The 44,894-nt window shown below is 44.4% G+C and carries 32 protein-coding genes, 1 tRNA gene and 1 riboswitch; of the genes, 16 read left to right on the top strand and 17 right to left on the bottom strand.

Annotated elements, in window-relative coordinates; translation table 11 throughout:
* Positions 1-229 precede the first annotated feature (229 nt).
* From ACTIE0_RS07015 to ACTIE0_RS25020, 8 genes are all read right to left on the bottom strand, one after another.
* Positions 230-583, bottom strand: a complete 354-nt coding sequence (locus ACTIE0_RS07015) for a phenylpyruvate tautomerase MIF-related protein (RefSeq protein WP_006620442.1) — start codon at positions 581-583, stop codon at positions 230-232.
* Positions 584-593: 10 nt separating this feature from the next.
* Complete coding sequence (locus ACTIE0_RS07010) at positions 594-1,073, bottom strand: flavin reductase family protein (RefSeq protein WP_006620443.1); 480 nt, start codon at positions 1,071-1,073, stop codon at positions 594-596.
* 160 nt (positions 1,074-1,233) lie between these two features.
* Positions 1,234-7,515 (bottom strand): glycosyltransferase, encoded by a 6,282-nt coding sequence (locus ACTIE0_RS07005; RefSeq protein ID WP_006669647.1) that lies wholly within the window; start codon positions 7,513-7,515, stop codon positions 1,234-1,236.
* Between the two features lie 51 nt (positions 7,516-7,566).
* A complete protein-coding gene (locus ACTIE0_RS07000) occupies positions 7,567-9,009 on the bottom strand; it encodes a class I SAM-dependent methyltransferase (protein ID WP_006669646.1) in 1,443 nt (480 codons plus the stop codon).
* A 12-nt stretch (positions 9,010-9,021) separates the two neighbouring features.
* A complete protein-coding gene (locus ACTIE0_RS06995; RefSeq protein WP_006669645.1) occupies positions 9,022-10,440 on the bottom strand; it encodes an ABC transporter ATP-binding protein in 1,419 nt (472 codons plus the stop codon).
* 77 nt (positions 10,441-10,517) lie between these two features.
* Entirely contained in the window at positions 10,518-11,363 is an 846-nt protein-coding gene (locus tag ACTIE0_RS06990) for an ABC transporter permease (RefSeq protein ID WP_006620447.1), read from the bottom strand.
* 202 nt (positions 11,364-11,565) lie between these two features.
* Positions 11,566-11,922: a DUF4278 domain-containing protein gene (locus ACTIE0_RS06985; protein WP_006669644.1), complete on the bottom strand. Its 357-nt coding sequence runs from the start codon at positions 11,920-11,922 to the stop codon at positions 11,566-11,568.
* Between the two features lie 40 nt (positions 11,923-11,962).
* Positions 11,963-12,054: riboswitch (Glutamine riboswitch) on the bottom strand.
* A 157-nt stretch (positions 12,055-12,211) separates the two neighbouring features.
* The gene (locus tag ACTIE0_RS25020) at positions 12,212-12,334 is read right to left on the bottom strand and encodes a hypothetical protein (RefSeq protein ID WP_035759729.1); all 123 of its coding nucleotides are present in this window, start codon (positions 12,332-12,334) and stop codon (positions 12,212-12,214) included.
* Positions 12,335-12,420: 86 nt separating this feature from the next.
* On the opposite strand from ACTIE0_RS25020, the gene ACTIE0_RS06980 reads away from it, so the two are divergent.
* The 10 genes from ACTIE0_RS06980 (at position 12,421) to cheB (ending at position 29,272) form a co-directional block, all read left to right on the top strand.
* A complete protein-coding gene (locus tag ACTIE0_RS06980; protein WP_006620450.1) occupies positions 12,421-15,549 on the top strand; it encodes a UPF0182 family protein in 3,129 nt (1,042 codons plus the stop codon).
* A 414-nt stretch (positions 15,550-15,963) separates the two neighbouring features.
* Positions 15,964-16,440 (top strand): NAD(P)H-quinone oxidoreductase subunit N, encoded by a 477-nt coding sequence (gene ndhN, locus ACTIE0_RS06975; RefSeq protein WP_006669642.1) that lies wholly within the window; start codon positions 15,964-15,966, stop codon positions 16,438-16,440.
* Between the two features lie 39 nt (positions 16,441-16,479).
* On the top strand, positions 16,480-17,589 hold the full coding sequence (ldpA, locus tag ACTIE0_RS06970; protein WP_006620452.1) for a circadian clock protein LdpA: 1,110 nt from the start codon (positions 16,480-16,482) through the stop codon (positions 17,587-17,589).
* 67 nt (positions 17,590-17,656) lie between these two features.
* Positions 17,657-19,435 (top strand): R3H domain-containing nucleic acid-binding protein, encoded by a 1,779-nt coding sequence (locus ACTIE0_RS06965; RefSeq protein WP_006620453.1) that lies wholly within the window; start codon positions 17,657-17,659, stop codon positions 19,433-19,435.
* Positions 19,436-19,615: 180 nt separating this feature from the next.
* Positions 19,616-21,172: a CheR family methyltransferase gene (locus ACTIE0_RS06960; RefSeq protein ID WP_006620454.1), complete on the top strand. Its 1,557-nt coding sequence runs from the start codon at positions 19,616-19,618 to the stop codon at positions 21,170-21,172.
* Between the two features lie 20 nt (positions 21,173-21,192).
* A complete protein-coding gene (locus ACTIE0_RS06955) occupies positions 21,193-22,332 on the top strand; it encodes a chemotaxis protein CheW (protein WP_006669641.1) in 1,140 nt (379 codons plus the stop codon).
* Between the two features lie 167 nt (positions 22,333-22,499).
* On the top strand, positions 22,500-23,954 hold the full coding sequence (locus ACTIE0_RS06950) for a HAMP domain-containing methyl-accepting chemotaxis protein (protein ID WP_006669640.1): 1,455 nt from the start codon (positions 22,500-22,502) through the stop codon (positions 23,952-23,954).
* 89 nt (positions 23,955-24,043) lie between these two features.
* Entirely contained in the window at positions 24,044-25,450 is a 1,407-nt protein-coding gene (locus ACTIE0_RS06945) for a methyl-accepting chemotaxis protein (protein WP_006669639.1), read from the top strand.
* A gap of 28 nt (positions 25,451-25,478) precedes the next feature.
* The gene (locus ACTIE0_RS06940) at positions 25,479-28,040 is read left to right on the top strand and encodes a hybrid sensor histidine kinase/response regulator (protein WP_006669638.1); all 2,562 of its coding nucleotides are present in this window, start codon (positions 25,479-25,481) and stop codon (positions 28,038-28,040) included.
* 95 nt (positions 28,041-28,135) lie between these two features.
* Positions 28,136-29,272, top strand: coding sequence for a chemotaxis-specific protein-glutamate methyltransferase CheB (gene cheB, locus ACTIE0_RS06935; protein WP_006620459.1), 1,137 nt, complete (start codon positions 28,136-28,138; stop codon positions 29,270-29,272).
* On the opposite strand, the gene ACTIE0_RS06930 is transcribed toward cheB, so the two are convergent.
* The 5 genes from ACTIE0_RS06930 to ACTIE0_RS06910 form a co-directional block, all read right to left on the bottom strand.
* Positions 29,262-29,654 carry a response regulator gene (locus ACTIE0_RS06930; protein WP_006620460.1) on the bottom strand — a complete coding sequence of 131 codons (393 nt, stop codon included), beginning with the start codon at positions 29,652-29,654 and terminating at the stop codon, positions 29,262-29,264. The genes cheB and ACTIE0_RS06930 overlap by 11 nt on opposite strands.
* 316 nt (positions 29,655-29,970) lie before the next feature.
* A complete protein-coding gene (locus ACTIE0_RS06925) occupies positions 29,971-30,624 on the bottom strand; it encodes an HAD family hydrolase (protein ID WP_006669637.1) in 654 nt (217 codons plus the stop codon).
* A 24-nt stretch (positions 30,625-30,648) separates the two neighbouring features.
* The gene (locus tag ACTIE0_RS06920) at positions 30,649-32,103 is read right to left on the bottom strand and encodes a dihydrolipoyl dehydrogenase family protein (protein WP_062945786.1); all 1,455 of its coding nucleotides are present in this window, start codon (positions 32,101-32,103) and stop codon (positions 30,649-30,651) included.
* A gap of 66 nt (positions 32,104-32,169) precedes the next feature.
* Positions 32,170-32,835, bottom strand: a complete 666-nt coding sequence (locus tag ACTIE0_RS06915) for a Uma2 family endonuclease (protein ID WP_062945785.1) — start codon at positions 32,833-32,835, stop codon at positions 32,170-32,172.
* A 122-nt stretch (positions 32,836-32,957) separates the two neighbouring features.
* Positions 32,958-34,514, bottom strand: coding sequence for a ferredoxin--nitrite reductase (locus tag ACTIE0_RS06910; protein WP_035758555.1), 1,557 nt, complete (start codon positions 34,512-34,514; stop codon positions 32,958-32,960).
* Between the two features lie 268 nt (positions 34,515-34,782).
* Between ACTIE0_RS06910 and cobA the strand changes: the two genes are divergently transcribed.
* A complete protein-coding gene (cobA, locus tag ACTIE0_RS06905) occupies positions 34,783-35,568 on the top strand; it encodes a uroporphyrinogen-III C-methyltransferase (protein WP_006620466.1) in 786 nt (261 codons plus the stop codon).
* Entirely contained in the window at positions 35,568-36,812 is a 1,245-nt protein-coding gene (locus ACTIE0_RS06900; protein ID WP_006620467.1) for a HEAT repeat domain-containing protein, read from the top strand. The genes cobA and ACTIE0_RS06900 overlap by 1 nt, the downstream gene beginning before the upstream one ends.
* Here the strand turns inward: ACTIE0_RS06900 and ACTIE0_RS06895 are convergent.
* The 4 genes from ACTIE0_RS06895 to ACTIE0_RS06880 all read right to left on the bottom strand — a co-directional run bounded on the left by ACTIE0_RS06895 (position 36,754) and on the right by ACTIE0_RS06880 (position 41,477).
* Positions 36,754-37,506 (bottom strand): DUF4079 domain-containing protein, encoded by a 753-nt coding sequence (locus tag ACTIE0_RS06895; protein ID WP_006669903.1) that lies wholly within the window; start codon positions 37,504-37,506, stop codon positions 36,754-36,756. The two genes, ACTIE0_RS06900 and ACTIE0_RS06895, sit on opposite strands and share 59 nt — an antisense overlap.
* 37 nt (positions 37,507-37,543) lie before the next feature.
* Complete coding sequence (locus ACTIE0_RS06890; RefSeq protein WP_006669904.1) at positions 37,544-38,347, bottom strand: TIGR03943 family putative permease subunit; 804 nt, start codon at positions 38,345-38,347, stop codon at positions 37,544-37,546.
* 11 nt (positions 38,348-38,358) lie between these two features.
* On the bottom strand, positions 38,359-39,447 hold the full coding sequence (locus ACTIE0_RS06885) for a permease (protein ID WP_006620470.1): 1,089 nt from the start codon (positions 39,445-39,447) through the stop codon (positions 38,359-38,361).
* Positions 39,448-39,653: 206 nt separating this feature from the next.
* Positions 39,654-41,477: an aspartate kinase gene (locus ACTIE0_RS06880; RefSeq protein ID WP_006620471.1), complete on the bottom strand. Its 1,824-nt coding sequence runs from the start codon at positions 41,475-41,477 to the stop codon at positions 39,654-39,656.
* 201 nt (positions 41,478-41,678) lie between these two features.
* Here ACTIE0_RS06880 and ACTIE0_RS06875 point away from each other — a divergent pair, with 201 nt between their 5' ends.
* From ACTIE0_RS06875 to ACTIE0_RS06860, 4 genes are all read left to right on the top strand, one after another.
* Positions 41,679-43,445 carry a purple acid phosphatase family protein gene (locus tag ACTIE0_RS06875; RefSeq protein WP_006620472.1) on the top strand — a complete coding sequence of 589 codons (1,767 nt, stop codon included), beginning with the start codon at positions 41,679-41,681 and terminating at the stop codon, positions 43,443-43,445.
* A gap of 104 nt (positions 43,446-43,549) precedes the next feature.
* Positions 43,550-43,622, top strand: a tRNA-Phe gene (locus ACTIE0_RS06870).
* Positions 43,593-43,775, top strand: coding sequence for a hypothetical protein (locus ACTIE0_RS06865; protein WP_008049629.1), 183 nt, complete (start codon positions 43,593-43,595; stop codon positions 43,773-43,775). The genes ACTIE0_RS06870 and ACTIE0_RS06865 overlap by 30 nt, the downstream gene beginning before the upstream one ends.
* A gap of 817 nt (positions 43,776-44,592) precedes the next feature.
* Positions 44,593-44,894, top strand: a 302-nt coding sequence (locus tag ACTIE0_RS06860) for a helix-turn-helix domain-containing protein (RefSeq protein WP_439516864.1), incomplete at its 3' end; no start/stop codon positions are given.

Genomic DNA, 44,894 nt, shown 5'->3' with positions numbered 1-44,894 from the left:
AAAGCAGTCATCACATAGGATTCGGGTTTACTTAGATGTTTAGCCAGGGATGCTGACAAATCCTTGAGTAAACTTTCAACTTGGGATTTTTCCGGTTGAGAAATCGATGTTTTGACTTTAATCAGTGGCATAATTAAAACTGATTCCCCCTCCCGGTGGGAGAGGGTTGCCAATTGCCGTTAATTTCACAGCAGGTCTGATGTCAACTGTTAAGGATCTGTTAAGTCACCTAGTCGAATGTGCCACCATTCCAGCCCCACATAGTCCGGGGTGCATCAGCAAACTCAATATATATGCGATCGCTGGGGACACCTAAAGCCTGATTAATTTTTTGGCAGAAATCCTGACTCATAGCTTTAGTAGTGGTTGGGGTGATGTTACCAATACTTTTGATTTCCATATAGCAAACCGGGTCTGTGGTACCGCCAAAGGTCATAGGAACATCAGGTTCAAAAGCAGTCATCACATAGGATTCGGGTTTACTTAGATGTTTAGCCAGGGATGCTGACAAATCCTTGAGTAAACTTTCGACTTGGGATTTTTCCGGTTGAGAAACCGATGTTTTGACTTTAATCAGTGGCATAAATCCTGTTTTAACCTCCGTAATTCCATCCTGTACTCGCTAAGGAGAGAATTTCCCCCTCTCGGTGAACTCCAGCCGCGATTACTTCCCCGACGAAAACGGAGTGGTCACCTTTTTCGACGCTACCAACTACATTACACTCGATGTAGCCTAGAGAATCTGAGAGAATGGGGCAGCCTGTTTCTCCTAGGTAAAATTCCAGGTCCTCGAATTTGCTACCGACTAAACGCTGCGGCTTAAAGAATTTTTGGGCAATGTCTTTTTGTCCCAATTCTAAAAAGGTAAGGGCGAACACACCGCTGGCTTTAATCATGGCGTGGGACCGGGAGTCATTGCGAACGCAGTTTACCACTAGGGGTGGTTTAAAGGATGACTGCATCACCCAACTGGCGGTAAAACCATTGATTTCGTCTCCTTCTTTGACTCCACAAATATATAGGGCGTGGGGCATTTTTCGGAGAATGGTTGTTTTTGCTTGTTCGTCTAGCATGGGTTTTTCAGTCTAGGTCTTGTAGTTTTTAGTTTACCGTTATTTTGGTTATGAGAAACGGAATGAGGGCGAAAAATTTAGCGGGGATGTTGAACAAGGAGCAGATATCTGGTTTTGGGGTTTCCGGGAGAGGGAAGTTCCCACACGGAGTCGGATGATTTTAGAACTGTTTGGGGCGTAAAACACATAAACAGAAATCTGACGCTAAACCTCCGGGTATTTCCATCAGGATTTCTTCAAATTCTAATAATAGCCTAACTAATGCTTCTGATTTGGGGTCGCCGGGTAACAGTTGCGTATGTTCTAACAGGGGATACAGAGGATGCAGAATAGCACCGCCAAAGGGATTGTATACCTCGATATTAAAGTAGTATTCGATGAATGGTAAAATTAGCTTAGAACGCACGGCTTCGGATGGGTCGGTGGCGAAGACTTGATGAATGGTGGGATTGATAAAGTTTTCTTGAATTCCAGAACGCAAGATTTCCCCAAAGCATTTATACAGGCGGTTAATTATTTTCACCTGATGGGGGCTATAAATGCAGTAATTATCCCCTACATATTCATTGATGATAAAGTAGCCATCGGGGTGAAGGCAGCCGTGAACTATGCCTAAAAATCTCTCGATTTCTTTGACGTGATGTAAGGATCCCGAACAGAAGGCAATATCGTATTTTTTGCCTTTATCAAGAGTAAAGGTATTGAAATCGTCCTGATAAAAGTTGATATTAACTCCCACATTAGCCGCAGTTTGGCGGGCAATATTTAGGGATGCTTCGGAGAAATCAAAGGCATCAATATGGTTGGCAAACCGTTGTTGTGCCATGACGATTTCATGGTTGCCGATACCACAACCGAGGGAGATTAATTGGTCGAAATTTCGCTGGCAAAAATAGTCTTCAATTAGCCATCGTAGCCAATATTTTTCACTCTGACCACCAGACATTCGCTTATAAATGGTATCAGCTACAATGGGGTTAGATACCCACTGACTGGCTATGGCTGCAGTGGGGTTGGTTTCCCAGTAGTTTTTATCCTGGGGTGCTTCTATGGTAAGGGTTTCTGGTAGCACTGGAGTTTCTGGGGCTGTTTCTGTTGCTACAAGTTCTAATTCTGCGGCTTCTAATTCGGGCGCTTCCTGGGATAACTGATGAGGATTCATTAAATAGGCTTCTTGGAAAATCTCACCATAGGCTGCTGTCATCTCCTCAAAGCGATTGAGGGAGTCTAGGACATATTTGGCATTTTGGGCGAATTGCTGCCTTTTAGGCTCATTTTCGAGCAGTTCGGTGAGACATTTGGCTAACTCATCGGGTTGATTGGGTGTATAAAATAGGGCATTAATTTCACGGCGCACTTGTTCAGGAATGCCAAATACAGGGGTGGTGATAATTGGTAAATCAAAACCCATGGCTTCTAAAATTACGCGGGGATAACTTTCGATGCGGGAGGTGCAAATGAAGATATCCGCCGCGCGATAATAAAGGGCTGTTTCGGGGGTTTCTGGGACTACGGAAACGCGACTGCGTAAGGACTCTGGTAGTTGATTAACTAGGTTGGCTAATTGACTACTGTAAAGGCTGGGTCGATCGCCTACAATTAAACAACGGATGCGAGAATGCCATTGGGGGGGTAGTAAGGGAAGGGCTTTCACTAAGTCCTGTTGACCTTTGCGATCGCAAACTGTTCCTAATAGTAAAATCGCGATTTCTCCGGGGTCTATATCCAGGGTTTCGCGGGCGGATTTACGATTCCATTTTTCGGCTTGGGTTAAGAGGCGATCGACATCCAAACCATTATGAATCGTGATAAAATTATGGTGGCTATTCAATGGCAAATATTGGTTACGGGTAGCATCAGCCACAAAAATCACCCGATAGGGGAAGCGGAAACATTCCAAAGCCTGGGCGGCAATTTCACCCCCAAAGCGATTAAAATAGGTCTGCCATGGTTCACTCTCATGGACATTCCACACACAGGGGACCCCCACATTTTCGGCGGCGGCTACCATAAAGAAATTCTCTAAGGTATTAGCATAAACCAGGTCATAGCTATCAAGGCTTAACTCTTCAGCTAAAGCCGAAATAGCCTGATGATAACCCTGTCTATCGTAAACACCAGTTAAGGGATGTTCTCGGACTATCACTTTAATTCCCTGCTGTTCATATACTTGTCGCAGGGGTCCATCTGTGACACTAAAGATGACAGGTTCTATATCCCCATCTCCCGCTAATTTTAGGGCGATTTCCAACTGATGTAAAGGGGCTCCTGTGTATTCCAAAGCATTACTACACATCAAAACTTTGGGCTGAATTTTTACAGTTAAGTTATGCCCAAAATAGCGTCTGGGTTGTATCTGGAACCACTCATTAGCTAGGGATAAATGGGGGCTATAAAAGGGGTCAATTTTATCAGCATAGCGACGGCGGAAGGTAGCCACTTCTTTGGGGTTATCCCCAAAACCGCGACTGGTTCCTTCTCGGTGAATTAATTCAGCATCAGGACAATAAACACAACGATATCCCGCCTCAGATAGTCGATAGCCATAGTCTGCGTCGTTATAGGCTACAGCAAAATCCGTTTGATTAAAACCCCCCATTTCTAAAAATAGTGCTTTAGGAGTTAGTAAACAAGCGGCGGTGACGGCTGAGTAATTTTTAACTACTTTAGAATAGGCTAAATAACCAAAATCATCTCGATGAGTCAGTTTAAAAGCATGACCGGCTAACCCATGATGTAACCCATGAATAATTCCGGCGTGTTGAATAGTATCATTGGGGAAAATCAACCGCGCACCCACAGCACCCACGCCCTCAAATTGACCATAACCAATCATTTGAGATAACCAGTCTGGGTTAAGTATTTCTGTGTCATTATTGAGGAATAGCAAATAATCAGCTTCTACCTGTTCGGCGGCGCGATTATTAATGTAGGCAAAACTAAACCCAGTTGCCGGATTAGGAATTTTCAGAACCCTACATTTGGTGGACTCTGACAAACTGGCTAAATATGCCAAAGTTTGGGGGTCATCACTTTGGTTGTCAATGACTACAATTTGATAGTTTTGATATGTGGTTTTTCCCAGGGAATTAATACAGGCTTGCAGTAGCTTTAATTGATTTTTGGTGGGAACTATAATAGCTACGGAAGGTCCGGTATGGGGGAAAGTATGGCTAAATATACCTAGATTTAATTTAACCGCCCATTGGGGTTGATGAACAGTAGCGGCGCTTTGACGGCGGGTGATAGCATCAGTTATGGCATTCTGACCCGCCTGGAAACTAGCAGGTTTGGCGGCACCGGAAACAGCGGTAGAACCGGGCGCAGTACGCCAATGATATAATACTAAGGGAATGTGACCAATTTGGCGAGCTTTTTCGGTGGCTCTGAGGGCAAAATCATAGTCTTGGGAACCTTCATAGCCAATGCGAAACCCTCCTAATTCTCGGAAGAGGGAATGACGCACTACTAGGGCGTGACCCATGTACATATAAGATAGTAGTAATTCGGGCGACCAGTCGGGTTTAAATTGGGGCGCAAACCGTTTACCTTGGGTATCTATTTTGTCATCATCACTATAAAGAATATCAGTTTCTGGGTGTTGGACTAGATAAAGGGCAATTTCGGCTAAAGCGTCGGGAGTGAGTTCGTCATCATTATCGAGAAATAGGATAAAGTCTCCGGTAGCGAGTGAGGCGGCGCTATTGGTGGCGGCGCTAATATTGCCATTTTCTGACCGGAAATGTAGCCTGATACGGGGTTCGGTTTCGGCTAGTTGATTGAGGGTTTTAGCAACTTCGGGGTCGCTGCTACAATCATCAGCTATACACAGTTCCCAATGGCTGTATATTTGACTACAAACACTGGCGATCGCTTGTTGTAAAAACTCTATAGGAGGGTTATAAACTGGCATCACCACCGAAATTTTGGGCAGGGCTGTCGCCGGAACCGCCGCCAAACGGTTACGCAAAATATCAGCCGCTTTTTCTGTCCAGGTGTTAGCTTTTAACCAAGCATCATAAGGGTCAATAGTCGCCGGAACTTCAAAACCTGTTGGTAACAAAACTTCCCCAGGAATTTGACTGGTTTGGTCGTACATTTCCGACATTCGCCGTATAATAGTCGGAATTTCCCAAGGCATGGGAATTAAACGACCAAGGCGCTGTTTACGTTCCGCCGCGCGTTGTCGAATAGCCGCGCTAAGTTTAATTAACTGTTTAGTCTTACCAGAAACTTTATTGATAGGGCTAATTCGCTTAACAGTGAGGGGCTGTTTTTTGTCTACGGCTACTGTTTCCCCATTTTCTAGTTGCGCCTCAAGGGAAATATTCCAAGTTCCCGGAGGTAAATTAATTAAGACTTCCCAACCACTATTGGAACTACCTACCCAGTCGGAGAAAATTTCCCCCACGTCACCCCGGGGAAGTCCATAAGCACATTCTACAGTTTCCTGTCCATAACGCAGGAATAGTTTAGTAATTTGGTATTGAGGGTGACAACACCAACCCGCAAATAGAGTTTCTCCTACGGGGACGATATTTGTATTAGGTACATCAAATGCAGCTTGTAGGGGTGAAACTCGCAGGGGATATTCTCCAAACTGATGCCATTTTCCCCTAGTGTCTTTAACTTCTAATTGCACTCTATGATTACCTGGAATTAGAGGAATTTGCACCCGAAACCCACAGTGAGAACTACCGGGGATGTAATCATATATATTCCCCACGTCCAGACGTTCTATATTATAGGTTCCCTCGAATATTTGCTCATTAATACGGGCGCGAACTTCCTCTAAATTAAGTTTCCCGGTATGTAAACACCAGCCCTGAATTTGCATATAAGTATCGAGACATCCCAGCAATTCCCAATTAGTCGGGTTATCAATAGAAGACACAAACCGAGGTTTGAGGGTGCGTCTGGCTTGCCTTTTCGCCGTAGCATATTTAGTGCGAATTTTCCACAATTTAGAGGATTTAATAGCGGCTAATTCCCCTTCCGCCAAGTTCCGCGCCATTTGGGTCTGTCCGAGTTCCTCTTCTAGTTCTCGGAGTTTAGCAAAGGCTTGTTTAAATTGGACTTGGCTAGTTTGTAGTCTAAATTGAGTCTGTCCTAATTCGGTTTCTAAACTGCTAATTTTCAAATGGGCGTTATGTAGTTTAAAGTCGGTAATTCCCAGTTCGGTTTCGGTATTAATTAATTTACTCAAGACATCTTGATATTTGATATCAAAATCCTGATATTTTTCTGGGATATTTTGCAGTTCACCCTGGGTTCTTCCGAGTTCTTTTTCTGTGGCTACCAGTTTAGTTGTGGCTTCTTGCAAACCCACTTCTAGGTTGTGCGCGTGGGCTGTCATTCCCCGCAATTCTAGGGTCGTGGCTTCCAGTTCCCCCTGGGTTTTTCCTAATTGTTCTTCGGTAGTGACTAATTTGGCGATCGCATCTTGTTGTTTAATCTCTAAACCATTCAGTTTTAGTTGAGTTCTACCTAGTTCAGTTTCCTTACTAACCAACCTATCTACAGCATCATGGAAATGGTCTTGCCACAATTTAACATCAGCTTCTAAAATACCGCATTCTTTTTCCAGTTTGCGAATAGTTGACCAATCTTTAAACGCCCAACTAGGACTAGGCTGTTGTTGCACAGCTTCTCGTTCAAAATGATTTAAACCACTGCCTAAGTTTTTCGCTGCTTCTTCTAGTTCTTGATATAGGGTCAGTGCTTCCGGAAAATAAGCTCCAATTAGTCCCGGCTTTTTACTTTTAATAATATCATTACTTAACAGCTTGTCGTCAAAATTATCTTTGCTATCATCAATTCTTAGCTCTAAATCAAACTTTTGATTAAGTGCTTTGACCACATCTTTAGAATAGTTGCCTACTTTATAAACATTTGCCAGCAAGCATCTTTGAGGATGATTTTGATAAAAATTCAGGATTTGTCGATTATAAAAAATCCACATTTTAACCGCCATTTCTGGGGAGGTAATCAAGGCTTCATCTGTAGACCTACGATAAAGAGAGTCTACCACTTCCCAGGGAGTTCTATAAACAAAAATAAACTTGGCTTCTGGTATCAGTTCCGCCCAAAAATCCAACAGCAGAGTCGTCCTAGGATCTTTCCATCCCCAGGGAGATAATGGGTCCTGATTTTGGGCGATTAGTTGTTGTGCCTGTTGTCTTTGAGTCGGTGTTACTGATATCTTATCTTCCGCGACGCAGCCCAATTCATCAATACCATGATCACGCAAAATCTCTTTATGAAATTCCACAAAATCAACATTTTCAAAATGTCCCTTGATATTTCCATAATTGGAACCCACCAAATTTTGACCAATATTGACACCATACTTCTGGAGTAAAGAAGCCGTTAAAGAAGTTCCAGAACGGTGCATTCCTGTGATAATTAAAGTTGGTGATTGACCCTCTGATGCTGTATCCATAGATTTTACTTCACTAATTCAGTATGTATAATTTTTTGACATCCATGCAGCCTATTCATTTACAGGCAAGCCGAGAACACGCTTTAGTTTAAACCATTTTGTCCGCAGTTTCCAAAACTTGCTACTCTCCATTGCCTGAATACGATTTTCCAGGGTATCAAGCTGATGACCCATTATCTGCATTTGGGATTTTAGATGTTCCCATTCGCTTTTCTGGGATTCATATTGGTCTATTTGGGATTGATATTGGGCTATTTGCTGGTTATATTGGTCTACGGTGGCTGTCAACTGTGCCTGAGTTTGGCTAAGTTGCTGGCGTGCCGCAGATAGTTTAATTTCCCAATTTCTGCGACTGGAGATGGCCACTAAGCGATCGCCTTCTATAATCGCCTGTAAGCCCTTACTAGAGACAATTTTGATGATTAATATATCCTGGGGGGAAATCTGGTCACTAGAGAGGACACAGGACCAACCTGAGAGTAAAAAATCTGGCTGTTGGTAGTGGGCAACAATATCGGGGCGTTCCTCAGAACAGGGATAGACACCAATAAGGCGAGAGTCTGACCATAATTGAACTTCTACAGTTACCCCAGGGTTCAAATCAATGGCCCATCCACTCAGGCGGACTTCTCCGTTAGGTTGAATATAGCAATAGTCAATTTTGCCTTCTGGATGATGATAGAATGTCAGGGGATGAGGGGATGCTACAGAGCGAGAGCGATCGCTTACCGCATAAAGGTCTTGATAGCGGTTTAAGCCTTTAGGAATGCGGGTAATTTCAGCATTACCATCACTAATGCTATCAAGTATTCGCCGCACATATTCTTCTGTCACCCAAGTAGTGCCATACTCTTGTTTATCGAGAGATTGACTTTCACTGTCTGGACTAAATAGTAACCCCGTTTCTGGCCTAGGAATATGGGGGGGCAATAATTCCATATCCAAGACACTAAATAATAGTAAACCCCGTTTTGATTTTAAATCATAAAGTTTTTGCATCCAGCGTTCAAAAGTAGTGGCTGGCATATGGCTAAAAAAGGAAGTCGCCATAATCAAATCAAAGTCGCGATCAACTTGGTAATCTTCAGGGACCGACGCAGACACAATTCCCTGTACTCCCAAGTATTCGCTTTGAAATTGAACCGCCTTTTTATAGATATCAGAAACCCAGATTCTTTCCGGTGGGATTTCTTCGATTAAAAAGCGAGTGAACCTACCATATCCACAGGCAAAATCTAAGAAGGACTCCACCGCATCAAAACCGCCAAAATGCCAATCTACAAACTGTTTTACAGTGTCCAAAATCGCGCGACCCATAGTATAGTAAGAGGTTAAAGCACGATGGGAGTTTTTATCATCGAGTTGATTAAATACATAGGAGTACATTTCATCGATCGCCATAATTTCCCGTCGAAAAGTTTGAGGCGATCGGGCTAAGGTCTGAATCAAAGCATCCACCAGGGGATTATCATTAACAAAAATATTAGTTTTCATAGCAGATGTTATTTATCCCACGGATACACCATCTAAATTTTCCCAATGAACCTTACCAGAGGTAATAGTTAGTTGTGGTTCAACCAACAGGTCAACAACACCCGTACCACAGGACTCTTCGCAGGGCTGAACCCTAAACATAGCCACATCAACGCACCTATCTAAATAAGTAAATTCTCCCTCGACGATACCGGATACACCAGCATTCAAGAAATACACATCAGGAGCCAGGAGGCACTTAAACTGAAATTCTAACATGATTTTAGTTCCGGCATCAACATATTTAATTAACTGAGACGTTGCCAAAAAAGAAGCCCCCGCCAATTCATAGCCACTAACAGTTTTAACCAACATCCCAAAGCGGACATGGGAGGCGGACTTCATAAACTCAACTTCGTAGTTATAAGTATAGGTTTGACGGGCGACCAAATGATTAACTCGCTTACCTTTTAAAGTTCTAATATGGGGGTCTTGGATAGTTGCACCCCGGCTAGGATAACGAATCAATTGGTCAGGGACCAAATTCGGGTCGTAATAGTCTCGATAATCAGGATTATGTTTAATCATTCCCTGACTCTGACCCTGACTATGATTACCATTTTGTTGAGAGATACTAACTACTTTATGGACTTGATGTTGAGGAGGCAATGAGGCTTTAATCTGCTTAATTTCGGCGCGCACTTGGGCGGCTGCATCAGCATCAGCATAGATCATTTTTTGATATTTAGAAACAATCATCTTCGGGGTATGTTCTAATAACATTTCCCCCTTATCCATAAGTACCGCCGAATCGCATAACTGGATAATAGAGGGGGCAGAATGGGATACAAAGAGAATAGTACCGCCCCGGTCTTGGATTTCGTGAATGCGGCTAAAACACTTACGTTGAAAAGCCTCATCTCCCACAGATAGGGCTTCATCAACAATCAAGATATCAGGGTCAACGCTAGTAGCCACAGCAAAACCTAGGCGAATATACATCCCACTAGAATAGGTTTTGACAGGCTGATCGATAAAATCCCCGATATCAGCGAATGCGGCAATATCATCAAACTTGGTCGCAATTTCTTCGGGTTTTAATCCCAACAACTGACCATTAAAGAACACATTTTGTCGTCCAGTAAATTCAGGATTAAATCCACTACCTAACTCTAGCAAAGCGGACACACGGCCATTAACTTTAACTTCGCCATGAGTAGGGGTTAAGGTTCCGGCAATAATTTGTAGGAGGGTGCTTTTACCTGATCCATTTCGTCCGACAATTCCCAGAGTTTGACCCCGAAAAACTTGTAGGTTGATATCTTGTAGCGCCCAAAAATTTTCAGCCAGACTGGTTTTTGGCCAAAATATTTCTTTGAGACGGTCTACGGGATGTTTATATCGCTTAAAACATTTGGAAACTTGATTGACGGAAATTGCAATATCAGTCATGGATTCTGATTGAGGATTAGGCTATCAATGGTAAGGTGGCGAACAGCGATAATTGTCAATTGTCTATATGTTGTGGTCTAAAGTACATCAGCAAAGGCAGGACGTAAGCGCCGATAGACTCCTAAGCCTATAGAGAAAATCACAATGGATACGGCTGTAGCCACGGCTAATTCTCCCCCATGTTGGATAGTTCCAACTAGGACTAGATCTCGATAACTTTCAGCGATCGCCGTAACCGGGTTCAGCCAAAACACCCAAACTCGCCACCCTTCAGGAATTTTGCTGGCTGGGTAGACAATTGGTGTGACATAAAACCACAAATTGAGAATTACCCCCAAAGTTTGGGGGATGTCTCGCAGAAAGACTGTCAGCGCCGCCGTCAAATATCCTAAGCCAGCAGTTAACAACAGTTGTGGAACCCAAATCATCGGTAGTAGCCAGAGGGTTTGGTGAAGACCTTGATAGGAGAAGCCCACAAAGATAATCAACACCGCTAAACCAAAGGTACTCTCAATAAAAGCCGACAAAATTGGCACCATTGGTAACAGCCCCAGGGGAAAGACTACTTTTTTGACCAGATTAGTTTGTCCAATCACAGAAGTAGCCGCCTGGGTCAAGCCATTGATAAATGCAAACCAAGGAATTAGACCAGCAAACAGCCAAAGTCCAAAAGTCAGTTTACTGTCTTCTGGCATTCCTGTAATGCTTAGTTTAACCTGCAAAACAATAGAGAAAACATAGGTATAGATCAGCAGTTGCGCCAACTGATTGAGTAAAGGCCAGAGGTTTCCCAGAATAGACCCTTTGTATCGCGCCTCTAGGTCCCGTTGTACAAGGGTAGCGAGTAAGTTGAGTTTTGTGCGCCATTGACTATAGACAACTGGAGATCTCCCCCCCCAAACTCTGTGTACAACACCTTTCATTGACCTAAGCAATTTTTTGTCCCTCGTCCACTACACACACCACAGCCAAATATCTTATTAGAGACAATGGTTTGAGGACAAGTGTGCCACATTCGGTGTCTTGATTGCTAGTCCCAGGGCGTTAATAGGGTAGTCGATCGCCAAAAAAAACACCCCAACAGGGGTGCATTAAGGTATTTATTGACAGCTAATCAGATGTTATCTACCAAGCTGGGTTATAGATTTCGGCACTGTTGGCATCTAACCCAACCTGATCAGCCAGACGATTAAACATTGATTTTTCCCGTTTCCAGGCTGACCGTTGCTGCTTGAGGATTAATTCCCGAGAGCGATCGGCCACCGACAGGGGAGTTTGAGAAGGTGTAGCCACTGCTTCGGGGTTATTGCAATATTTCACCCCACGATAAGTCAGGTTATGGCTAGGTTGCAGAACAGGTGCTTTTTTCAAGTTACGGAAGCGCCAGTCTTGACCACGATACTTGCCACCTACTTGACCAACGGTGGTTTCAACGGATTCGGTATTTTGGCTGTAGCTAACGCCGCGATATGTAAGTCCCATGATTTTCGCCTCTCTTGTTCAAATTGGTTAACTTTAGTGAGGCGCGTTCCTTCGGGATTACTCCCTACTTCCGTCTCCCCTCCTCTGAACATTAGGGCTAGAAAACCCTTAGAGCGAAAAGAGATGAACGATTTGTTTTTGTTTCTGTATCTATTGTTACCGTTTCCCAAATAAATGTCAAGGGTCTATGGGATTTCTTTAGAAAATTTTAACAATTTTGCTAAATACCCCAAAAGGGGTAGAGACAAGGCTGGCCTTGTCTCGGAGGGGTTTGAGAGGTGGTGGGTTCCTAATGAGCGGAACCGTTACCATGATAGTCGTCGCTGTCGTAGAAGCCGTTTTGTGTCCCGAAGAATATGCAGGCGATGCTAAATACCACGGTTAACCCGACTAAAATTAACTTGATATCCATATTTGGGGTATCCCTCCCGATAAATTGACTAACCATTGGGATTGTAAACGCTTCTGAGTGAGAGCGTCCATACATTAGGGCCAATTATGGCTGGGGCCGAAACTTCTACCCATGGTCAATACCATCAAAAGCGATCGCCTGACACGCGATCGACTCCAGACGCTAAAATGGTCAAAGGGCGTAAATCTAACCTACTCAATGCCATGATATCCAAAAACTGGGTCCTAAAAGCGCTTCTGTTTCTGTTCGGCGCATGGTTGATATTTGATATGATCACCTGGGTGATCGCCGAATACCTATGGTTTGATGAAGTTGGCTATTTATCCGTATTCAGGCGACGACTGCTAACCCAAGTAGGATTATGGGTCCTAGGGGTGGGTTTGAGTGCAGCCTTTCTGTTCTTCAATTTGGCTATTGCTGACAAATTTCGCTATCAATCCGCCATTAAATCTTACCACCGATTTGAGGATGCCCTATTTTCACCGCCTCCCCCTAGCCGACCCCCAGCCTTAAATTTGCCATGGCTATCTTTTCTGGTAATTGGGCCAACTATGTTCATGGTGGTGATGACACTCCACTATGGCTATGAGTTTATTACAGATTTCAACATCAGCCTAGAGCAGGATTTGGTTGTTCCCTTGCTACCCCGTCGGTTTGATTTTGCCGTCATTTGGGAAATGATGACTCAGCAACCTATCCAATGGTGGCAAATTGCCATTAGTGTGGTTATGACTATGGTAGTTATCATTAAACCACAGCTTTCTCTAAGTGCGATCGCTGTATTTTTTAGCCTCGGTTTTGGTTGGGTTCTCTCTAGTCACTGGATTAATGTACTGGGATTTTTCTACCCCACCGATTTTCAGATTACAGAAGGTCTCTTTAACAAAGATATTAGTTTTTATATTTTTATCATCTCCGCCATTGACTTGGTAGAATTTTGGCTATTCGGTTTATTTCTCTTGGCTTTAATTTCCTGCTCCCTGATTTATCTACTTTCCGGTGATAGCTTTAATCAAGGCAAATTTCCCGGATTTTCTCGTTTTCAGCAGCGCCACTTACATGGGTTGGCTGGTGTGTTCATGCTATGTATGGCTCTGCGATATTGGTTAAATCGATATGAGTTATTATATTCCGAGCGAGGGGTCGTATTTGGGGCTGGCTATACTGATGCCAATGTGGCTGAACCCGCCTATTACTTGATGTTTTTCATTAGTATATTATTCGCGCTGTTCTTGTTCTGGCAGGCTTTCTTTTCCGTAGAAGTAATTAAACCTTATGTCGAGTTTTGCTTAAAAAAAATGGGTTTGCGTCGTCCGCGATCGCAACCAAAACGCTATGCCAAATTATTCGCGGATAGCTATTCTTTGAGGGCGATTTTATCTGTATATATTTTGATGGGATTTTCGGCCAATGTGGCGTTGCCAGAAATGGTGCAAAGGGTCATAGTTCAGCCTAACGAATTAGAGCGAGAATTGCCATATATTGAACGCAATATTCAATTTACCCAACAGGGTTTTCATCTTGATAATATTGATATTCAAACCTTTGACCCAGACGCTCAACTAACCCTCGCTGACCTAGAAAGCAATTCTCTCACCATTGATAATATTCGGCTGTGGGACCAGCGACCCCTATTACAAACTAATCGTCAACTCCAGCAAATTCGACCTTATTATGAATTTCTTGATGCTGCTATTGACCGCTATACTTTGCTGAAACCAGAAGAGGAACAAACACCAGATAATCGTACTCAAAAACAACAGGTGATTATTGCAGGACGGGAATTAGACTATCAGTTAGTTCCCGAAAAAGCGCAAACTTGGATTAATGAACACCTTGTCTATACCCACGGTTATGGATTTACCCTATCTCCAGTTAACAAAGTAGCGGAAGGAGGACTACCTAAATATTTTATCAAAAATATCGGCCCTGCGCCTCGGTTTAACCCAGATACTACCCTAGAAGTCGATCCTCGCGTTGAAGATAGTATCCCTATCGGAAAGCCTCGCATTTATTACGGTCAACTCACTAATACCAATGTGATGACTGGTACTAGAGTTTTGGAATTTGACTTTCCCTCCGGTGATGAAAATGTCTATAATACCTATAGCGGTGATGGGGGTATTCCGATTAATTCCCTATGGCGGCGGTTACTTTTTGCTAAGTATTTAAAAAACTGGCAAATGATTTTTACCCGGAATTTTTTGCCGGAAACTAAAGTGCTATTTCGTCGTCAAATTCAACAGCGAGTTAAAGCGATCGCTCCCTTTTTACGGTATGATAAAAATCCCTATTTGGTAGCCGCAGATAGCAGTTTAGGGCAAGATGTGGTTCCCGAAAATGCACAGGAGGGTAAATATCTCTATTGGATTTTAGATGCTTACACCACCAGCAGTCGCTACCCCTATTCTGACCCGGAAGATGGCGAATTTAACTATATTCGCAACTCAGTTAAAGTCGTAATTGATGCCTATAATGGCTCCATTAAATTCTACTATCTCAGTGAACCCAGAGACCCGCTTTTAATCACTTTACGCAATATTTTCCCCGATTTATTTGAACCTATCGAAAATATGCCCAAATCTTTGTATGAGCATATTCGATACCCCCAAGATTTATTTACAGTCCAATCAGAACGCCTATTAACTTACCACATGCAGGATGCTAGGGTGTTCTATAACCGGGAAGATGTCTGGCGCATTCCCACCGAAATTTATGGCGGTCAAACTCAACGGGTCGCGCCTTATTATTTGATTATGAAACTACCCACCGAAGCCATGGCGGAGTTTATTCTATTGCAGCCATTTACTCCCGCCAGTCGCCTCAATTTAATTGCTTGGTTAGCGGCGCGATCGGACTCCCCCCAATATGGTAAACTATTATTATATCAGTTTCCTAAGCAGCGATTAGTATTTGGACCCGAACAGGTGGAGGCACTAATCAACCAAGAACCCCGAATATCTGAGCAAATCTCACTGTGGAATCGTCAAGGTTCACGGGTACTTCAGGGTAATTTATTAGTAATTCCCATTGAACAGTCTTTGTTGTATGTAGAACCAATTTATCTCGAGGCGACTGATAACAGTTTACCTACTCTAGTCAGGGTTATTGTGGCTTATGAAAACCGCATTGTCATGCGTCCTACTTTAGATGAATCTCTGCAAGCTGTCTTTGATGCTGACCCCATCGAACCCGCCATTATAGTTCCCAATTAACAATGAATAATTAACAATGAATAATTAACAATGAATACAGCTTCAGAAATCGTGCTATTACCCTCACCCTAAATCCCTCTCCCAGGGGGGAGAGGGACTTTGACAGCCTATGGCATGATTACTCAAAAGGCTGTAATGAATCATCAATTTCTAGGTGGGGAGGCGAGGTTGATAATTAGCAGTTATTAATTATTAATTATTAATTTCCGGGGCGAGGTTGATAATTAGCAGTTATTAATTATTAATTATTAATTATTAATTATTAATTATTAATTATTAATTATTAATTTCCGGGGCGAGGTTATAGAAGAACCCGCCCCTAGAATTATCAATTGTGTGGCCGGAAGGTTGCCCGATCGCCTAAATCTGGTAAATTTAAGGTAACAGTTGAGCAAACAGACGGTAATTGAACCTATGGCACTGATTACAACCGGTGGGAAACTAATTCGAGATTTGGAGTCGGAAGGAGCTTTAGCGCTCTATGTTCCGTTGGAGGGAGGATTTGAGGGACGTTACCGCCGCCGTCTCAGGATAGCTGGTTATACTACCTATAGCCTATCAGCCAGGGGATTGGGTGACTTGGCGGCGTACTTGTTGGGGGTTCATGGTGTCCGACCGCCTCACCTAGGTAAAAAAAGCAGTGGTAATGATGCGGCGGTGGGAGATATTTATTATCTTCCTCCGGTGGTCAACTATCAGTTAGAGAATCTGCCCCCTAACTCCAAGGGATTAGTATTATGGATCATAGAAGGGCATATTTTGTCAAGCCAAGAGGTCGATTTTCTCAGTCGCCTACCGAGTATTGAACCTCGGGTTAAAATTGCCATAGAGATGGGAGGCGATCGCCAATTTAGCTGGAAACCTTTAAAAAATGCGATCGCCGTTGCCTAAGCGCCAACCATTTCCCGCATCCATGTAAACATAGAAAATGTGATCACTACTGATTCCCCTCTAACATCACTGAAAACAGGTCGCTGGTTCAAACTCATTTGTGGAGCCAGTTACCAGCACCTGCCATCAGTGCGCCATTTGGCCCTAGCTTATACCCTAGCGGGGGCGGACTGCATTGATGTGGCGGCGGACCCAGCCGTGATCAAGGCTACCCTGGAAGCGATCGCATTATGTGCTGATTTAGGAAATCAGGCTCGCCGCCGAGGTTTTGGCTATCGAGGGAGACCGTGGTTAATGGTCAGCCTCAACGACGGAGAAGATCCCCATTTTCGGAAAGCTGAATTTGAAGCCACAGCCTGTCCCAGCCATTGTCCCCGTCCCTGTGAAAGCATTTGTCCGGCGGGGGCGATCGCTTTTAGCGACCTACAAGCTGGGGTTATAGATGAACTATGCTATGGCTGTGGTCGGTGTATTCCCGTTTGTCCATCAAATTTGATCCGCGCTCGGTCCTATGTATTTACCCCAGAAGCCGTCGCGCCGCTGATATTTCAAACCGGAGTTGATGCCATCGAAATCCACACCCAAAGCGATCGCGAAGCCGACTTCCGTCGCCTGTGGAATCATATTCAGCCTTGGATACACCAACTCAAAGCGATCGCCATTAGCTGTCCCAACAGCCCCGACCTAATCGATTATTTGTGGAGTCTGCACCAGCTAATCACTCCCCTACCGTCAACAACCGCCTTAATTTGGCAAACCGACGGTAGACCCATGAGTGGCGACATAGGTAGTGGCACCACCAGAGCCAGCATTCAACTGAGCCAAAAGGTGTTATCCGCCCAACTACCAGGATATGTGCAACTAGCAGGAGGCACAAATGATTATACTGTAGCCAAGCTGCGATCGCTAAAACTTCTCCCCGATGAGGGAACCGAGAAAAACTCCACTTCCCCAAAAGTCGCCGGAGTCGCCTATGGTAGCTATGCTCGCACCTTACTTTCCCCCATTTGGGAATCCCTAGAATCTCCTAATCAGGAATCTGACCCCCTAGAAATGTCAAAAATCACTCAATTAGAAACCCAAGCAGACCTACTATGGAAAGCCGTTAACCTAGCAAGTTCCCTAGTTGCCCAAATCAAAGGATTTTGAGGTTTCCTGCCTCCAAATCCCTCAACCAGTTCTCACCCTATTGATTGAACACTTCAACCTGAGAAGTATGCAGATCACAGACGACCTTAACAGATTGCTTGATATTGTTCCCCCAACAGTCCGAAAAAACCTGATCAACCACCCAGAACGCGAATGTTTGATTGAAATAGTTATGGATTTGGGTCGTCTCCCAGAGGCTCGTTTTCCCAGCAATGCCGAATACCTATCCCAACAGCCTGTTACCTGGGATGACTTGGGCCATTGCATATCCCGCATTGGTGAGTTTAGCGGTGACAACCGAGCCGGTATTGAAAAAACCCTACACCGGATTAGTGCCATTCGCAACCGCACCGGGAAAATTATCGGCTTAACCTGTCGAGTTGGTCGCGCCGTATTTGGCAAAATCGGCATGATCCGAGACTTGGTAGAAACCGGAGGCTCAATTTTGATGCTAGGTCGTCCTGGTGTCGGCAAAACTACTGCCCTGCGAGAAATTGCCCGCGTCCTAGCTGATGAACTCCATAAACGGGTCGTAATTATCGATACATCTAACGAAATTGCCGGGGATGGAGATATTCCGCACCCCGCCATTGGACGAGCCAGACGTATGCAGGTAGCCAGTCCAGAACTGCAACATCAGGTCATGATCGAGGCGGTGGAAAACCATATGCCCGAAGTGATTGTCATTGACGAAATAGGCACAGAATTGGAAGCCCTCGCCGCCCGCACAATTTCCGAGCGGGGTGTGCAATTAATCGGAACCGCCCACGGTAACCGCATTGAAAACCTGATGAAGAACCCCACTTTAGCAGATCTGATTGGCGGAATTCAAGCCGTCACTCTGGGAGATGATGAAGCACGGCGGCGGGGTTCTCAAAAAACCGTTTTGGAACGTAAGGCTCCCCCAACTTTTGATATTGCCATAGAAATGTTGGAACGGGAACGTTGGGTTGTCCATGAGTCGGTATCAACTACTGTTGATGGTTTGCTGCGGGGAATGCAGCCGACTTTACAGGTCAGACAAATGAACGATCGCGGTGAAGTCACTGTTACCCAAGAACGTTATAGCACCCCCGCCGCTCGGAATGCGGTGCCAGCAGGAGCATCTACTGGTTCATCCCGACCCTTACCCCCTTTGTCTGCACCGGGTTTGGGGGGTCTGCGGGCTTCCGGGAAAATGATGCCACTTCCCACTAGCACTACTGTTCGCGAAGGGTCTGCGCCGGAAAATAAACCCGCCACCCAGGAATTTGAACAGTTGCTGAATGCCTCCTTTGATAGTCAAGGATTGGGGGATGACAATGGTTTGGATCTGGGGGATAATGGATTTAATGAGGATGATTTGCCTCTGCATATCTATCCCTATGCGATCGCTCGCTATCAGATAGATCAGGTGATTCGCACTCTGATGTTGCCTGTGGTGGTGACTAAGGATATTGACAGTGCTGATGTCGTCTTGGCTTTGCGATCGCATATTCGCAATCAGTCCAAGCTGCGACAAATGGCAAAAAATCGCCATATACCCATTCACACCGTTAAATCTGGCAGTCCCCCTCAGATTGCTAAGGCTCTGCATCGGTTACTACACAGGTCAGATCCTAGCACTCCAGAAGTTCCTGATCTGACTCTGTTTGCTTCCGGGAATTCCTCTGATGAACTCGAAGCCTTAGAGGAAGCCAGACTAGCAGTAGAGGAAATTGTCATTCCCAAGGGTCAACCTGTGGAACTTTTACCTCGTTCCCCAAAAGTGCGAAAAATGCAGCATGAACTGGTCGAACACTATCGCCTGAAATCTAACAGTTTCGGCGAGGAACCCAACCGCCGGATCAGGATTTATCCAGCATAGCAAACACATCACAACTATAGAGGCAGCCTGTTCGGGTTGCCTCCGTTTACAATAGATAATTAAAATATAACTATTTTCCCTTTCAACTTTAGCAAGTTTAAGGAAAAATTAATTCACTCTCTACTGTTCCCTCTTGCCTTTGATAGTGTTGTTTGGGCAAATAACTTAACTTAATGGTCAATGATTCAACAGCTTATTCAACTAATTGCTACCATGACTGGGCTACATATTCGACCCCAGGATTATGGGACTTTCTCCCAAAAAATTTGGCGACGGGTTCAGCAACTACATCTTTCTAGTTTGAATGAATACTATAATTTGCTCACCGCCGCCAATACCGAGAGTCAAACCGAATGGTCGGAATTGATGCCTTTGTTGACCACCACGGAAACCTACTTTTTTCGCGATCGCGGTCAGTTTAAGTTATTGCGTGAGGTCATACTACCCGAGTTGATCGCCGCCCGAAAATCCTCTAAAACTCTGCGTTTGTGGAGTGCTGGATGTTCTACCGGGGAAGAAGCCTACTCTTTAGCTATTTTAGTGCAACAGTTGCTCCCAGACTGGTCAAATTGGTTAATTGAGATTACCGGAACTGATGTTAATGAAGTCGCCCTACAACGCGCTAGAGATGGCGTATATAGCCATTGGTCTTTTCGCATGGTTGACCCCGAGGTGCAACGTCAATATTTCTATCCCCAAGGACAGAATTGGTTAGTTAATCCCGCCGCTAAAAGTTTGGTTAGGTTCCTGAAACTTAACTTGGTGAGTGATAATTGTACCAATGCGATCGCCAGTCTTGGTAAAATCGATTTAATTTTATGTAGAAATGTTTTTGTTTATTTCGAGAAACCCTATATTGTACAGGTTCTGAGAAAATTCTATCAGGTACTTAGGCCCGGTGGGTATCTGATGACAGCCCATGCAGAAATTCAGGGATTATTACTTGATGAGTTTAAAGCCTGCATTTTTCCAGAGTCCGTGATTTATCAACGGGAAAAACCTCCCCAAAATCTCTCTGTATCCTCCCCCAATGTCTCCCTAAACCATCGCCAGCCTTTATCCCCGTTGCTAAATCGAGCCTATTATCACCCCAATGGTAGCCGTTTACCATCCCCTTCTCAACCTCCCGCCAATCACGGTCAACAGAAACAAGGTAATCTCTCGACTTTATCGATTGTACCGCCACCCATTTCCGCGATACCCACTGCATCAGAACAGGCGATCGCCATTAGTCAAAGCCTCGAAGAAGCCAAAAAGCTCATCAACCAAAAAGCCTATAATGAAGCCCTCAAAAAAGTTCAAGAATTTGTCGCTAACCATCCCCAAAATTTTGATGCTCATTATTTAATGGCGAAAATTTATGCCAATAGCGGACAGCATGATCAGGCAATTTTACATTGTCAAAAAGCCTTGGAAATTCAGTCATTGTCCATTGAACCTTATTATATTTTGTTGCACATTGCCCAGGAGCAAGGGGACTTACAAAACGCTAAAATTTTCTCCAAAAGAATCATCTATTTATCCGATGTTTCTGCTTCGTCAATTTGCGCTCATCTCGAATTAGCAACTGTCCACGAAAGGGAAGGAAATTTACCCCAAGCCAAAAAACTGTACTTAACTGCATTATCCCTGTTAAATACAGTTCCTGCTCATCTTCCTGTACCCTATTTAGGGGAAATTTTAGGAGGAGACTTAAAGGCTTATCTCCAACAAAAATTAAATCTGATTTTGTATTAATAAATAAGGCACTGAAAATTATGGAAACTAAACCTTATCTGATGTTTAAGTTGGGAGGATTGAATTATGGCGTAGATGGCTTCTTAGTTCAAGAGATTTTCTCCTTACCTGAACTCACCCCCATTGTCGAAGCAGCCCCCGAATTAGTAGGTATTCTGAATTTACGCAGTGAACTATTATCAATCATTGACTTAAATATTCATTTTGGACTTGCATATAGTCAAAATCCTTATGCAATTGATGATATTATTATTGTCCTACAGTTAGGTGATGAAAAGTTGGGAATTTTGGTGAATGAAGTGTGCGAAGTGCAGATGATTTCCTCCGAGGATATAACCAGTAAGATTCCCTATAGTATGATGGTAGAAATACCAAGTTACCATAGTTCCGGCTCTCATCATCATGCGATCGCTGGATATGCCGAAATTGAAGACCAGATTATTATGATCATAAATCCCGAATCTTTACGGGATCATATTATATCTGATAGTCCCGAAATTATCTCCGATCGCAGTAATTCTCATCGAGATAGTTTAGGGAGTGAAACTCATCGAGATGACCATGATTATCCAGTCCCCAAAAACCGTAAAATTCCCGCTTTCTGTCCTGACGCAACACCAGAAGAAAGGCAGATTTTTCGGGAACGTGCCGAGAATTTGAGGCGCAAGACCGAGAAAGATGAATTGTCCGGGTTAATGTCCTTGGCTGTCATTGGTTTAAACGGTGAATACTTTGGCGTAAATCTCTCGATTATTCGGGAATTTACCGATATTCATAATGTTACCCCTATTCCTTGCACGCCCCCTCATATCGTCGGTAATATGAACCTGCGGGGTGAAATTGTCACCTTGGTTGATATTAGGGGAATTTTGGGTCTACCAATGGATATTAACGGTAATTCTCAAAAAGCCGCGATCGTCCAAGTTGGTGAAGTAGTCGCCGGAATTATTGTTAATGATATTTTTGATGTCACCTATCTAAACCCCTCCGCTATTAAGCTAGTTCCCGCCGCTGTTCATTCTACCCAAGATGAATATTTACGAGGGACAGCAATTTATCGCGATCGCCAAAATCCCCAAGCACAAAACCGGATGATGAGTTTATTAGACCTCGAAAAAATCCTAGTCCAAGAAACCCTGGTAGTTAATGAAGAAATATAAACCAATTGTTAACTAATTATAAAAACTCTATCGTTTGGCATATTCCCGCGTAAAATAGTAGTGATAATCAGAGTTTAGCTATTTTTTCAGATTAGCCACAGTTGCCGACCCTCCGACCCTCGACCATTTATAGACAGCAATGCCAATGATAGCCTATTTTTACTAACATGATGCAAAGATTAACCACCAAACTTTACTGCGGTTTCTTCCTGATACCCGCCACAGTCATCCTAGCTATAAGTAGCTATTCGGTTTTTTCATTCTGGCGCATCGATTCGCGCATTGGCACTATCTATGATGATCGGGTTATACCCCTTCAGCAAATCAAAAATATCTCCGATGCCTATGCTATTCAGATAATTGATGCCGTCAATAAAGCCAATAGTGGCTTAATCAGCACCAATGCAGCCTTAAACACTGTTAATCGTTCCATAGAAACAATTAGCACTAACTGGGAAAGTTATAAAAACACCGAATTAACACCCGAAGAAAAAGCGATCGCTAACGACATAGAGCGATTATTTCTTCCTGCCCAGAATCGCATTAGCGAACTGCAACAAGTTCTACAAAGAGGCAATATAGAGGAATTAGCCGCCTTTGACGGACAATTATATGATGTCATAGACCCCCTCACCGCCAGACTTCAGGAGTTAATTGATTTACAACTGCAGGTAGCCTCAATCGAAAGGGAGAAAGCTCGCGCCGTATTAAATGAAACCCTGTTATTATTTGGATTATTAATCTTACTTTCCATAGTAATCGCCTCTCCCCTAGGTTACTTTTTAAGCCAATCTATTGCTAACACCTTTAAACAAACCATTAAAGCTATTTCCGAGAGTTCCACAGAAATTGCTGTCGCCACAGAACAACATGAACGCATTGCTACAGAACAAGCAGCAGCCGTTAGCGAAACCACCTCCACCATGGATGAATTAGGAGCCTCCTCCGAAGCCGCTACCCAACAAGCAGAAGCCGCCGTCACCGGAGCGAAAAAGGCTTTATCCCTGTCCGAAAGTGGTCAAACTGCAGTTAATAGCACCTTAGAAGGGATGGCAACCCTCCAAGATAAAGTAGAGGGAATAGCCCAACAAATTCTCCGCCTCAGTGAACAGACCAATCAAATTGGTAACATCTCCCAATTAGTCGCTGATTTGGCTAATCAAACTAATATGTTAGCCCTAAATGCCGCTGTTGAAGCAGTACGAGCCGGAGAACATGGTCGCGGTTTTGGGGTAGTTGCCACCGAAATCCGCAAACTGGCTGATGAGAGTCAGAAATCCGCCCAAAAAATCGGTACTTTAGTTTCCGATATTCAGACCGCGATTAATTCCACCGTGATGGTCACAGAAGAGGGAACTAAAACAGTTCGCTCCAATGTTGATGTCGCCCAAAAAACTGCCGAAGCCTTTTTAGGTGTCAAAGAAGCAGTAAATGATGTAGTTGTGAATAATCAACAAATATCTCTGAATATTAAGCAACAAACCCTCGCCATTAATCAGGTTTTGGAAGCCATGAATTCCCTAAAGCAGGGAGCCAACGAAACCGCCAATGGTATCGGACAAACCAAAAAAGGCATGGAACAGCTAAAACATATAGCTGATGAGCTGGAGTCCATTATTTAGGGATAATTTGAATATTCATAAACCGGGGATATTCAGACAGTAAATTTAGCGGATTGACGATTATTTAACATTTTTAGGAGTTACGAAAAATGCTGATGTTTAAAAAGTTAAGATACTGGATTGTGGGAGGATATACTATTCCCATATTGCTGATGATTGCTAGTGCCACGGTGGTTTCTGTTAACGTCGGTCGGGTGCAAAGCGAAGCCCAGCAACTAAATGTATCTCGTCAAATAGCTGAAGATATTGCTGAGATATCCTGGAATCTTCAGGCTATGTCCAGAACCCTGAGAGGCTATTTGATTGCCAACAATCCTACATCTATAAATAGCTGGAATCAAGCCAAAAATGATGCTAATCAAATCATAGGTTCGTTAACAGAAACTATGACTGATGAAAATCAACTTAAAACCATGGAGGAAATTCGGAAACAGTATGATGATTTAGTCGAATTTCACGAGGGTCTAATCCAAATAGTAGGGGCTGGTGACATAGAAGCAGCTCGTCAAACCTGGATAGCAAATGGCATAGGGATCAGAGTTGCTGAGGATACTGCTAAGTTAATTGATCAGATGAAGAGTCGGGAAGCGGAACTGGTAAATATGCGAGTAGCCAGCCAAAGCCAAGCTCTGAATAATCTGTTATCATCTGTGTGGGTTAGTATTGGTCTAGCGGTGATAGTTTCGATTATTTTAGGAAGTTGGATTATCACTACTATTGTTCAGAAAATTACCCAAGAAGCCAATAACATCGCCCTAGCAGCTACGGAGATTGCTACTACTATTGAAGAACAGGAAAGGGTGGCTGTTCAACAGGCTGCTTCTGTGAATGAAACTAGCACGAGTATGGATGAGTTGGGGGCTTCCTCCCGTCAGTGTTCTGAACAGGCTTCTGCTGCGTCTTCGGGAGCGCGTCAGGTGCTGGCTTTGGCGGGAAGTAATCGCCAAGAAGATACATTAGATGGTAGTCCGAGTTTGCGGGAAAAAATGTCACAGGTTCAGGCTCAAATCCTGCGTTTGAGTGAAAACCTCAGCCAGATATATAATATTACTAATTTGGTTAGTGATTTAGCTAATCAAACTAATATGCTGGCTTTGAATGCTTCGGTGGAAGCGGTCAGAGCAGGGGAACATGGTAAAGGTTTCGGGGTGGTGGCTAGTGAAATCCGCAAATTAGCTGATCAAAGTCGCAAGTCGGCGGAAAAAATTGGCTCTCTAATTGCTGATATTCAAAATTCGGCTAATTCTACTGTGATAGTAACGGAAGAGGGGACGAAGGCTGTGGAAAAAATTATCGTTTCTATCAATGATGTGGCGGTGAATATTCAACAAATTTCTCTGAATACTAAACAACAGGCGATGGCGGTAGAGCAGGTGATTGATGCGATGAATAGCCTAAATACTGCGGCGCAAGAAACAGCGAACGGTTTGGCTCAAAGTCGAGCAGGTACTGAGCAACTTAATAATACCGCCCAGGGCTTAAAAAATCTGGTTTAGCAAGAGTTTATGGCTAGGAGAAATTACCATGATTGAAGATGACGAATTGCGGGAAGTCTTTAAAATTGCCAGTGAGGAACATTTACAAAAACTTGATGATGGTTTTCTGTACCTAGAACAAAACCCTCACGATAAGGGGAAAATAGATGAACTGCTGCGGGAAGCTCACAGTTTGAAGGGAGATGCGGGAATGTTGGGGGTTAAGGATGTTTCTACCCTGGCTCACCAACTAGAACACCTGTTAGGGGCTATAAATAGGGGAGAGGATACGTTTTCCCATGAAATGAGCGATCGCATGGGTCAAGGACTTGATGCAATTCGGAAACTGGTGACAGAAGCTGTTACTGGGGAACCTTGCGGGGTTAACGCCTTTTATGTGTTAGCGAATTTAATGGGGGCGAAGCCAGAAGGGGAAACTACGCCACCCACAGAGACTCAGACGGCTGCTGTAGCTGATTCTGATGAGTCTGGGGATGAGAACCTGACAGCGCCAACAACCACGGAAGACGAGGAGGAAGAGGCGGAAACTATCCCAGAGACCGAAGAAACACCAGCCCCGCTAGATGGTTTCAGGAAGGATGAGCAAACCCCAGAGAACCCGGAACAAGGGGCTAGTCCAATTATTGAAGTAGAAAATCCAGCCCCTGCTAGTCGAGCAGTTGTCCCTAGTTCGACCTATAAAATTGAGACAATTCGGGTAGCGACACGAAACCTGGATGCTCTGATGACTCAAACGGGAGAGTTGACGGTAACTAAAATTCGCATTGCCCATAGGTTAGCAGAAATTGAGGAAATTACCAACCTATTGGAAGAATGGAGTCGGGATGCTTTTATCAATAGATTTGCTCTCCATGACCTGGAAGCTAAGGAGGGTTTATCTAATGGTAAGGGTACGATGGGACAATTACAAAGTTACCACCAAAGAACAGGCGATCGCTTAGAGGTTCTTAGCACATTAGTCAATCAGCTAAGAACTTCCATCTATGAAGATATGGCTCGTCTGGATTTAATTTCTGACGAACTAGAAGAGGGAGTGCGTACCCTGCGACTGTTACCCCTATCGACGATATTTAACCTATTTCCGCGCATGGTGCGGGATTTAGCTAGGGAACAGAATAAACAGATAGAATTGGTAATTGAGGGCGGCGAAACTAGGGCGGATAAACGCATCCTAGAGGAGATGAAAGACCCCCTAATGCACATTTTGCGTAATGCTGTTGATCATGGCATAGAAACTCCCACGGAACGTCAAAAAAGGGCAAAACCACCCAAGGCGACTATCCGCCTACGGGGATATCAAACGGCTACCAGTGTGGTGATTGAGGTGAGCGATGATGGCCGAGGTTTAGATATTGAGCAAATTAAACAAACCGCCATTAAACGGGGAATTTGTCAGCCAGAAGAATTGGTGGGAATGACTATCCCACAAATTCAAGCGTTGATTTTTACTCCCGGTTTTTCTACCCGTAAATCGGTGACAGAGGTTTCGGGGCGGGGTGTGGGTATGGATGTGGTTAGGACTAATGTTGAACACCTCAAAGGGACGATTAACGTTGATTCGACCTCTGGAAGGGGATCTACTTTCCGCATTCAATTGGGAACTACCCTGGCTACAGCCCATGTGTTGATTGTGGCGGTTGATAGCATTTCCTATGCGATTCCTGTAGAGTATGTGCAAACTACCCTATTGGTGGATGATGCGGATATTTTTGCCATTGAGGGTCGAGATACGATTCTTTTTGATGACCAACCTGTGTCGGTGATGTGTTTAGTGGACTTGCTAGAATTGCAATCTAACCGTAATGCTATCAGGGGTTGGAATCACCAACGGAAGTCTCAGCGAGATGAGTCGGAACGAGAAACAACAGGGGATATGCTATCGGTAAGGCTGAGGGAAAATGTCAGACCCTGGGAAGCTAATCTGAGCCATGACCGAAATCAATCTCAACCATCGAAGGCTAGATCTTGTATAATTCTAAGGATGGGGGAAAATCGACTAGGCCTATTCGTTGACACGCTTATTGATGAACAAGATGTTGTCCTCAAGCCCCAAAGCCAACTACTGCGACGAGTAAGGAACGTTGCTGGGGCGACTATTTTGGGCACGGGGGAAGTGTGTATGGTGCTTAATCCCCAAGATATGATTCGCTCGGTGCGGAAAAATTGGAAATCCTCGGCTTCTATTAGTCTTTCTGATTCAGATGAGTTGGATTTAGAAAGCGATCGCCCATCTGTTATTCTATTAGTGGAGGACTCCATTGCTACTCGCACTCAAGAAAAGCGTATTTTGGAAGCAGCAGGTTATGAGGTGGTTACAGCAGTCGATGGACTAGACGGATTAAATAAACTCAAAACTCGCTCCTTTGATGCGGTAATCTCCGACATCCAAATGCCTAATTTAGATGGTTTGGGATTCACTGCCAAAATCCGCGAACATCAAGAATATAGCGAGTTACCAATTATCTTGGTGACATCTCTTGCTTCTGATGACGATAAACGCCGGGGTGCTGAAGCGGGAGCTAATGCCTACATCACTAAAGGCTCATTTAACCAGGATATCCTCCTGCAAACTCTCAGCCGATTAGTTTGACTGCATCCAACGGGGGATGAGCTCATTGGTCTGGCTGGCGGTCATATACTGTAACCGCTAGACCCACCCGGTATTTTAACACACGCAAAATCAACATGGCGATTCGAGTTTTGCTGGTGGAAGATTCCCCAGTTGCTCTGATTATTCTCAAACGCATTTTGGCTGAATGCAACGATATTCTGGTTGTGGGTACTGCTCGCAGCGGTTTGGAGGCTTTGTCTTTAATTCCTCAATTGCAGCCAGATGTGATTTGCACAGATTTACATATGCCTCACATGGATGGCCTGGAATTTACTGGAGAGGTGATGGCTAATTTCCCTAAGCCGATTCTGGTAATTAGTGCATCTGTCCAGGCTGAGGATACTTACAATGTTTTTCAACTTCTCAATGCGGGGGCGGTTGATGTTTTTCCTAAGCCGAAAACTGGGCTGGCTTCTGACTATCAGCAAGCGGGTAGGGAACTGATCCATAAAATTAGAGTTCTGGCTGGGGTTAAGGTGTTTACTAAGCATCGACGGGGGGCTACTGTTAAGGCGACTTCCCCGGCGGCGAGTCCATCCTATTCGGGGAGCAGAGTTAATAGTCCGGTGGCGGTTCCTACTCCTCAGAAAACTTCTTTTTCCCCTCAGAAAAAGACTTCACCCCATCGCTCTCAATCTGTTCGGGTGGTGGTGATTGGTGCCTCTACGGGAGGACCCCAGGCTCTCCATACCCTTCTGACTCAGTTTTCCCCTCAGCTCCCGGTTCCGATTATCTGTGTTCAACATATTAGTGAGGGGTTTTTGCAGGGATTGGTCAATTGGTTGAATTGTCAGTGTTCTATATCGGTTAAAATTGCTCAGGCAGGAGATTTGCCTCAACGGGGAAATGTCTATTTCGCCCCGGAGGGGAAACACCTGGAAATCGATCGCAATGGTCGGTTTTTGTATTCTTCTAGTCCGGCTTTGGGGGGACATCGACCTTCGGTGACCGCAACTATGAAGTCTGTGGCTAATTTCTACGGTAGTCACACTCTGGGAGTATTATTAACGGGTATGGGCCGCGATGGGGCTGAGGGAATGATGGAAATTACACAATGGGGCGGTATCACTATCGCTCAAAATGAGGAAAGCTGTGTGGTTTTTGGAATGCCCCGAGAAGCGATCGCTCTGGGGGCGGCGAGCCACATTCTCCCGGTAGAGGCGATCGCTCCCTTGATTTTAAATATGATTAATTTGGGCATCAAGTCTTAACGTTCAATACCGAATCAATTACCTCGCACAATTTCTGGGCATCAAAAGGCTTGGTTAGGTATTCTGTGGCCCCGGCTAGTCGCCCCTGCACTTTATCAAAGGCCCCGTCTCGGGCTGTTAGCATAATAATTGGCAATGCCTGAAATTGCGGGATACTCCGAATTGTCCGACATAGTTCTAATCCATCTATTCCTGGCATCGATACATCTAGCAGTAGCACGGAAACTTTGTTATGATATATAACTGATAAGGCATCGACGGCATTATCAGCCAGCAAAACGTTATAAGTATTAGATAGGGCTTGTTTGACTAGGCCCTGCATAACTGTACTGTCATCTACTGCTAGGACGGTTGCTTGTTGACTACTTTGATTAACAGACATTGATTATCTTTCCCTCCGTGACGCGGCTGGCCCCGACTCACGATTGAGCTATACTATTAGTTTATATCGTTGTGCTGTGTTTAAACTACCCCCCCCAGGCGATCGCTTACCTGGCAACTGTTAACTGTAATATTAAAAAAAAGTTAAATCTGAAAACTGCCCCCCCAAAAAAGGTTGACTATTGCTCACGATTTTGGTAACATCAAACTATAATATATTAAAAAATTAGATGTGTGCCTGATTTGGAATTTCGCCAATATCCCATTATGATAAAAGCATAAGTAAAGTCAAGCACAAAGTCAAGCATTATTTACAACTATTTACAATTGCCCAAATCCTGCCATAACTGGGGATTATTAAAATCCTCAATGACATAAGTTGCGCCGCAATTTTTTAAGATCTGGGGGTCATGGGTAGAGGCGACACCAATAGTAGTTATTCCAGCAGCAACGGCTGATCTAATCCCGGAGGTAGAATCCTCAAAAACGATAGCATCTTGAGGGGATATATTCAACTGTTGTAAACAGACCTGGTAAGGTTTCGGGTCAGGCTTACCCACCCCGACATCTTCAGAGACAATAACGGTCTGGAAATAATCAACCAAGTTTAAAACCTTCAGCATAAAGGCGGCATTTTCCCTAGGCGCATTAGTAACAATAGCAGTTTGCAGTTGCTGTTTTTGTATCCAAGCCAACAACTTGGTTAAACCGGGTAAAGGTTTTAAATTCCCGGCAATTTCACGAAATATAGCTTCTTTTTGGTCAGCCAAAATCTGCCCTTCTGCGGGGGAAAGTTGCGGGAGAATATCCCGGACAATATCAGGGTTTAAACGTCCGCTAATGTTAGCTTGATAAAAATCCGGGTTAATTTCCAGATCATAATTTTTGAGGACATCAACCCAAGTCTGATAATGAATAGGGTCGGTATTAGCCAGAGTCCCATCTAAGTCAAAAATAATCGCTTTCAGCATGATGTAAATGCACTATCTGGGTAATTAATTATTAGACCTGCGCCAGTGAAAGATATTTTCTAGGGTATTATACCAAAATTTTTGGTTTCGATGTCGTTGATGAACCCAAGCGGCGGCGGTTGGGGAAATTATCCCGGTAAGAGTTGGCCAGGGAGGGGTAAAATTAGCGATCGCATTGATGGTAATACGTTTTTGAATAGCGATCGCCAAAAAATTAATGATCTCATCAGCGCCAACCCCGAAAATAGTAGCCCCCAAAAGCCGACCATCAGAATGTCCGACCAACTCACACAAACCCATAATTTCCCCCAAAATTTGAGTTTTAGGAACCTGTTTAAACATCTGGCGGCTAACTTGTACCCGGTCTCCATAGCGCCGTCGTGCCTGAGTTTCAGTCAAACCAACCCTAGCTAAAGGTGGGTCAGTAAAAATCACCCAAGGAACATGATCATAACTGACCGAAAATATGGGCAAATATAGGGCATTTTTGATGGCGATTTGGGCTTCATATTCAGCTAGATGAGGCATAGCATAACCTCCCGCCAATTCTCCACAAGCATAAACTCGATGATTAGTGGTTTGCATTCGGGAGTTTAGCTGCAAATAACCCCCAATAAATTGAACTCCGATATCATCCAAATTTAAGCCACACAAATTAGGCTGACGACCGATACCTAGGATAATTTCATCAACTTCGATCGCCTTATTTCCGGCTTGTATCCATTTGGTATCATCAATTTGTTTAGCCTGAATCACAGGGGTTTTAGTCAGCACCCGCACCCCTTCAGCTTCTAACAAAGATTGCAGCAAAAAAGCGGTGTGGGGTTCTGCTCTCGGTAGTATGTGGTTACTGCGAACTATGATGGTAACATCACTTCCCAAACGCCTAAATATTTGGGCTAATTCCACAGCGCTAGGGTCGCCGCCAATGAGGGCAACATGATTAGGAATTTTGGTAATTTTATGAAGAGTATCGGCGGTGAAATATCCGGTAAGAGTCAATCCTTCTATGTCGGGAATTTGGGGTTGGGAACCCATAGCCAGTAAAAAAGTACGCGATCGCAAAATTCGATTATTGACCTTCAAAGCCAGCCGAGGTTCTCTAATAAATTCCCCTACCCCAAAAATCATATCTACCCCCAAAGAAGCGATCGCCGCCGGAGAATAAATACTTTCTAGGTTAGTGGTGATATATTCACTCCATTGACAACTAGAGTCCCACTGTATCAAAATATTTTCTGGTAGGGTGCGATCGGCGGTTTCCCAACCGATGCCGAATTGTGACACCTGGCGCATTTGTTTAGCTACCTTAGCTATCTGTAAAAGGGGGTGGTGTCTGTTAGCCCCAAGAATTTGACCAGGAACAGGGGGTGGGTCAGGTTCCAATAGTGCTACCCGACCCTGCATTTTAGAGGCGTTTATAGCGGCTTTACGTCCGGCTAAAGTGCCACCAATGATAACTACATCATAATCGAGCATTTTGGGTAAGACGGAATTATTATCATATCTTCAGATTTTACCCAATTTTACCCCAAAAAATATAGATTAATTATGGCGATCGCCTTCTAGCTGTCGCAAACGTTGTTCTAATTCACGCACCCTGTCCTCGGCGGCTTCAGCCCTTTGGCGTTCAGTTTGCACCTGTTTAGCCAATTCGGTGGGTGTAAGGAATCGTTCACCGTCTGGGCGATAAATCGTAAAGTTTCCGTCTTTCAATTCAAACCGGATACCTAAGCGGGGACTCGTCCAATTTTCCGGTTCGTCGATCACTTCGAGAGTCCCATCACTACTACGCAGCCAACCGCTGAAATCTAGGCGATCGGGGTCTAAAATATAGTATTCTTCAACCCCATATTGTTCATAAAACTTAAATTTTCTCGCCATTTCTTTCAAGCGATTTCCCGGTGAAAGAATTTCCAAAACCACTTGTGGTGGTATGTTACCTTCTTCCCATTGTTGATAGGAACCGCGATCGCCTTTAGGTCGCCCAAATACTACCATCGTATCAGGGGCTTGACGTATTTTATTATCACCCTGCTGAGGATACCAGAGTAAGTCTCCAGCCACAAACACATTAGGATCATCATCAAACAAGATTTCTAGGTTTTCTTTAATAACAACAATCCAGCGAAATTGTTTAGTATTATCTGACATAGGATTGCCATCGGATTCGGGATAAATGACCGTGATTTTGTCTTGAGTGCTTGTCATAGACTTGTCATCATGGCTATGATGATATTTCTTTGATTCATTATATCATAGCTGTGGCTGTTGGCTATAGGGTGAGATAGACAGCACCATGGGCTATAGGGCTAGACATGGTGCTGAGATCATTAGGGATTTTGCTTAGGACGTGCGCCAAACTTTTGAATTAATAAATCCCGGATAATTGGCTTGAGGTCATCGCAAGCTACACCCTTTTCTAAACGACTTCCCAACTCAGCCTCATGACCTACTTTTCCGCCGGTATAGATATCAACACCTTCCACTGTTTTACCATCTTTACGGGCTTTAGTACCGATGAAACCGATATCAGCCACTTGCGGCTGTCCGCAAGAGTTAGGGCAACCAGTCCAGTGAATACGAACGCGATCGCTTATTTCCAACTCCTCATCAAGTTCTCGGGCTAATTTTAAAGCCCGTTGTTTAGTTTCAATCAAAGCAAAATTGCAATAATTATTTCCCGTACAAGAGACAAGCGATCGAGTCAAAGGGGCAGGATTAATCGAGAAAATCTCTAACAAAGGTTCTGCCAAAAACGCCTCTAATTTATCCTCCGAAATATAAGGAATAATCAAATTTTGCTCAACCGTCAGGCGAATTTCTCCCTCGCCATAAACCTCCGCCAAACGGGCTACTTCAAACATTTGGTCTGCGGATAAACGCCCCACCGGAACGTGCAACCCAACAAACTTATATCCCTGTTGTTTCTGGGGGTGAACACCCAAATAATCTTTCTTATCCTGGGTTATTTCATCCTTTAAGGCGGCTGGTGCGAGAGTTTGACCAAATTCTTCCTCCACCTTAGCCCGGAAGCCTTCTACGCCCCATTTATCCACCAACCACATCAAACGTGCCCGTTGGCGATTTTCCCGCAATCCTTCAGAGAGACCATTTTGGGTGTAAACTGTTAGGATAGCGATGGAAAGTTTAATCACATCATCGTTAGCAGGAACCCAAACATTAATCGGCACAGCTTCCACCTGACGTTGTGCGGATAAATACCCACCTACGAGGACATTAAATCCTAATATGCGATCGCGATAAGCAGGCACAAAAGCCAAATCATTAATTTCAGCATGAATGGAATTATCTCGTCCCCCTTCAATAGCAATATTGAATTTACGGGGAAGGTTAGAAAAAGCATAATTACCCTCACCTTGATTGGTGATTACACTCTCCAATTTTTGCAACAATTCTCGGGTGTCGAACAATTCATCCGGGTCAATACCAGCAATGGGAGAACCCGTCAGGTTGCGAACATTATCCATACCCGATTGAATGCTGGTCATTCCTATAGCTTTCATTTGGGCAAAAATATCCGGGAGGTCTTCCAAACGAATACCGCGTAATTGGATATTTTGGCGGGTAGTAATATCGGCGCTACCATCATCTCCATAGCGTTGGACAATTTCGGCTAATACCCTCATTTGTGCGCTGTTGAGAGTACCATTAGCAATCCGTAATCTCAACATAAATTTACCGGGAGTAACAGGTCGGAAGAACACCCCCAGCCATTTAAGACGCATTTCTAAATCGGTTTTATCCATGGCTTCCCAACCGATTTTGGCAAAATATTCTAACTCGTCTTTAACGGCTAATCCATCTTTATCAGCTTTAGCTTTTTCGATTTTATTGAGTTTGACTTTGGGTTCAGAGGCGACAACCATGAGTTTATCTATAACTGAGGTTAACAATGATTTGTAGATTAAATTCAGAATCAGTGATAATTTGTAGTTTAAGATACATAAAATCCAAGAGTTTGCAGTTATTGCATATATAATATGTAAAAAACGCATATTAATCAGATTTTAGTATTTTTGAATACCAAATTACGGGGAAATTCACCATAATTTGGGTTCATCAACCTGATGACCGAAAGTTTAAACTTATCTAATGTCTGGGTATTATTTAGTAATTAATTAACGAGGTGCAATTATGGAAAAAAATCAAGCTATTGGCAAGGTGTATTTAGTGGGTGCAGGGCCTGGTGATCCGGGTTTGCTGACATTAAAAGGCAAGGTTTTGATTGAATCAGCGGATGTGGTTATTTATGATGCTTTGGTGAGTGAAGAAATTTTAGCAATGATTAACCCCAAGGCTGAAAAAATCCATGCCGGAAAGCGTCGGGGTCGCCATTCTTTACCTCAAGAGGAAACGACACAATTAATGATTGAGCAAGCCCAAACTCATGGGGTAGTTGTACGTTTAAAAGGCGGCGATCCATTTGTTTTTGGTCGTGGTGGGGAGGAAATGGAGGCTTTAATCGCGGCGGGAGTTCCGGTAGAGGTGGTTCCGGGTGTGACTTCTGGTATTGCCGCGCCAGCTTATGCGGGGATTCCTTTAACTCACCGTGATTATAGTTCTTCTGTGACTTTTGTAACAGGTCATGAAGCGGCGGGAAAGTATCGCCCAGAGGTTAATTGGGGGGCTATTGCTAAGGGTTCTGAAACTATTGTTATTTATATGGGGGTTCAGAATTTGGGTAATATTATTGAGGCTTTGGTGGCTGGTGGTTTAAGCCTCCAAACTCCCATAGCTTTAATTCGTTGGGGAACTTGTCCGCACCAGGAGGAATTACAAGGTACTTTAGCCACTATTATTGAACAGGTTGAAAATACGGGTTTTGAAGCGCCAGCTATTGCTGTTATTGGTGAGGTGGTTGGCTTAAATAATGTTCTGTCTGGATGTCGTCCTGTACCTCTGAAAATCATCACTAAATAATGGAATTTGATGATATGAATGAATTGGTTAATTTGGCTAAGGTTGCTAGTGATAATCAAGATTGGTCTCAGGTTGTTTATTGCCTACAACAGTTTGGTGTGAGTGGGGAAAATGATGGCTGGGAAGAGGCGATCGCTTTAGCTTTAACCACTTTACAATATGGAGATTTTCACACCCGTTGGGATGTAGCTAAACTATTGCCGAAATTGGGTAAATCAGCCTGTGTCCCGTTGATAGAAATTTTCGAGGATGAAGCAGCAGATCTAGAATATAGATGGTTTGCAGGGCGAATTTTAGGCGATTTTCATACCCCAGAAGCGATCGCCTGTTTGGTGAATTTCCTCAGTAGCGATGCTGATGATGAATTGATAGCGATCGCTGCTAGTGCTTTAGCGAATTTAGGACCGGAGACGGTAGCAAGTTTAACTACTCTTTTAGAAGACCCCAAAACCCGTCTTATGGGTGTGCGCGCCTTATCTCAAATTCGGATTTCCGAGGTGATTTCTCCCCTGTTAACTGTTGTTGAAGACCCCGACCCCCAGGTGAGGGCGATCGCCATTGAAACCTTGGGAAGTTTTCGGGATGATCGGGTAATTCCGGCTTTAATTAATGCCCTAGAAGACCATGCAGCCATAGTGCGATCGGAAGCGGTGATTAGTTTAGGATTTCGGTCAGATATAGCCACACAATGGCACTTGGTAGAGTCTATAGACCCATTACTGTATGATATTAACCTCACTGTTTGTCAGCAAGCCGCAATGGCTCTGGGGCGCTTAAAAACGGATGCAGCTATTGAAAGTCTATCAACAATTTTACAATCTTCGCTGACCCCAATTCCTTTACAAATTGCCTGTATTAAAGCGTTAATTTGGATGGAAAGTTCAGCAGGTTTAGACTGCATTGCTCAATGTATATCAGGTTTTCACGAAACAGTTATCCTGGAAACTATCCAGTTGTTAGGTCGCTTAAAAACTGCTAATCTCAAAAATCAGGCGGGTCAAATGTTGCTAGATTTATTCAGAACCGAACATCCTAGCCTCAGCGAAACACGGATTAAACAGGCTTTAGCTTACGCTTTAGGTCAGTTAAGAGATGCGAAAACTATGGAGGTTCTGCAAGTCCTCCAAACGGATGTTAATGATAGTGTCAAATTTCATGCGATCGCTGCTATCCGACAATTAGAGACTATTTCGACACAGCCTGAATTATCAACTCTTCCGGTGTGCGAGACTGGGAATTATTAGGGCAAGTTTGCGCGCCCCAATCGCACTTTCTCAGATGGTCTAGTTGCCAACTCAGGGGTATTTCCAACAAATCGCGAGACCCGGTAAATCCCTGTCCTATAAATAACAATAAGGCTATACAATTAAGTATGGTATGAGCCATGCGCCATTTGTAGGATTTGTAAATATCGGGAACAATTGCCAAGGCAAAAATCATCAATAAAGCGGAAGTAATGCCATAATAGTAATGGGAGAAGTGCCATTCATAACCTCGGCGAAATACCCCATCTTGCGCCCCCAAAATTACTAATCCCGCCCCGGTTAAGGTGGCAAAAACACCCCGCCACAGGGGTTGATTAGCATTAGCGCGGTACAGAAAAACTAAGGAGGCGATCGTTCCGATAAAGATTAAAACTATAAAAATAGCCTCAAACATATTCTCATCAGAAAGTTCCTTAAATACCCCCTTAAATCCAATGGAATACGCTAAAGCAATCAGGGTCACTCCTACGACGGTTCCGGTCAGCCAACGCCCCATTTTTAAGTGTTCCCGACCTACCATTGGGGGAATGCGACTTGTGCTTCCTTTTTCTAGGGTTTGTAGGCGACGCTGACGAGTTTGCCAAGCCATGTGGGTAGAAATTCCAATTATGGGAAATACGACAACTATGGCTAGAAATGGATGAATCAAACTCATGAAATCGATTAGCTGCATTTCCAAGTCTCCGAAAACAATTTGCAATTATCAAACATCAATACTCATAGGGATTTCGAGGTTCTGGAATAGGGGTTAATCTGTCGGCTTTGATAGTTAACCTCCGTTGATTATTGAGAACTTCGGTAGTCATTTCACCCTCAACCTGTAGCCAACTGTCTTGGGGATATGCCCCCCGGTTATTGTCAGGAAGCATGACAGGAAGCGCAATGGGGTAAGCATCAGCGGCACAGCAGGTGATTACAAACCGGGTAATAAAGATAAAATTTTGGGGAAGGTTAGGGGGATAAACGACAAACCCGGTGACATTGACTCTTTGACCTCTATATGTCTCCGGTTCGGGATTGACATTAAGTAGCCTAATCCATTCTATCAGCGATCGCTCTTCTGGTCGAGAAGCGGTACGAAATTCTTGGGGCTGAATTTGTGTAGCGGGTAAAGACTCCATGATACCCCGTTGTAAGGCGACATAACTACCAAGATTTCGGGGGGTAATGAAAAGACCTAACAGGACAGAAATTAAGAGTAGGGCGGTACTCCAACCTTTGGGAAATAAACTAATATGTTGTAGGGATTGTTGGTCTATCTGAGCTTCAGTTTTTTGGTAATTATGGGACAGTTCCCAAATCCGAAATCCTCCAAAAATTAATAACAGAAAACCGCCACCGATAGCGAGGGGGAAATAGTTAGGATGAATGAGGATATAAAGTCGTCCAGCCAGCCAATATCTGAGGAGGAGGAATCCCCAAGCTAATATAGCTATAGCGTCCACCCAAGGAGACTGCAACCACAGTTGTAAACGAGATGGTAATCCATTTAATGGAGGTCTAACACGGTTCATAGGCGCTGAGATTAATAGTTCAGATTGAGATTGACAGCCAAGGTTAGCAAAAAGGTAAGCTGGGCAGCGAGAATCATCAGATAAATGATGGCGCGAGTTTGGAAAATCGACATCATCAAGCCGACGGTTTTAATATCAATCATGGGTCCGAATACTAAAAATGCTAGTAAAGAACCAGTGGTAAAAGTGGCGGCAAAAGAGAGGGCAAAAAATGCGTCAACTGTGGAACAAATAGAAACTACTCCGGCTAGTAATAACATAGCCAGAATGGAGGAAATGGGACCGTAACCTAGGCTGAGGATAATTTCGCGGGGTATTACTGTTTGAATAATAGCAGCGATCGCACTTCCGACTACCAACATTCCCCCCAATTCTCGAAACTCCTGCACCCCACTTTCAATCATTAAACCAACCCGGTCGCGGGTGGGGCGGATAAAAATAGAGGAGAAACTGACACTTGTTTGAGGCATAGTAGCCACGGCTTGAACGCCTTTTCCCTCAGCTTTCCACATAGGCATGGACTGCAAACGCACGGGTGTGGCTGACTGACCCATAATATAAGTTCCCGATGTTAGTAGGGAAGATTTGGGCATCTCATCGACGGCTTTTTCGGTGAAGTCAGGTTGAGGAACTAAACGGGCGAGGGCTTTTTGTAGAAACGGCCGCAGGTCTTTTTGGGCGCTAAAAACCAAGCCTAATGTTATGGCAATTATCAGGGAAAATAAAATCCGTAAAACGACGACTTCTGGTTGTCCCCGGAAGGCTACCCAAGTTGACCAAATCACAATAGGATTAATGGTGGGGGCAGCAAATAAAAAGCCGATCGCTGCTGAGGCAGGTACTCCTTGACTCAAGAGGCGACGGGCAACGGGAACATTTCCACACTCACACACGGGAAACATAAACCCGAACAGACTGCCAAAAATCGCCCCCAGGAAAGGGTTAGTTGGAACGTAGTATAGAAGTTTGCGTTCATCCACTAACCACAGCAGTAGACTGGACAACATGACACCCAGTAACAGGAAGGGCATAGCCTCCACTAACAGGCTGAGAAACAGGGTGAAAACAGCGTTCAGTTTGCTAACTATTATTGATGGCATCCTGTCTCAATTTGAATGGTTGACACTACTTTCGCACTACACACTCTCTGGTTAACGGCTACATTGTACACCTTCCGATGGTAGTTATTATTGATCAGTTGGCGATTGTCCACGAGTAATGGTCTGGAGGGGGCGGGTTCCCTGATTAATCATCACCTGGTATAGATGAGCAGATTAATCAACCCGCCCTAGGGGGTTTATTGACTCTACAAGGCAGCGGCGGGGGTGGGAATAGTCACGACCTCATCGCCGGACAAACCAAAGGCATCATGAATCGCCTGGACGGCTTTGATGCCATCTTTTTCATCGACTACACAACTGATTTTAATTTCGGAAGTGGCAATCATGGAGATGTTGATATTTTCGGCGGCGAGGGCTTCAAACATACGGGCGGCGACTCCGGGGTGATCGACCATTCCAGCCCCTACGGCGCTAACTTTAGCGATCGCTGAATTCAGGGTAACTTCTCCATAACCCCATTTAGCGATCGCCTTTTTAATCACGAGTTTAGCCTCTTCTGCATCACCTTGAGCGACAGTAAAAGCAATATCACGGGTGAGAATATCATTAACCTGGTGACAGCGCTGCGATTGGATAATCATATCAACGCTAATATTGTGATGTGCCAGCAGAGTAAACAACTCGGCAGCCATTCCGGGGCGATCGGGAACATGGCGGATCGCCAAACGGGCTTGGTTACGGTCTAGGGCGACCCCTCGCACTGGCGGAAGATGAGGTCGATCAACAGTTGGAATATTTTTGGTGTTACGGGTTAGCACATCAAAGGTTTGACAGAGGGCAGCCACCGCCCGATCGCACTCATTGGCATCAATCACACAACTAACCTTAACCTCGGAGGTGGAAATCATCTGAATATTAATTCCGGCTTCCGCCAAAGTGCGGAACATTTGGGAAGCGACTTTGGGGCGACCAATCATCCCGGCCCCAACAATGCTAACTTTAGCAATAGGGCTATCATAGCCTCGCACTTCCGGTTCTCCAATTTCGGGGTCATTGTTGCGTCCCAAAGTTGGTAAAATTGCGTCAGCTACAGCGATCGCCCGTTTATAGCAGTTATGAGTGACGGTAAAGGTAATATCATTAATATTCGCCTCATGGATCGACTGAATAATCAAATCCACATTCAGCTTCTGGAGGGCAATTCCCCCGAATAAACGGGCTGCAATTCCGGGGCGATCGGGAATACGCAATAAGGAAACCGCCGCCTGATCGCGATCGAATTCTACCCCATCCACAGGTCGCACCAGTTCCAACCCTTCCACAGGTCGCACCTCTGGTGGTGGGGAAGTCACCCGTGTACCAGGATCATCAGTCCAACTCGATCGCACTACTAAAGGAATCCCATAATTTCGGGCAATTTCCACGGCCCGGGGATGGAGAACTTTTGCCCCCAAACTAGCAAGTTCCAGCATTTCATCACAGGTTATTTCATCCATCAACTGTGCTTTAGGAACAATGCGGGGGTCTGTAGTTAAAATTCCAGGTACATCGGTATAAATTTCGCATCGATCGGCTTGTAATGCTGCGGCTAAAGCGACTGCAGAAGTATCCGACCCTCCTCGTCCTAGGGTGGTAATTTCCAATTCTTCGCGATCGCTAATTCCCTGGAAACCGGCCACTACTACCACCTTGCCTTCTTTTAGGTGACGAGTTAGACGTTCAGTTTGGATATTTAAAATCCGGGCGCGGCTATGTTCAGCCTCTGTGACAATTCCCACCTGCGCCCCGGTCATGGAAATGGCTGGTTGTCCCATTTCCTGTAGTGCCATACTCATTAAAGCGATCGTCACCTGTTCGCCAGTAGATAACAACATATCCATTTCCCGGCGAGAGGGATGGCTAGAAATTTCCTGGGCTAGTTTCACCAAACCATCAGTAGTTTTTCCCATAGCCGAAACCACCACCACCACTGAATGGTCTTGGGCTGTTTGCGCCACCCGACGGGCTACCGTTTGAATGCGATCTACTGACCCAACAGAAGTACCACCATATTTTTGAACAATCAGCATAGTAATTCCACCATAAGGAAACTCAACAATAGGTTACACCCAGGATTGTACGCGGTTGCCCATGTTCACCAGACCGAGGGCGCGACATCCCCCATATTGTATCGGAAAGATTCGGGAAAAATTGCCGGCTTTTCTGATACCGTTTAACTTAATAGGTTTCTTATGATCGGTTTGTAGTCGGGTGCGATCGCCCCTCCACCCATGATTCCTGCTACCCGCTATTTTGGGATTTTTGGTCTGTTACTGTCTAGTGTGATCTCGATTTTGATTATGGTTTCAATAGCCTTACAACCTCATCTCCTTAGCGATCCTTTTTTACAGCTACCCACAGAAAACTCAGTCCGGGTCGTGTGGTTTACCGAGTTTTCTGGTTCTGATCATCAGGTGAGTTATGGGGTAGACCTCCAACAAAATGCGATCGCCACCACCTCCCAACTAACTCGCACTCGGGAAGACCAAAATTCCTGGGTAGGGGTCCAAACCCCAAACAACCGCATCTACACCCAACCTATTTCCAGACCCATTTGGCGACACGAAGCCACTATTACAGACCTAACCCCAGGCCAACGGGTTCCCTATCAAGTTCACAGTACCACAGACAACGGCATCCCCATCAGTAGCCAAGTGTTCAGCCTAGCTGGCTTACCCCAACCCGGGACACCTTTAAAAATCCTCCTCACCTCCGACCACCAACTTAAACCCATGACCGCCGCCAATCTCAATATAGGTGCAAGAACAGTCGATATTGATGCTGTTTTTATGGCTGGTGATTTAGTCAATATTCCCGATCGCGCTTCCGAATGGTTCGACGATAATCGCGGCGGGGCCTTTTTCCCCTGTCTGCAAGGTCGCGCCCATTATCAACTCGAAAAAAATGGTGTTACCACTACTTATAAAGGCGGCGCTTTAATTCAAAATGTACCCTTATTCCCCGCTATTGGAAATCATGAAATCATGGGGGCTTTTTCCGAAACCGACAGCTTAAACAACCAGTTTAATAATAGTTACCCTCAATTTGCCGCCCAACAGCTTTATCAACAAAATTCTGCCACCATCAACCCCAATAATGACCCCGACATAGCACAACAATGGATCCAAGACCATAGCTTCAACTTAGATACCTATAAACAAATATTTACTCTCCCCAATTCTCCTCAAAATTATTATGCTACTACCTTTGGAGATGTCCGGTTAGTAGTTTTATTGGCGACTAATGTTTGGCGAGTTGATAGGTTAGACTCCCACGCTAGAGGACGTTATCGAGAAAGAGACGCAGACTTTGACCGTCCGGAAAATTGGGGCTATGGACAACATTTGTTTGAACCTATTTCCGCCGGAAGCGAACAATATATATGGTTACAACAGGAACTCAATAGCCCGGAATTTCAACAGGCTAAATATAAAATCGTTATGTTCCATCACCCTCCCCACACTTTAGGGGATAATATAGTTCCCGCCTATACAGACCCTGTGCAAATTAAGACTGTTGATAATAACGGCAAGATTATTATGATTCGCTATGAATATCCCAAACCATCTGATTATTTAATTAGGGATGTTATGCCATTATTAGAAGCCGCCGGAGTGCAACTGGTGTATTACGGACATTCCCACCTGTGGAACCGATTTATAGGACCCACCGGAATTAACTTTTTAGAATCTTCCAATGTCGGAAATAGTTATGGTGCGGCTTGGGGAAATAATCGCCGATTTGTTCCCCCAGCATTTACCGAAGAATATACCCCCCTAGGAGACCCCAACGGACTCCAACCTATCATTCCTAACCTTAGTCCCGTTTCTGATAGAGATGGCGCACCTCAACCCTATATCGCTAGTAATGATATTACAGTTTTTAGTATTTTGGACACGGGGACGGCTACTGTTAGCAGCTATCTCTTTAACACAGAACAGCCTAATAGTCAAGTGATCAAATTTGATGAGTTTTCCCTATTGACCCCCAATAGCTGATCAACCCATATACATCGGCTTTTGAGTTCACTATCAAAAAAATTCCGCCTAGGGGGTTGACAAAATCGATTTACTGCTGATACGATAGTTAATCGTGGGAATAAGCCGGGATAGCTCAGTCGGTAGAGCAGAGGACTGAAAATCCTCGTGTCGGCGGTTCAAGTCCGCCTCCTGGCATTTTTGGAAAAACCTGATCCTGACTGCGATAGCCGGGGAACACTTAACCCGGTAGTCGTACCTAATTACTCAGATATTACTCACAATCTAGTCCTAGCACAGGAAAATAATTCTGTCAATAGGATGATTACTCAGTCAACAAGCACAACTTAATCAATCTGTCAAATACCCATATCACTCCCTAAACCCGACGCTGATAGGGTAGTTCCCTTGTGATACCTGTCAATGGCAAGCCTATCGGTTCGTTCGTCACCATTGACTGCTATCACGTCGGTCACTTCCCCAAGAGTGCTTTTCCCGGTTATGGGGGGAGGGTATGTTTCAAAGCCAACACGATAGCCGTAGGTGGGGGGGAACCCGCTAGGGAATCAACGTACAAAGATATCAGACCGCCTTTCAGTATCAGATTATGAAAGTATGGCGATCGCCTATCCGGTTATCTATGGGTCTGATTCATAATCTCCGGTGAGGGGAAACTATGGGCTATCATCTACCGACTCCAACCCGATACCCCTAAACAACTTTTCAACTGGTGACAATTACCGAGATGGGAATCGATACCCACATAATCCTCAGCAAGTCTCCAATCTTTGATGGTAATCATCCCGTGCGGAAACCGATACCAACATAATCAGTTCACCCCCAAAACCTTAGCCGTAAGTTGTAGGTAAAGCTATCTGTTAGGGGTAAAGTAGTTCTGGGTATTATGTGGACATTATAGGGTGAGCATTCATATAAACCGTTCTCAGGCCTGTGTTCTCAGGCCTGTGTTGGGAAAATATGCAGACACCCCCATTCATATAAACCGTTCTCAGGCCTGTGTTCTCAGGCCTGTGTTGGGAAAATATGCAGACACCCCCTACAGTCAGAAACCATAGGGGGCAATTTAAGTTATTGGGGTAGCTGTTAGGTGTTATATCAAGTTCGCTTAATCGGTTATAATATCAGTGACCAATGCCAAACTTGCGTTATGCCCAGACGAATTAGTATAGCTCCCCACTTAAGTACCGAAGAACTTGGCCGGGCTGATCACCAAGCCCAAGAGGGCTTGGAAAGTCGCCAATATCAAATTATTTGGTTGTTGGCTAAGGGGAAGACCACGGAGGAAGTCCAAGAAATTACGGGCTACAGTCGCATCTGGATTTATGAATTGGTAAAGAGATACAACCAATTGGGATTAAAAGGGCTGGGTGCGCGCCGAAAAGGAAATCCCGGACATCCACCGTTAATTGATGATGTGACTCAAGCTCAGTTATGGCAAGCCCTGCAAGG

Source organism: Limnospira sp. (genome assembly GCF_051859755.1).
Taxonomy (GTDB): Bacteria; Cyanobacteriota; Cyanobacteriia; order Cyanobacteriales; family Microcoleaceae; genus Limnospira; species Limnospira fusiformis.
Note: the sequence above shows the minus strand (reverse complement) of the source record. Positions and strands in the feature narration are given on the sequence as shown.

Coding starts and splice junctions, on each gene's coding strand:
- ACTIE0_RS06890 (WP_006669904.1), bottom strand. CDS start 38,347: ATGAACCGTGTTAGACCTCCATTAAATGGATTACCATCTCGTTTACAA.
- ACTIE0_RS06985 (WP_006669644.1), bottom strand. CDS start 11,922: ATGGGACTTACATATCGCGGCGTTAGCTACAGCCAAAATACCGAATCC.
- ACTIE0_RS07005 (WP_006669647.1), bottom strand. CDS start 7,515: ATGGATACAGCATCAGAGGGTCAATCACCAACTTTAATTATCACAGGA.
- ACTIE0_RS06950 (WP_006669640.1), top strand. CDS start 22,500: ATGATGCAAAGATTAACCACCAAACTTTACTGCGGTTTCTTCCTGATA.
- ACTIE0_RS06915 (WP_062945785.1), bottom strand. CDS start 32,835: ATGACAAGCACTCAAGACAAAATCACGGTCATTTATCCCGAATCCGAT.
- cheB (WP_006620459.1), top strand. CDS start 28,136: ATGGCGATTCGAGTTTTGCTGGTGGAAGATTCCCCAGTTGCTCTGATT.
- ACTIE0_RS06945 (WP_006669639.1), top strand. CDS start 24,044: ATGCTGATGTTTAAAAAGTTAAGATACTGGATTGTGGGAGGATATACT.
- ACTIE0_RS07000 (WP_006669646.1), bottom strand. CDS start 9,009: ATGAAAACTAATATTTTTGTTAATGATAATCCCCTGGTGGATGCTTTG.
- ACTIE0_RS07010 (WP_006620443.1), bottom strand. CDS start 1,073: ATGCTAGACGAACAAGCAAAAACAACCATTCTCCGAAAAATGCCCCAC.
- ACTIE0_RS06980 (WP_006620450.1), top strand. CDS start 12,421: ATGGCTGGGGCCGAAACTTCTACCCATGGTCAATACCATCAAAAGCGA.
- ACTIE0_RS06940 (WP_006669638.1), top strand. CDS start 25,479: ATGATTGAAGATGACGAATTGCGGGAAGTCTTTAAAATTGCCAGTGAG.
- ACTIE0_RS06895 (WP_006669903.1), bottom strand. CDS start 37,506: ATGCAGCTAATCGATTTCATGAGTTTGATTCATCCATTTCTAGCCATA.
- ndhN (WP_006669642.1), top strand. CDS start 15,964: ATGGCACTGATTACAACCGGTGGGAAACTAATTCGAGATTTGGAGTCG.
- ACTIE0_RS06875 (WP_006620472.1), top strand. CDS start 41,679: ATGATTCCTGCTACCCGCTATTTTGGGATTTTTGGTCTGTTACTGTCT.
- ACTIE0_RS06880 (WP_006620471.1), bottom strand. CDS start 41,477: ATGCTGATTGTTCAAAAATATGGTGGTACTTCTGTTGGGTCAGTAGAT.
- ACTIE0_RS06885 (WP_006620470.1), bottom strand. CDS start 39,447: ATGCCATCAATAATAGTTAGCAAACTGAACGCTGTTTTCACCCTGTTT.
- ACTIE0_RS06930 (WP_006620460.1), bottom strand. CDS start 29,654: ATGTCTGTTAATCAAAGTAGTCAACAAGCAACCGTCCTAGCAGTAGAT.
- ACTIE0_RS06920 (WP_062945786.1), bottom strand. CDS start 32,103: ATGCTCGATTATGATGTAGTTATCATTGGTGGCACTTTAGCCGGACGT.
- ACTIE0_RS06995 (WP_006669645.1), bottom strand. CDS start 10,440: ATGACTGATATTGCAATTTCCGTCAATCAAGTTTCCAAATGTTTTAAG.
- ACTIE0_RS06990 (WP_006620447.1), bottom strand. CDS start 11,363: ATGAAAGGTGTTGTACACAGAGTTTGGGGGGGGAGATCTCCAGTTGTC.
- ACTIE0_RS06965 (WP_006620453.1), top strand. CDS start 17,657: ATGCAGATCACAGACGACCTTAACAGATTGCTTGATATTGTTCCCCCA.
- ACTIE0_RS06925 (WP_006669637.1), bottom strand. CDS start 30,624: ATGCTGAAAGCGATTATTTTTGACTTAGATGGGACTCTGGCTAATACC.
- ACTIE0_RS06910 (WP_035758555.1), bottom strand. CDS start 34,514: ATGGTTGTCGCCTCTGAACCCAAAGTCAAACTCAATAAAATCGAAAAA.
- ACTIE0_RS07015 (WP_006620442.1), bottom strand. CDS start 583: ATGCCACTGATTAAAGTCAAAACATCGGTTTCTCAACCGGAAAAATCC.
- cobA (WP_006620466.1), top strand. CDS start 34,783: ATGGAAAAAAATCAAGCTATTGGCAAGGTGTATTTAGTGGGTGCAGGG.
- ACTIE0_RS06955 (WP_006669641.1), top strand. CDS start 21,193: ATGGAAACTAAACCTTATCTGATGTTTAAGTTGGGAGGATTGAATTAT.
- ACTIE0_RS06900 (WP_006620467.1), top strand. CDS start 35,568: ATGGAATTTGATGATATGAATGAATTGGTTAATTTGGCTAAGGTTGCT.
- ACTIE0_RS06960 (WP_006620454.1), top strand. CDS start 19,616: ATGATTCAACAGCTTATTCAACTAATTGCTACCATGACTGGGCTACAT.
- ACTIE0_RS25020 (WP_035759729.1), bottom strand. CDS start 12,334: ATGGATATCAAGTTAATTTTAGTCGGGTTAACCGTGGTATTTAGCATC.